Genomic DNA, 51546 nt, shown 5'->3' with positions numbered 1-51546 from the left:
GAAGTCTGGCGGCAACTGGAAGGGAAGGAGGACGAGCATGGAGAGACCGATTGATATTCCGGCAAAACCGGAGAATAGCACATGGACGGATGACCAATGGCAAGCGATCGTAACAGAGGGCTCGGACGTCCTTGTCGCAGCTGCCGCCGGCTCCGGGAAGACGGCAGTACTCGTCGAGCGGATCATCCGGAAGATCTCCTCCTCGTCCGACGTGGACCGGCTGCTCGTTGCTACCTTCACGAAAGCCGCTGCTGCGGAAATGAAAGACCGGATTCGTCTGGCGCTGGAGAAGGAACTGGAGCGGCAGCCGCAATCTGAGCATTTGCGCCGTCAACTTGCGCTTATGAACCGTGCGTCAATAACGACGCTCCATTCCTTCTGTCTAGACGTGATTAGACGGTACTATCCGCTGATTGGTCTTGATCCTGGCTTCCGTATCGCGAATGAAACGGAAAGTGAGCTGATGCGGATCGATGTTCTTGATCAGCTGTTTGAGGATAAGTATGAAGGCGCCGGCGATGGGGGCGCGTTTCTGCGTCTCGCCGATCGATTCGGCGGCGAGCGTGGCGATGAGCCGTTATACCGGCTTGTCCAGCAGCTGTATGATTTTGCCCAAAGCCACCCTTGGCCTGCACATTGGCTGCGGCTGATGGCGGCCAGCTTTGATGTGAGCGGAATTGATGCGCTAAGGGGAAGCGAGTGGATTGCCAGCTTGCGGCTTGATGTCGAGCTAACACTGGCAGGTGCCGAATCGCTGCTCCTGCAGGCACTGGACCTTACGAAGGCGCCTGCCGGTCCCGCACCTTATGCAGCGGCATTCGAGGATGATCTGCAGCTCGTGTCGGGTTTGCTGGAGACGGTCCGATCGTCTGATTGGGAGCAGTGGTTTGAACCGTTTCAGGCGGTTGCCTTCGGGAAGCTGAAGGCGATGCGCGGCGATGAATACGATAAATCGCTGCAGGAGCAGGCCAAGGAGCTCCGTGAGCAGGCTAAGAAGCTAGTCGGCTCATTGGCGGACGAGCTGTTTGGCCGTTCGGCAGAGCAATTTGCGGTAGAGCTGCAGGAACTGGCGCCGTTAATGAGCGCGCTGGCGGAACTCGTCATTGACTTTGGCGTCCGCTACGAGTCGGCAAAGCGTGAGAAGGGCCTGCTTGATTTTGGCGATCTGGAGCATTACTGCCTGCGCATTTTACGTGATCCGGCATCAACGCCGGAACAAGCTGTGCCTTCCGCCGCAGCGCTTGAATATCAGCGGCAATTCGATGAAATATTGCTGGATGAATATCAGGATACGAATATGGTTCAGGAAGCGATCGTCTCTTTAATCGCTAATCCCGAAACAGGCAACCGTTTCATGGTTGGCGATGTTAAACAAAGCATCTACCGGTTCCGGCTGGCTGAGCCGGGACTGTTCATGCACAAGTACCGGACTTACGGCAGCGACGGCAGTCACGGCCTGCGTATCGATCTGGCCCGCAATTTCCGCAGCCGGCAAGAGGTTGTCGACGGCGTCAATGACGTATTCCGGGCCATTATGCGCGAGTCGGTGGCGGAAATGGATTATGATGAGCGGGCGGAACTGGTGTGCGGTGCTTCATATCCCGAGCCCGTCAGGAAAGACAGCTTCGAGGTAGAGCTTGCTGTTATCGACAAATCCTCCTCTTTGCCGGATACCGAATATGAAGAGCCGGCGGCAGATGAGGAGGGGGATTCCGAAGGCGAAGGCGAAAGCCGGCAGGATTCGGCGGCCGATCTGCAGACAGCGCAGCTCGAGGCCCGCTGGATTGCACAGCGAATCCGCTCCCTGCTGGGCGAAGGGTTCCGGGTGTATGACGGAAAGAGACGGGAGAGCCGTCCGCTGCAATGGCGTGATATCGTTATTCTTCTTCGCGCCACGCAGCAATGGGCACCGATTATGATCGAAGAGCTGCAGGCGGCGGGTATCCCGGCTTATGCCGAACTCAGCAGCGGTTATTTCGACGCAACGGAAGTCGAGACGATTCTGTCGCTATTGCGGGTCATTGACAACCCTTATCAGGATATCCCCCTTGCAGGCACACTTCGCTCACCGCTGTTCGGCTTAAATGCGGAGGAACTGGCGCTCATACGGATCAACGGTGGACGCGCCTCCTACTACGACGCGGTACAGCAGGCCACAGCGGATATGAGGCTGCCGGAAGAGACGCGGCGCAAGCTGATGCTCTTCCTGGAGCGGCTGGAGCGTTGGCGCGGCGAAGCCCGGCAGGGAGCGTTGGCCGATCTGATCGCCAGCATCTATCAAACGACCGGATATTCCGATTTCGTTGCCGGACTTCCCGGGGGAACCCAGAGGCAAGCCAACTTGCGGGCGCTTTATGACCGGGCGCGGCAATACGAGGCGACCTCTTTCCGCGGCCTGTTCCGTTTCTTGCGCTTTATCGAGCGCATGCGCGACAGCGGCGGCGATCTTGGTACGGCAAGAGCCTTGGGGGAACAAGAGGATGTTGTACGGATCATGTCGATTCATAAAAGCAAAGGGCTGGAGTTCCCGGTCGTATTTGCCGCGGGGCTGGGCAAGGGATTTAATCAGCAGGACTTGCGGGCAGCCTTTCTTAAGCATAAGCAGCTTGGCTTTGGTCCGAAATTCATTGATCCTGATCTGAGGATCAGCTACCCGACCTTGCCTTATCTGGCTATCCGGCGGCGTATGAAGCTGGAAATGCTGGCGGAGGAAATGCGGATTCTATACGTCGCATTGACCCGGCCTAAGGAAAAAATGTTCCTTGTCGGAACTGTGGCTGATGCGGCAACGAAATTGCGCCGCTGGGAAGCGGCGACCGATGCAGCAGGCCGCATGAATGATTTCCGCATAGCAGCAGTGACCACTTATCTGGACTGGCTTGGCCCCCTTGCGTCTGCAAGGTTTGAACGGCTGGAGGATGAAGGCCGTGAAAGCGAAACCGGTGATGTCCATGCGTTTCAATGGCGGGCCGGCGTGTTGGAGGCTTCGATGTTCGGTATCGAAGCGGCGGCAGGTACGGAGCCGGGGGATGCTTGGGGTGACAACCGAGAGTCGACCTTGCAAGGTGTCATTTCTCTTGCGCAGCTTGATGGAATCCAGCCGGATGAGGAGCTTCGGCGCAGGCTGGAGTGGATCTATGATTATGCGGCGACAGCGGGCATTCCGGCTAAAACGTCTGTTACGGAAATGAAACGGCTTCATGCGGAAGCGCTGGAATCAATGGAGGAGAGTGCCTTTACCGCAGGTCTGCTGCCCCAACTGCCGCTGCCAGTGACGGATAACCACGAGAAGACTACTGGGAGCAGCAGCGGAACGTTCCGGCTGCGCCGTCCCCGGTTCATGGAAGAAGAGAAATTGACCGCGGCGGAAAAAGGAACGGTCAGCCATTTGCTGATGCAGCATATTTCGCTCCAAAGCGGAACGGTGGATGAGGCGATGCTGGCTGAGACGATTGCGTACATGAAGGATCGCAAGCTGCTCACCGCACATCAGGCTGAAACCATCGATCTGGAGGCCGTTGCTTCGTTTTTCGCTAGCCATCTCGGTCAGCGGCTGCTTGCCGCCCGCTGGGTGCAGCGCGAAGTTCCGTTCAGCTGTATGCTGCCGGCAAACCGGGTTTATCCGGATGCCGCCGGGGCAGACCAGGAGCCAATTCTCATTCAAGGTGTTATCGACTGCTTGTTTGAAGACGAAGCGGGAATGGTGCTGCTCGATTATAAAACCGATCGGATCTACATGAAGGAATGGGAGCGGGCTGCCGAGCGGCACCGCTTCCAGTTGGAGCTGTATGCCGAGGCAATCGGAGCCGTTCTGAAGCGGCCGGTTGCGGAATGCCATGTTTTCTTTTTCGATGGAGGACAGTCGGTCAAACTTTAAAACGATGAAGGCGGGGAATAAAGACCATGGAAGAACAAGCAGCGGGGAAACGATCCCTCGCGCTGCCAATTACGCTAGTGCTTCTTGTGTTCAGCTTGATTGGCAACGTATTTTTCTACTCGCAGTTTTTGCAAGGAAAGCAGGATACGCGCTACCGCACCGGACAGCATATCATTGAAACGGCGGTACTGACGAAAGTACAGTATGAGACGCTGCTGAATGAAGCAAACCGTTTGCTGGAGCTAAACGAGCTGGGCGTGCTTCCAGGAGCAAGTGCGGGAAAAGGCGACTTGGCGACGATCCGCAGCACAGCGGACTCGGCTTTTATTACCGAAGCTTATTTGCTTAAGGGCGAAAAACCGGACGTGGAGCGCATTAATTCCTATTTTCAGCGGATTCGCCAGTCGCTCGATGAGTTGGAGCATCTCAAGCAGCCGATGACTGAGCAGCAGGTTGCCGATCTGACTAAGATCAAAGAAGCTTTGAGCACGCAGTATGAAATTATTCAAAAGTTTAACTTCGATGCGGCGGAGACTCGTATTTCGACCATCCAAGTAGCAAGCGGCATCGACTGGCTGGAGCTTGCAGATCAGCTTGAAGCGAGCATAGTAAGCCAGTAGTGCCCGTTAAAAAGCAGCCCAACGTTCATTGCTGCATATGATGCAGCATAATTGAACGCTAATGCAGGCCGGCTTAGGAACAGCCGCAGGCAGCCGGCTTGATGCGGCGGGACGAGTCCCGTATAATAATGAAAACAGGACATAATAACGGAGGAGGAAGCGGCAATTATGGATTGCATTTTTTGCAAAATTATTGAAGGATCGATCCCGTCGACCAAAGTGTATGAGACTGAAACCGTATTGGCGTTTAAAGATATCCAGCCTGCGGCCCCCGTACATACATTAATCATTCCGAAAAAGCATATTCCGACGATGAATGACGTAACGGCGGAAGACGGAGCAGTCATCGCGGAGCTGTTCGCGGCGGCAAAAGAGATCGCCAAGCAGGAAGGCATTGACGAGGCTGGGTACCGGCTGATCAACAATGTGAACAGCGATGGCGGGCAGGTAGTTTATCACCTGCACATCCACCTTTTAGGCGGCGAAAAACTTGGTGCACTGCTGCCTTAATAACGTAAGTTGACCTGCCTTTTGTTTTGACATATAATGAAATTTGATAAACCGTGTTTAATGCTCTGGACGGTCTGTTTCGGAGGGAGGGAAAACTGGTGTCTGAAACTAAAGTTCGCAAAAACGAAACTATTGATGCTGCGCTTCGCCGCTTTAAACGTTCCATCGCAAAAGATGGTGTATTGGCTGAGGTGAAAAAACGCAAGCATTATGAAAAGCCAAGTGTGAAGCGCAAGAAAAAGTCCGAGGCTGCGCGTAAGAGAAAGTTTTAGGAGGATCTATTTATAATGAACCTGAGCGAACGATTGAACGATGATATGAAGAAAGCCATGAAAAATCAGGACAAGTTCAGACTGACCACGATTCGCATGATTCGCGCGTCGATCAAAAACTTGGAGATTGATTTGAAGCGTCCTCTTGAGGATACTGAAGTGGTCGATATTCTGGGTCGTGAGGTCAAACAACGTAAAGATTCCCTCCAAGAATTTAGCAAAGCCGGCCGTGATGATCTGGTTACAGATCTTACAGCAGAAATTGAAATTATTAGTCAATACCTTCCCGTTCAGTTGACCGAAGAAGAGATAAAAGCTATTGTACAGCAGACCATCCAGGAACTCGGTGCTTCTTCTAAAGCCGAGATGGGAAAAGTTATGGGTGCACTTTTGCCAAAAACGAAAGGGCGCGCTGACGGTAAACTAGTAAATCAATATGTACAACAATTTCTGCAATAACATATGAATATGTTCGGACGAAAACACCCCTTTACCGGGGTGTTTTTTTGCTATTTTCGCCGAAAATGAAACGAAATGGCCATATATGCGTATTAGGGTATAATGAAAAGAAAAAGGGAGGAGCCTTATTTGCAGATGATAAGGTGGCGCAAACGAGTAGCCGCATTCATCCCGATGCTGATGCTGGCAGCGTTGATGCTTACTGCGGCAGGAAGTCTGATTGTTGTTCCATCGCAGGCGAAAGCCGAGACCACAGCCGATATCGGCACCGCTGTCTACGTCGTTCCAGTGAAGCAGACTGTAGAATCCGGCTTGAAAGCGTTCTTAGAACGGGCGTACAAGGAAGCGGAGGAAGCAAAGGCCGAACGGGTTATTCTGGTTATTAATACGTTTGGCGGAAAGGTTACAAGTGCGGAGGAAATTGGCGAGCTGATCCGCAAAAGCAGCGTGCCCACTACGGCTTACGTAGAAAGCAAGGCCGTGTCAGCGGGAACTTACATTGCGCTTAATGCAGACAGTATTATTATGGAGCCGCACAGTATGATCGGCTCCGCGTCTGTCGTGAACGGCTCAGGCGATCTGATTCAGAATCCGAAGATCATTTCGCACTGGGTGAGCGCAATGAGCGAAGCAGCGAAGATGAACGGACGCAATCCGGACGTCGCAGCGGCCATGGTTGATCCCGATATTGTGCTGAAGCTGCCGGAAATCGGCCGCGACAAAGCGAAAGGGCAAATTCTTTCGCTTTCAGCAGACGAGGCCGTTAAACTCGGTTATGCGGAGCATCAGGCTGGCTCTGTTCAAGAAGCAATAAAGCTGCTTGGACTGGACAATCGGAGAGTCGTTGATTTTGAGCCTTCGCTTGCCGAGAAAGTATCGAGATTTCTGGTCAATCCTTACGTCATGACCGCGCTGCTCGTATTGGGCATAGCGGGAGTAGCGTTAGAAATGATCATACCGGGCTTTGGGGCTCCGGGAATCGTGGGCATTTTATCATTCGCTTTATACTTCTTCGGTCACTACATTGCCGGGTTCGCCGGTATGGAATCGGTCGTTCTCTGTGTCGTGGGCTTCGCGTTTCTTGTGATTGAGGTCTTTATTCCGAGCTTCGGCATTCTAGGTATTCTTGGCAGCATCGCTCTCGTTGCAGGCGTCGTTACGGCTTCGCCAGATCCGATGAACGCATTCATCTCGCTTGTTGTAGCGTTAGTGCTGGCTGTCATCATTTTGTATTTCGTTATCCGCAAATACAAAACGAAAGGCATTTGGAACAAATTTATTTTGCGCGAGAAGCTGACTACCGAGCAAGGCTATGTGTCGGCGGACAGCAAGACGAATTGGCTTGGGCAAGAGGGCGTTGCAGTAACACCGCTGAGACCGTCAGGTACAGCGCAAATCGGCGACCAGCGGATTGACGTCGTGACCGCGGGCGAGTTTATCGCATCCGGGAAACCGGTTAAAGTGGTCAAGGCGGAAGGAACATGGGTCGTTGTAAAAGAAATATAAGTTAAGCATTCGAGAATATAGAAAAACGGAGGTTCATCGCTTATGGGATTAGATCCAATTGTAATGGTATTAATTATTGCGGTCGCAGCGATCGTCATTTTATCAGTATTTTTCAGCTTTTTCCCGGTTATGCTCTGGGTGTCGGCGATCGCTTCCGGCGTTCGTGTCGGCATTATTACGCTCGTCGCTATGCGTTTGCGGCGCGTCGTTCCAAGCCGTATCGTCAATCCGCTGATTAAAGCAACAAAAGCGGGGCTTGGGCTTAATATTAACCAGCTAGAGAGTCACTTCCTGGCCGGCGGTAACGTCGACCGCGTCGTTAACGCATTAATCGCGGCTCAGCGTGCCAACATCCCGCTCGTATTCGAACGTGCGGCGGCAATCGATCTTGCAGGCCGTGACGTGCTTCAAGCGGTGCAAATGAGCGTTAACCCGCGCGTCATCGAGACGCCAACCGTCGCAGCAGTAGCGAAAGACGGCATTGAAGTAAAAGTTAAAGCGCGTGTTACGGTACGTGCCAACATCGAAAGACTGGTCGGCGGCGCCGGTGAAGAAACGATTATCGCCCGTGTCGGCGAAGGTATTGTAACGACAGTAGGTTCGGCAAATTCGCATAAAGACGTTCTGGAAAATCCGGATCTGATCTCGCGTACGGTGCTTGGCAAAGGTCTTGACGCCGGTACTGCATTTGAAATTCTATCCATCGATATTGCGGACGTGGACGTAGGCAAAAACATCGGCGCCCATCTGCAAACCGAGCAAGCGGAAGCCGATAAGCGGATTGCTCAGGCGAAAGCCGAGGAGCGCCGTGCAATGGCTGTTGCACAAGAACAAGAAATGAAGGCCCGCGTCGTTGAGATGCGCGCGAAGGTCGTAGAATCGGAATCGCAAGTTCCGCTTGCAATGGCTGATGCGCTCAAAAACGGCAAAATCGGCGTTATGGATTATATGAACTTGAAAAATATCGAAGCTGATACGCAAATGCGCAGCTCGATCGGCAAGCCGGACACAGCGTCCAACGACCCGAAAAATGAAAACTAACGAGCTCTGGCATGGTAAAGCTAGGTTCATGCCAGGTTTCCGAGGCTTCATTGTGGAGGTGAAGACAGCTTGAAACTGATTGAGTTTTTACTAAACAACATTTATTTTGTTGTCATTATCGGCGGGGTGCTGTTCTCGATATTCAGGAAAGCCGGAGGATCGGCCCGCAGCGGCAATCCGGCAATGCCTACTTTCGGCGGCGGAAGAGGAGGCGATCCTGCCCGCAAGACGGAGGAATACGAGGAAGAGGAACAACCGCAGTGGATGGATGGACGTTACGCTTCTTCTCCGGAGCCTGAACCGGCACCGGAGCCGCCAAAGCCAGTCATCATCCGTCAGCAGGAACGGGCGGAGGACGCCCATGCTGGCGTTCAACGTCCTCGTTCGCCTTTTCCCTCGCCAACTGCATCGCCGAGCGCGGGGGCGTCTCAGCGGCCTGCTAAGGCTTCCTTGAGCGCGCTGTCTGAAACCGACGAGCTTAAGAAAGCAATTATCTGGTCGGAGATACTTGGTCCTCCGAGATCGAAGCGGCCATTTGGCAAATAAAGAACGAAGCGTCAGTACGCGCAAAATTGCGCCGTGCTGACGCTTTTTTCATATTTGCCGCCCGCCCCGCATATTTTGAAAGGTAACAAGGTTTGCAGACACTGCAGCAAGGGGGCAAAAGACTGACTATGGGCCGTATTAACCGTAGATTGCGCAAGTGGACCGCGGATGTATTGGATTTGCCCCAGGATGTCGTATACGACCTGCCGCGGCTCACGATGATCGGTGACCGCCAGCTGTACATTGAGAATCATCGCGGCGTCATTCATTTCTCAAGCGAGAAGCTGAAGCTTGCGCTCAGCAAGGGGGAGCTTGAGGTGACCGGGACGTCGCTCGTCATACGCACGATTTGGACAGAAGAGGTTTTTATCGAAGGCACGATCAAAAGTATCGAGGTAAGAGAGTAGGAGGGGTTCGAATGGACGGGCAATGGCTGCAGTGGATTCGAGGTATGGTGACGGTTCAAATCCGGGGCGGGGAGCCGGAGCAGCTGGTTAACCGGGCGCTGGAGGGAGGGCTGCAGCTGTCGTCCATCCAGTGGACAAGCACGGACAGGCTGCAATTTGAGCTGTCGGTCAACGACTTCTTTCGTTTGCGCAAGTATTTGAAAAAGACGGGCTGCCGCGTGCATGTGACGAGACGGACAGGTCTGCCATTCTGGCTGGTTAAGATGCAGAAAAGAAAGCTGTTTGCAGCTGGTATTCTTCTCTTTTTCGTCGGCGTTTACTTGCTCTCCTCGCTAGTATGGTCGGTAGAGGTGAAAGGAAATGTAAAGCTGACCGATGAGCAGATATTTGCCGCTGCCAAGCAGGAAGGGCTATTCCCCATGCAATGGACGTTCCGGCTTCAGGATGCCGGTCTATTGTCCAAGCGTCTGGTGAACAAGCTGCCGGGAGCGACATGGATTGGAGTCGAGCGTAAGGGGACTAAAGTTATTATTCAAGTCGTGGAGACGACAGAGCCGGACAAGCAGGAGCTGCAGAATCCAAGACACCTGGTCGCATCCGCCGACGCTGTCGTCACGGAAATATACACCGAGAAAGGCCGTGCGGTCGTTAAGAAAAATATGAAGGTCCGGGAAGGACAGACGTTAATCTCCGGTACAATCGGCGGAGGTGCCTATACACAGACCGTTGTAGCGAAAGGCTCAGTCCGCGGGCTGGTTTGGTATGAATACGACATTACATCGCCGTTGACGCAGCAGACGAAGGTCTATACCGGGGAGAAAAAGACGAAATGGTATGCGATGATCGGCGGAAGAGCGCTTCAGGTCAGCGGATTCGGGGGCAACCCGTTCGAGACGTTCGAGACTGTCGTCTATGAGGAGCAGGCTGCTTGGCGAAGCTGGCATCTTCCTCTCGGAAGATTGAAGAAGACGATAATGGAAGTACGGACGGAGGAGCGGGAGCTTGCGGAAGATGAAGCGAAGAGCGCCGGAATGCTGCAAGCTAAAGCCAATGTCATGCTGAAAGCGGGCGCGGATGCGGTCATCCGGAACGAAATTGTTTTGCATGAAAAGACGGACAATGGTAAAGTTTATATGAAAGTTCATTTTGAGGTCGAGCAATCGATTGTGAAAGAAATGCCCCTAGTCCAGATGCAAGGAGAATGAGGTTGTTTGCAGAGTGAGACGAGAACAGTCAAAATTCCGCTCCTGAACGCAGCGGAGGGACTAGCGGTTTTTGGTCCCCAGGATAAGTTTTTGAAACTAGTGGAGCAACAGATGGAGGCTTCCATTTCATCGCGTGAAGCGGAAATCGTTATTTCCGGCGAAAAGCAAGAGGTGGATTCGCTGGAACAGCTGTTTAACGTGCTGCTGCAGCTTTTCCGCGGCGGCTACAATCCTTCTGAACGCGATATCGTGTATGCGCTTGATCTGGCCCGCACGATGCAGGCTGAAGAGCTGTTAGACCTGTTTAAAGCGGAAATTACGAGCACATTCAGAGGCAAGCCGATACGCGTAAAGACGATTGGACAGCGCCATTATGTGAAAACAATTAAGAAGCAGGATGTCGTATTCGGCATTGGTCCTGCCGGAACAGGGAAAACCTATCTGGCCGTCGTACTGGCGGTTGCTGCTTTGAAGGAAGGCTCCGTCAAGCGTATTATTCTGACGCGCCCTGCTGTCGAAGCGGGAGAAAATCTCGGTTTTCTGCCGGGAGATTTGCAAGAGAAAGTAGATCCTTATTTACGGCCTTTATACGATGCATTGCATGATGTGCTCGGCCCGGACCAAACGGCCAAAGCATTTGAACGCGGAACCATTGAGATCGCACCGCTCGCCTATATGCGTGGACGGACACTAGACGACGCTTTCATCATTCTGGATGAGGCACAAAATACGACGCCCGAGCAGATGAAGATGTTTCTTACGCGCCTTGGTTTCGGCTCCAAAATGGTCATTACAGGCGACGTGACGCAAATTGATTTGCCGCGGGGCAAAAACTCTGGCTTAATCGAAGCGCAGCGCATTTTGCGAGATATTGAGGAAATCGGCTTTATCTTCTTCACTGAGCAGGATGTCGTCCGCCATTCTCTGGTCCAGAAAATCATAGTCGCATACAACTGGGACGCTGAAAACAAAGCATAGAGAGGAATGTCCGCTCCATGAACCAGAACCAGAATCAGAATCAGGTCGGTAAACAGGGGAACTTGCAGTCGATAAGAACTGCGGGGTGGAAACAGAGCGCGGCGGTACGCCTCGTGCTCTTGTTTCTGTTTGTATTGCTGTTTTATTTCAGTTTGGCGCCGCATGTTGTGCCGGAGACTTATAATATTCAAGAGGGAGCGGCCAGTGAGAAAGATATTCTCGCTCCGTTCCAAATCTCGGACAGCAAAGCGACGCTGCAAGCGCAAGAGGAAGCGGCGAATCGTGTCGACTCGATCTACTCCAACGTCGCTTTGCGCAGCGACCAGCTGCTGGACCAAATTTTGCTGCGGATTGAGCAGTTGAATTTGGACGACCAGGTAAGCGAGCAAAACAAAATCGACATCTACCGCAACGAAATTCCAGGGCGCTACGGCGATTTCGTCGAAAGCTTTGTTAAGAAGAACGCTGGTGGCGGCACCTATAACGATACACTTCTGACCGAAATGGCGGAAGTCATCAAGGAGCAGGAGTACACGATCCCTGAAGAAACCTTTTACAAAATGCCGAGGCTCACATCTGAAGAGATAGCAGAGATGCGAAGCGTTGGACAAGATATCGTCCGCAAGCTGATGGGCGAGCAGCTCCGCGATGCGGAGACAGCTAGAACGCGGGTAGCGGAACTTGTGAATGGCAGCAAGCTGTCGGGCCGGACGAGCCGTGAAATTGTTCAAGAGCTGGCACGCTTTGCGATTATGCCTAATCGTTTCATCGACAAGGAAGCGACGGAAGAAGCCAAAATTCAAGCGAAGAAAAATACGCCTGCCGTTATGATCCAGGAAGGCGACCTCATTGTGAAGCGCGGGCAAGTCATCACGCCTGAAGTATATGAGCTGCTTAAGGATTCCTCGCTGCTGCATGACAAGCGCAATTACTGGCCGCAGCTTGGATTGCTGCTGATGTGTCTGATGCTTATTCTTGGCATCTATGCCTATCTGCATCAATCGGGCGGCAAGGACGGCTTGAAGCCGAAATACAACAACTCGCAGCTGTTTATGCTGTGGCTCATTTATTTAATCAATATTTTAACGATGCAGGTTATTTCACTGACTCAGACACATGCGGCGCCTTATGCCGGATATTTGGCCCCTGCAGCGCTGGGAACCATGCTTATTGCATTGCTGCTTGATATGCACCTTGCGTTAATCAGTTCCATTATTTTCTCGCTAATCGGCAGCGTTGTTCTGAACACGCAGCAAAATCAGATTTTTGATTTTAATTTCGGCTTTGTCTTTATTGTCGTGTCGATTGCAGCGATTTTCTCCATTCACCGGGCGAGCCAGCGGTCAACGATATTAAAGGCCGGCATTATGGTTAGCTTGTTCGGATCGGCCTCGGTGCTGGCTCTTATGTTCCTGAGTGAACAGCTGGATCAAGGCCCGCTTGTCTATTCACTGGCATTCGCCTTTGCCAGCGGACTGCTGACGGCAATTCTCGTAATTGGCCTTATGCCGTTTTTCGAGATTACGTTCGGCATTTTATCGGCTTTGAAGCTGGTAGAGTTGTCAAATCCGAATCACCCGCTGCTGCGCAAGCTGCTGACGGAAACGCCGGGAACATACCACCACAGCGTAATGGTGGGCAATTTGTCGGAGGCGGCAGCAGAATCGATAGGGGCAGACGGATTGTTATGCCGTGTTGGCTCGTTCTATCATGATATTGGCAAGACGAAACGGCCAAACTATTTTATCGAGAATCAGACGAATATTGAGAACCCGCATGATACGATTGATCCAAAGCTGAGCAAATCGATTATCGTCGCCCATGCCCGTGACGGCGTGGATATGCTCAAGGCGCATAATATACCGAAGCCGATTCGGGATATCGCCGAGCAGCATCATGGGACGACATCGCTGAAGTTTTTCTACTTCAAAGCGATGAAGCAAGCTGAGGAGCAGGGAATTGAAGTCAATTTCACCGAGGAAGATTTCCGTTATCCCGGGCCGAAAGCACAGTCGAAGGAAGCCGCGGTTGTCGGCTTGGCAGATTGTGTAGAGGCCGCTGTTAGGAGCTTGCGGAACCCAACGGTCGAGCAGGTGGAAGCGATGATTCAAAAAATTATTAAAAGCCGCGTCGACGACAATCAATATAATGAATGCGACTTGACGATGAAGGAACTGGACAAGATTGCGCATTCGTTGAAAGAAAGCGTAATCGGCATTTTCCACTCGCGTATTGAATATCCGGAAGATGTGAAACCAAAGGAGCGTATGGCATGAGCTTGCAACTCGACTGGAGCAATGAGCAAACCCAATTTGAAATTCCCGAGCAATGGATTGAACGCCTGCAAGAGCTGTTAAAGCTTGCGGGAGAGGCGGAGGGGATGGAGGAAGGCGAAGTTACGCTAACCTTCACCGATAATGAGCAAATCCATCAATTGAACCGCGATTACCGCGGTATTGACCGGCCGACGGATGTACTGTCGTTCGCTATGCAGGATGACGGAACGGACGAGCTGGACATTATTTTTGAAGTAGAGAGCGAGGACGAGCCTGATCCGATATCCGGTATGTTAGGCGACATCGTCATCTCGGTTGAGAAAGCGAAGGAGCAAAGCGAGGATTACGGCCATTCGCTGGAGCGTGAAATCGGATTTTTGTTCGTACACGGTTTTCTTCATCTGATCGGCTACGATCATCAGGATGACGAGAGTGAAGCGGAAATGACGGCGAAGCAGGAAGCTGTGCTTCAAAAAGCCGGCTTATCGCGATAATGTTAGCTAAGTTCATCCGCAGCTTAGGCTATGCATGGTCAGGCATACGGTTCGGCATACGGACGCAGCGGCATGTGAGATTTCACTTGCTAGCTGCGTCTGTCGTGTCCATTCTAGCGTCCTTTCTTTCCTTGACGCGGGTGGAATGGGCCGTACTGCTTCTTACCTTTGCATTGGTCATTGCGGCTGAACTGGTGAACACTGCGATTGAGCAGGCAGTTGATCTTGCCAGCCCCGGTCAGCATCCCGTCGCCAAGGCGGCGAAGGATGCGGCTGCCGGTGCTGTGCTGGTAACGGCCGTTGCTGCTGTTATAATAGGGCTGCTCATTATTGGGCCGCCCTTATGGCATATATTGATAAAGTAAATGAGAGGAGAGCCGGTGAATGACATTAGCATACGAAGGACTATCCGAGGACTATAAAACGCTGCTGGCTGATGCAAAGGAAGCGATGGCGAGAGCCTACACGCCTTACTCGAACTTTCAAGTCGGCGCAGCTTTGCTCGATAATGAAGGTCGCATTCATTATGGCTGCAATATCGAGAATGCTGCGTATGGGCCAACCAATTGCGCCGAAAGAACCGCGCTGTTCAGCGCAATAGCAACCGGGCTTCGCCCCGGACAGTTCAAAGCTATCGCAGTCATCGGACGTACGGACGGGCCCATTGCGCCATGCGGCGTTTGCCGACAAGTGCTTGTTGAGCTTTGTCCGCCGGACATGCCTGTCGTTATGGGTAATCTGCAGGGCGATTGGGCAATCACGACTGTAGCAGAGCTGCTTCCTGGCGCGTTTACACCGGCTTCTCTTGATTCAACAGGGTTATGAAACGAAAGGGGTATTTGAATTCGCAATGAATCAACCAACATCCAAAGGCCGTGACGGCGGCGACAAAAAGAAGTTTAAATCCGGCTTCGTAGCCATTATTGGCAGACCAAACGTCGGCAAATCAACGTTAATGAATCATCTGATCGGGCAAAAGATCGCGATTATGTCCGATAAACCGCAAACGACGCGCAATAAAATTCATGGCGTATATACGACGAACGATTCGCAAATCGTCTTCCTGGATACGCCAGGCATTCATAAGCCGACCTCTAAGCTGGGCGACTATATGATGAAAACAGCGGAGAGTGCCCTGAAAGAAGTAGAGGCTGCGCTCTTTCTCGTGGACGTAGCGGAAGGAATCGGCGGCGGTGACCGCTTTATTATTGAGCAGTTGAAAAAGGCCAATACGCCTGTTTTTCTCGTTATGAACAAAATCGACAAGGTCGAGCCGGAGCAGCTGCTGCCGATCATTACGCAATATAAAGATCTGTATCCGTTCGCTGAGATTATTCCGATCTCCGCACTGAAGGGCAATAATGTTGACACGCTGCTAGAGCAGCTGACGAAGTATTTGCCGGAAGGGCCGCAATATTATCCAGCCGATCAGGTGACGGACCATCCCGAGCAATTCGTCGTAGCAGAGCTTGTGCGGGAGAAAATATTGCATATGACGAGGGAAGAAGTACCGCATTCCATTGCTGTCGGCATTGAGGACATGCGGGTGCAGGAGAACGGTGTTGTCTATATCGGCGCGGTTATTTTCGTCGAGCGTGATTCGCAAAAAGGAATTATTATCGGCAAAAAAGGCGCTCTGTTGAAGGAAGTCGGCAAGCAGGCCCGCAAAGATATCGAAGCGCTTCTCGGTTCGCGTACGTTCTTGGAGCTGTGGGTCAAAGTCAAGAAAGACTGGCGGAACCAGGAGCGGGTATTGAAGGATTTCGGTTTCCGAAATGATTGATCTTTTGACGTAAATTGTAAAGCATAGCATTCGGCCATTTATCGCATCCTATTATCGTCTGGAGCTTCATTTCCGAGGCGGAAAGGGATGAATACGAATGCGAAATTTTTCGTGGAAGTATTTTACGTTGACCGGTGATGTGGAGTCTTATATGCTCTACAAGGAAATGGATCAGTTTGGCGATAACGGTCATCCGAATGATGTGCCTGACGATGCTGAAGAGCTGGCTGTAGAGCTGGAACAGCAGTCTGCACCATAAGGGTGACACAGCCGGCTGTGGCGGTTCAAGCATGGGGGAGAGCAAATGCTTTATCGCGTGGAAGGCATCGTAATCCGCAGCATGGATTACGGAGAAGGCAATAAAATCGTTACGCTGCTGACGAAAACAAACGGTAAAGCGGGTGTCCTCATACGCGGCGCGAAAAAAGTGAAGAGCAGGCATGCTTCACTCGCGCAGCCGTTTACATATGGGGAATTTGTTTTTTTCGAAAGAGCGGTTTAGGCACGTTGAATCATGGCGAGATTATCGAATCCCATCATCGATTGCGTGAACAGCTGGATTTGGCGGCATACGCTTCGTATGCCGCTGAATTGACCGATAAGGCACTGCAGGAGGATGAATCCGGCTCTTTTTTGTTTGAGCAATTCCATGCAAGCTTAACCGGTTTGGAGGAAGGCAAAGACGCGCAGATTATATCCCATCTGTATGAAATGCGAATCTTGGAAGCGGCCGGGTACGCACCTGAGCTGGATTTCTGCGTTAATTGCGGCAATGAGCAAGGACCTATGCGCCTGAGCCCATATGCGGGCGGGGCGTTATGTCCGCGCTGTACCGGGCAGGATCCTCATGCGATTAAGGTCGGGGAAGGTGCTTTTAAGCTGCTGAGGCTGTTTCGGCGAATGGACTTGCGCCGCTTAGGCGCTATTCAGGTAAAGCCAGAGACAAAGCAGGAGCTAAAGAAGGCAATGCGAGCCTTGATGGACGCTCACTTGGGCATTCCGTTAAAGTCCAGGTCGTTCCTGGATCAGCTTGACAAATATAACATATGAAAAAACGAACGTGCTCAGTCTGCAGACTGAGCACGTTTTATTTGGAATCGGTTATGATTTAACCGTGTTGGTTTTGAGGAGAGATTACAGGAGGGAATAATGACATGAACGCACAAGCGCAACAAAGCCGGCTAGGCTTTGTCGTAGCCGGGCTTTTGCTCGGGATTTTGGTCGCTTCCATCGATAATACGATCGTTTCGACCGCTATGGCTACCATCGTCAGCGATCTGGGAGGCATGGACAAATTCGTCTGGGTAACGTCGGCCTATCTCGTGACGGAAATGGCAGGTATGCCGATTTTCGGCAAGCTATCGGATATGTACGGAAGGAAAAAGTTTTTCGTATTCGGTATTGCCGTGTTCTTGCTTGGCTCGATGCTGTGCGGAACAGCGGAGACGATTACACAGCTCAGTATTTACAGAGCTATTCAGGGTATTGGAGGCGGGGCGATGATGCCAATCGCCTTCACGATCGTCTTTGATATTTTCCCTGCGGAAAAAAGGGGCAAGATGGGCGGTTTGTTCGGAGCAGTATTTGGCACATCCAGCTTGTTTGGACCGCTTGCCGGCGCTTATTTTACCGACCATTTGGACTGGCGCTGGATTTTCTACATCAACATCCCTGTCGGGATCGTAGCGCTGCTCTTTATTATTTTGTTCTACAAGGAATCACATGAGCATTCCAAGCAGCGGATTGATTGGTGGGGAGCCGCTACCCTGGTTGGAGCGATTATTTGCCTCATGTTCGCCCTCGAACTGGGAGGCAATGAATACGCTTGGAATTCGGCGCAAATTATCGGCTTATTCGTCGGATTTGCCGTGTTATTCATTACTTTCCTTTTCATTGAGTCGAAGGTATCAGAGCCGATCATTTCCTTCGCGATGTTCCGGAAACGGCTGTTCGCGGCCAGTACTAGCGCAGGCTTATTCTACGGTGCAGCTTTCATTACAGCAGCGTTGTACATTCCGATATTTGTACAAGGCGTATTTGGCGGAACGGCGACAAGCTCCGGCTTGATGCTGCTGCCCATGACGCTGGGTTCTGTATTTGCAGCCCAAGCGGGCGGTATTCTGGCGAATAAAATGCCATACCGGAACGTTATGATTTTGTCGGCCGTCATTTTTATTGCCGGCGTAGCATTGTTGTCGACGATTACACCGGATACGACGAAATTTATTTTGTCTATCTATATGCTGATTACCGGCTTCGGTATCGGCTTCTCTTTCTCGGTTCTCGGCATGTCATCCATCCACAGCTTCGATATGCGCCAGCGCGGCTCGGCCAATTCAACGATGGCGTTCATCCGCTCGCTGGGTATGACGGTGGGGATTACGATCTTCGGCATAATTCAGCGCAACAGCTTCTCTAGCGGCATGGCAGAATCCTTTAGCGGAGCGGGCACAGCAGGTGCGCCTATGTCCGATAACGCCCGCCAATTGCTTGCACCAGAGAGCAGAGCGGAGATTCCGAAAGAAGTAATGGATAAAATCATCGGTGTGCTTTCGGGCTCCATATCGACGACTTTCTTATGGTCGATCGTTCCGGCTGCATTGGCTCTTGTCTGCGTATCCTTGATGGGGAAAGCGTCGATGAAGGATTTGATACAGCAGAATAGAAAGCCTAAGCAAGATGCAAGCGGAGAGCCAGCGGCTGAAGTACACGGCCACTAATTCACAGTGAGGCATATCTTGGTTTTCGTTTTCGTTTGACTTTGGCATTAAAATTATTTAATATATATGAATATGAATATCGGACAATGATGGAGAAAGTAGCCAATCCGGCCGGCAAATGAAGCGATTCGGGGATAGTGTGAGCCCGGACAGGTCGATTAGCGAAAAGGCACTCCGGAGTCGTGTTGAACAAAGCGGATTTTCCTGCAGCACTGACAAGTGATGCTGCACAACAGGAAAGTCAAGTAGGGTGGAACCGCGGGAGCTTACAGCTCTCGTCCCTATGTCTGGAAGCAGGCGTAGCGACGGGAGCTTTTTTTGCGTCCCTGCAACGCCTAGCATTTTAAGAAAAAGGAGCGGGGACGGTTATGAATTTTCAAGGTATGATATTGACGCTGCAGCAGTTTTGGGCAGAACAGAACTGCATTCTCGTGCAGCCTTATGATGTGGAGAAAGGCGCAGGAACGATGAATCCGATGACGTTCCTTCGTTCAATCGGCCCTGAGCCATGGAACGTTGCTTACGTGGAGCCTTCCCGCCGTCCGGCGGACGGACGTTACGGTGAGAACCCGAACCGGCTGTATCAGCATCACCAGTTCCAAGTCATTCTTAAGCCATCGCCGGATAACATTCAGGAGCTGTATCTGGAAAGCTTGAAGCGGCTCGGCATCGATGCCAAGCATCATGATATCCGGTTTGTTGAAGACAACTGGGAATCGCCGACGCTAGGCGCTTGGGGACTTGGCTGGGAAGTATGGCTTAACGGCATGGAGATTACACAATTTACGTACTTCCAGCAAGTTGGCGGCATCGACGCTAATCCGGTAGCTGTTGAGATTACGTACGGTATGGAGCGTCTTGCTTCCTATATTCAGGAGAAGGAAAATGTATTTGATCTGGAGTGGGTAGACGGCGTCACTTATGGCGACGTGTTCCTGCAGCCTGAATTTGAGCATTCGAAATATACGTTTGAAACTTCTGACGCTTCGATGCTGTTCTCGTTGTTTAATATGTACGAGGAAGAAGCCAAGAAGACGATTGCCAATAAGCTTGTATTTCCCGCATATGACTATGTGCTGAAATGCTCGCATGCATTCAACTTGCTAGATGCGCGCGGAGCTATCAGTGTAACGGAGCGTACCGGCTACATTATGCGTGTCCGTAATCTGGCTCGCGCCTGTGCGGCGACATATTTGGAGGAACGGGAAAGACTTGGCTTCCCGCTGCTGAAGAAAGGAGTGGAGCAAAATGGCTAAAGATTTATTGCTGGAGATCGGACTGGAAGAAGTGCCTGCCCGTTTCGTACGCGGCGCGATGAACCAGCTTCAAGAGAAGATGGTCAAATGGCTGGCAGATGCCCGAATCGGCTATCAAGCAGTTGAAGTATTTGCTACGCCCAGACGTCTTGCCGTACTCGTGCATGGCCTGGAAGAAAAGCAGGCTGATGTTAACGAGCAAGTGAAGGGTCCTTCGCGTAAAATCGCACTGGACGACCAGGGCAATTGGAGCAAAGCCGCTCTAGGCTTTGCCAGAAGTCAAGGCGTGGAGCCGGAGCAGTTCTTCTTCCAAGAGCTTGCCGGCGTTGAATACGTCTATGCAAATAAAAGCAGCATCGGTACGGAAACAGCTTCTGTCTTGCCGGACGGCTTGACGAATCTTATTACGTCGATGTCTTTCCCGAAAAACATGCGCTGGGGCAATTATGAGCTGAAATTCGTCCGTCCTATTAAATGGATGATTGCGCTGTTCGGGCAAGATATTATTCCGCTTGAGCTTACTGGGGTAAAAAGCGGCAACGTAACGCGCGGACACCGTTTCCTCGGCGGCGAGACTGTCGTCAGCCAGCCTTCGGAATATAAAGAGCGTCTGCGTGAGCAGCATGTCATTGCTGATGTTGCGGAACGCGAAGCGCTGATCGTATCGCAAATCAAAGGGCTGGCGGAAGAGCAAGGCTGGGAAATTGCAATTAAAGAAGATTTGCTGGAGGAAGTATTGTTCCTGGTTGAGTACCCGAACGTATTGTTCGGCAAATTCGATCCTTCCTTCCTCGACATTCCGCAGGAAGTGCTGATCACTTCTATGCGTGAGCACCAGCGTTATTTCCCGGTGCTTAATGCAGAAGGCCAGCTGCAGCCGTTCTTCGTAACGGTTCGTAACGGCGACCGGACATCTATCGAGCAAGTAGCTAAAGGCAATGAGAAGGTGCTGCGCGCCCGTCTGTCCGATGCGAAGTTTTTCTATCAAGAGGATCAGAAGCTAGCGATTGAAGATGCGCTTGCCAAATTGGAAAACATCGTGTACCACGAGGAACTGGGATCGGTTGCGGATAAAGTACGGCGTATTCGCGATACGGCCGATCGCATTGCAGTTAAGTTGAACGCAGATGCCGATACGGCTGCATTCGTCAGCCGCGCCGCTGATATTTGCAAATTCGATCTGGTCACCCAGATGGTCTACGAATTTCCTGAATTACAAGGCATTATGGGTGAGGATTACGCTCTTAAAGCCGGTGAGAGTCAGACGGTTGCTCAGGCTATTAACGAGCACTATCAGCCTCGCTTTGCCGGGGATCAAGCGCCAGGCAGTCTGACAGGAGCAATTGTCAGCTTGGCTGACAAGATCGACACCATCGTTGGCTGCTTCTCGATCGGCATTATACCGACGGGCTCCCAAGATCCGTACGCATTGCGCCGTCAGGCTGCAGGCATCGTTCAAATCATTCTCGCACAAGGCTTGAACTTGAAGCTGGAAGAGCTGTTTGAAGCCGCGCTTACTGTACATCAGGCCCGCGGTATGAAACGCAGCGAGGAAGAGGTACGTAAAGAATTAGGAGAGTTTTTTGCACTGCGTGTGAAAAACGTGTTGTCCGAGCAAAATGTACGTTATGACGTAGTAGATGCGGTTATGGCATCGGGCTATGACGATCTTCGTCTGACTGTTGAAAGAGCGACCCTAATTCAAGCCTTGGCGTCTGGCGGGGAGCGTACTGAATTCAAGCTGACGGTTGATGCATTCAATCGTGTATGCAATTTGGCTTCGAAAGCAGCAATCCGTTCCGTCAATCCGGCCCTGTTCGCGGAAAGTGCGGAAGGCGCACTTCATGAAGCGTGGAAGACGGCTCATCCATCGGTTGTTCAATCGCTGGCAGCTGGCGATGTTGCGGCTGCGCTTGCGCAATTGTCTGCACTAAGAGAACCGATTACCGGCTACTTCGATGGCGTTATGGTTATGGCGAAGGAAGACGATGTCCGGGAGAACCGCCTGGCTACTCTTGCACTGATCGCTGACGACATTGCAGGCATTGCCGATTTCGCCAAGCTGGTCTGGTAGTTTGATGCCTTTGCATGACAAGTGCTCAAGTGTCAGCGAGCTAATCAACGATGTCAGTCTCTCCGATCTGAAATTGAGGAGGTTGATGGAATGATGGCCAAGATGAACGATGTAATTATTTATGTCATATCCGATGCCGCGGGCGATACGGGAGAACTCGTCGTCCGCGCAGCGGTTGCCCAATTCCATCCCCTGCATGCGGAAATCCGGCGCGCTCCATTCGTAACGGACATCCCGACCATCGAACGGTTTGTCCGGCTGGCGAAGGAGGCGGGCGCGATCGTGCTGTATACGCTAGTTATCCCGCATTTGCGGGAAGGGCTTCGCAAGCTCGCCGAACAGTATGAGGTTACTGCTATCGATCTGCTGGGCCCTCTAATCGAGAGCCTGGAGAGGCAAACCGGAAGGCAATCAAGACATGAGCCAGGTTTGAACCATGTGCTCGATGAGGATTACTTCCGTAAAGTAGATGCCGTGGAATTCGCCGTCCGTTACGACGACGCCAAAGATCCGTCAGGCGTTCTGAAGGCTGATATTGTGCTGGTTGGCGTATCACGTACATCAAAAACGCCATTGTCGATGTATTTGGCCCATCAGAAATATAAGGTGGCCAACATTCCGCTGGTGCCGGAAATCAAGCCGCCGCAGGAGCTGTTCCTCGTTCCTCATCGGAAGATCATTGGACTGACAATCGGCGTGCCTTATTTGAACATCATCCGGAAAGAACGGTTAAAGGCACTAGGACTTCCGAACAGTGCTTCTTATGCCGCGGAAGAGCGGATTGAAAGAGAACTGCTGTACGCCGAATCAATTATGAACCAGCTCGGCTGTGTCGTCATCGATGTATCCCACCGGGCGGTAGAAGAGACGGCAAGCCTGATCATGGAGCATATTCGGGCATTCTAATGCGGATATGGCAGGAGTTTTCGATTATTTGCCGTATATATATAATTCGAACGAGAAGAATGAGCGGTGATCCGAATGCAAGCCAATAAACCGACTATTGTTGTTGACGGCGACGCTTGTCCTGTCAAAACGGAAATCGCACAAGTCGCTCGGGCACATGAAACTCCGGTGCTCATGGTGTCATCCTATGACCATCGGCTTGAAGCCCAGCCAGGTGTACGGGTCGTACAGGTAGACAGCAGCAATCAATCTGTCGATTTGTATATCGTCAATCATATCGTGAGGGGCGATATTGTCATTACCCAGGACTTTGGGCTTGCTTGTATCGCGATTGGCAAAGGCGCTGTCGTATTGTCAAACCGCGGCGAGACCTACTCGGACGCCAACATCGATTATTTGATGGAACGCCGCCATGAATCGGCAAAGAAACGGCGCGGCGGAGGCAAAACAAAAGGCCCCAAAGCGATGAATCAGGACGATCGGGACCGTTTTCAACAAAAGTTGACAAAAGTTTTACGCAACTTGCAGGAGAAAGAGGACATTTAGCGAATATTACTTACGTATTATCTAGAGGTGATGAACGATGGCGACATACGGTAAAATACCGGAGGATGTCATTGAAGCGGTTCGCCGCCACCATGATATCGTAGATACGGTTGGAAAATACGTTCATCTCTCGAAGCAAGGCAAATATATGAAAGGGCTCTGTCCCTTCCATTCGGAGAAGACGCCTTCCTTTACCGTAACGCCGGAGCTGCAAATCTTTCATTGCTACGGATGCGGAAAATCGGGGAACGTAATCCGGTTTGTGGAAGAGCTCGAAGGCTATTCTTTTCCTGAAGCGGTTCGTGTGCTTGCAGAGGATGCGGGAATTCCCGTTACCTGGGCCGGATCGGACGGCAGCAAGCCGTCGGCTGAAGATACAGAGCGGACTGTCTTGATCGAGGCGCATGAATTGTCGGCCAAGCTTTACCACTACCTGCTGAACAATACGCAGCATGGCAAAGCAGCCAAAGATTACTTGCGCGAGCGCGGTTTGGGTGATAAACTAATCGATCATTATATGATTGGTTACGCCCCGGAGCAATGGGATACATTGAGCCGGTTTTTGGACAATCGCAAATTTGATCCGGCATTGATGGAGAAGGGCGGTTTATTGTCGGCCAAGCATGACGGAAGCGGCTATGTCGACCGTTTTCGAAGCCGCATTATGTTTCCAATTTGGGATCGGGACGGCAAAGTAACAGCTTTCGCAGGACGCATCATCGGCGATGGGCAGCCGAAGTATTTAAACTCTCCGGAGACGATGCTGTTTACGAAAAGCCGTACCTTGTACAATTTGCATCATGCGCGGCCGGCCATCCGGAAGCGCAAGCAGGTCGTTATTTTTGAAGGGTATATGGATGTTATAAGATCTTGGAGTGCAGGCGTGAAAAATGGTGTTGCGACGATGGGAACGGCATTGACGGCAGAGCATTGCCAGATGCTCGGAAGGCAGGCGGATGAAGTCCTCATTTGTTATGATGGCGACGACGCTGGACAAGCCGCCGCAATGAAGTCGATTCCGATGCTGGAAGCGGCCGGAATGAGAGTCATGGTGTCCATGCTGCCAAAAGGCAAGGATCCAGACGAATATATTGCCGAATATGGCCCGGAAGCTTTTATGCGGGAAGCGATTGACGAGCCTGTCTCTGTAACAAAATTTAAGCTTATATATTCGAGAAAAAACCATATACTGCTAAAAGAAGAAGGACGAAAAAACTATCTGCTTGAAGCTGCTGGAATTGTGGCGGAGCTTGATTCAGCTATTGAACGCGAAATTTATTTGCAGGAATTGTCCCGCGAATTTGAAGTTCCTCTTGAGGTATTGAAGCAGGATTGTCTGATTAAGCATCAGGAACTGCAAAAAAAGAAGCCGCAAAGGGATAATAACGACAATTCGTGGAATAATGGTAGGAATGAAAATCGCCGTAAATCGGGTCCCCCTGCGGTATTGCCTGCTTACGTCAAGTCGGAGCGGCGTTTGCTTCACGTTATGATGCGTGACAGCGAGGTTGCCCAGACGGTGCACGAGAGATTAGGCGACGCGTTCAACATTGAGGATCATGCAGCGCTTGCTGCTTATTTATATGCATTTTACGCGCAGGGCTATGATCCGGATGCCGGCAGATTCATCGCGACCCTTCAAGACGAACGTCTGGAGAGAGCGGCTGCCACTATTTTAATGATGGACGGCGATTTCCCCTTCAATGAAGACATACTGGCTGCCGATATACAAGATATCATTAACGTGTCGCTGCTTAGGGAAGTCCACCGAAAAAAAGAAGAAATGGTGCAGGCAGAGCGTGCCGGAGATCATCTGCTTGCTGCGCAAATGTCAATTGAGATTATAACCCTAGAAAGACAGCTCACAGGGCGATAGGACGAACGGTTCTAGGGAGGAGGGAGTCGGAAGATGGCGAATGATCAGCATACTGAACTAGAAGCCGAGCAAAGATTAGATCATGTGAAGGATCAGTTAATTGAACAGGGCAAGAAGAGAGCCTCTTTAACGTATAAAGAAATTATGGAGAAGCTTTCGCCTTTCGATCAAGATCCGGAACAGATTGATGAATTTTTCGAACAGCTCGATGATTTGGGTATCGAGGTACTGAACGAAAATGATGAGGAACGCGATAATCCGCTCCGCAGCAATGACGATCAAGAGAGAGAACAGGACGAATTCAATTTCGATGACGATCTGGCTCTTCCTCCGGGTATCAAAATCAATGATCCGGTTCGGATGTACTTGAAAGAAATCGGACGTGTTCCGCTTCTTTCGGCAGATGACGAAATTGAATTGGCAAGAAGAATTGAGAACGGCGACGAGGAAGCGAAACGCAGACTTGCGGAAGCCAATCTCCGTCTCGTTGTCAGCATCGCGAAGCGTTATGTCGGACGCGGCATGCTGTTCCTGGATTTGATTCAAGAGGGCAATATGGGCTTGATCAAAGCGGTTGAGAAATTCGATCACCAAAAAGGCTTCAAATTCAGTACGTATGCGACATGGTGGATTCGTCAAGCCATTACACGGGCGATTGCCGACCAGGCGCGGACGATCCGGATTCCGGTTCATATGGTGGAAACGATCAACAAGCTGATCCGCGTTTCCCGTCAATTGCTGCAAGAGCTGGGGCGCGAACCGACGCCGGAAGAAATTGCGGCTGAGATGGAATTAAGCACGGACAAGGTTCGGGAAATTATGAAAATCGCACAAGAGCCAGTATCGCTCGAGACGCCTATCGGCGAAGAGGACGACTCCCATCTGGGCGATTTCATCGAGGATCAAGAAGCGCTCGCTCCTGCGGATGCGGCAGCTTACGAGCTGCTGAAGGAACAGCTGGAGGATGTGCTCGACACGCTTACTGAGCGTGAAGAGAATGTGCTCAGGCTCCGTTTCGGTCTGGATGACGGACGTACAAGAACGCTCGAAGAAGTGGGCAAAGTGTTCGGCGTTACTCGTGAGAGGATTCGCCAGATTGAGGCGAAGGCGCTTCGCAAGCTTCGTCACCCGAGCCGCAGCAAACGGCTTAAAGATTTCCTCGAATAAAATTAAATGTATCGATAGCGACCTTCTGCTCATGCAGCAAGGTCTTTTTTTCCACAAAACCGAGAGGAACCTATTCGGCCATGAATGAAGAGCGCAGGCAAATCATTGTGAAAGAAATCGAGCATTGGAGCAGAAGCAAACTATTACCAGATCAATATTGCGATTTTTTATTAAATTTATATGCGGATCAGGAACAAAGGGAGCAGGACGGGAAAAAGGCCGGTGCAAGACGCGAATCGTCTTATGCGGTTGCCAAAGCCTTAATGGCGGCACAGCGTGCATCCGGTAAGTATTGGCTCCTTACATTTGGGTTTTTTACCTTAATTTCCTTTGTTGTGCTTTATTTTAACGCTTTTCATCCGCTATTGCAAATTGGGGTTTCGCTCTTGGGTGTTTCCGGTTTGATGTGGGCTGGCAGCCGGATAAGGCGGCGCAGCGAAGCGGGCGGATTGGCTTTATCCGGTGCTGCTATGCTGCTTTTGCTGGGCTCAGGACTCTATATGCTGGAGCTGCATGAGCTTGCGGAATGGGGCTGGAAAACAGCGCTGCTGGCCTTTTGTGCCATATTTTGGATCATATACGGCATCACAGCGAAAATTCAGACCTTCCATTTTTGCGGCTGGATAGCGGCTGTTCTAGTCTATGCCTGGCTGCTGTCCTCTTTCTTGGGAACGCCTTCCTGGTATGAGCCTCAGCTCTATTGGCTGCCGATTGCCGGGATCTTCGGATGGGCAAGCTGGTTTATTCACCGGTTATCCAAACCGGTATCTGCTGTGTTGTTTGCGATGTGTGCAGTGCTCTGGTTCATGCCGGAGCTGTACGCGATGTTATTTATTGATGAACCGATTTTACTGCAGATTCAACTGCTGCTAAAAATCGCGATTGGCGGAGGACTGCTGTTCGCCTTGCGAAAACAATGGATAGTGTGGGTTGCCTAATGTTAAAAATATCAAAACGTCTGCAGACGATTGCAGACTTTGTCACACCGGGCTCGCGTACGGCTGATATTGGCTCGGATCACGCGATGCTTCCGGTTTATCTGCTACAGACGAATAGGGCTCCTTCGGCTATTGCCGGAGAGCTGAATCAAGGTCCTTATGAGGCGGCACGCAAGCAGGCTATGGATGCAGGCTTGTTGCAGCGGCTTGCTGTACGCCGCGGAGACGGTTTATCCGTACTGCAGCCGGGAGAAGCCGATACGGTCACTATTGCCGGCATGGGCGGCGCTCTGATGAGCGACATCTTGGAAGCGGGCTACGGACAAGGTAAGCTGGAAGGTGTAAGGGAGCTTGTGCTCCAGCCTAATGTAGGCGAGGATATCGTGCGCGGCTGGCTGATAAAGCGCGGCTGGTATTTGCAAGCTGAGTTTATTTTAGAAGAAGACGGTAAAATCTATGAAGTGCTTCATGCTGTTAAGCTGCAAGACGACCCGACTGGGGCTGCTCTAAAGGCACTAGACGAGCGTCTCTATGACAGCTCCTTTTTACCCATAGAGATGAATGCAGAGCAAGGCAAAGCGCTGCTGCTGCAAATGGGACCGCATCTGCTCCGCCAGCCTACTGATGTGCTTGTGGACAAGTGGCGTTTGGAGCTGGAGAAGCTGGAGAGAATTTGCGCACAGCTGGCGCTTTCCGAACTGCCGCAAGCAAGTGAAAAGAGGGAGCAGTTCCGCGCCCAAATGAAAGCAATTGAGGAGGTGCTGCATTGTTTGCCAACGGTCAAACGGTCGTTCAGCTAATGGAGCAGCTTGCTCCTAAACATTATGCAGTCGAAAATGATAAAATCGGATTGCAATTAGGATCGTTAAATAAAGAAGTGAAAAAAGTATTCGTTGCGCTGGATGTGACGGAAGAGGTTGTGGAAGAGGCGATCAACGCCGGTGCGGAGCTTATTATTGCCCATCATGCGATCATCTACCGCCCGCTGGCTAAGCTGGATACGTCAACTGCTTCCGGCAAGCTCTATGAGAAGCTGATTAAGAATGATATTGCTGTATATATTTCTCATACGAATCTGGATGTGACGGATGGCGGCATCAATGATTGGATGGCGGATATGGTCGGCATTGTACCGGAATCCCGTCAATGTCTCGAAGAGGTGCATACAGATAAGCTGTACAAGCTCGTCGTATTCGTACCGGAGAGCCATCATGAGACGGTGCTGAATGCGATGTTCCAGGTTGGCGCGGGAGCAATCGGCAATTACAGCAAATGCAGCTTCAATATCGAAGGAACGGGTACTTTCCTTCCGGGCGAAGGGACCTCTCCTTTTATCGGAACGGCAGGCAAGCTGGAGAAAACAGCGGAAATCCGGATCGAGACGATTGTTCCGCATAGTGTTCATCGTAAGGTGGTTCAAGCTATGCTGAAGGCACATCCGTACGAAGAGGTTGCCTACGATTTGTATGCAGTCGATTTAAAGGGTCGTTCCTTCGGCTTGGGGCGTGCAGGAAAGCTAAAGGATGCTGTGACGCTTGGAGAGCTGGCTGAACGCGTCAAAGCGGTATTTGACGTGCCTATGCTGCGTCTAGTAGGTGATCCTGACCGGGTCATCCGCAAGGCAGCCGTACTGGGGGGCTCCGGGTCAAGATACATTCGCCATGCGATGTTCGCCGGTGCTGATGTGCTCATTACAGGCGACGTTGATTACCACACTGCGCATGATGCGTTAGCTGCAGGTCTGGCAATTATTGATCCCGGGCATAACGTGGAGAAAATCATGAAGCAGCGCGTTGCTGACTGGCTTAATGGCGAATTGGCACAGCGCAAATACAAGACAGAGGCCGTGGCGTCTGCATTGAGCACGGAGCCTTTCCGTTTCGTATAAGCCAAGCAAGTAGGCTTATGTTAGCAGAATTACATTGGCAACATATTTAAGGTTGAGCTTTTGCGCAATAACTTGTATACTTATTCGTGCATCGGAAAGTTTGACAGACAATCGCTGGCGGCCTTGTTGCCGCGAGAGGAAAGTCCGGGCTCCACAGGGCAGGATGCTGGATAACGTCCAGTCAGCGCGAGCTGAAGGATTAGTGCCACAGAAATGGACCGCCGATGGCCGGCTTTGCCGGCACAGGCAAGGGTGGAACCGTGGTGTAAGAGACCACGAGGAATGCAGGTGACTGCATACCTGGTAAACCCCATCTGGAGCAAGACCGAGAGAGCGCAGCAGCCTTGAGCTGCAGCCTTAGCCTGAGGCGCGTTCGGGTTGGTTGCTGGAGCCGTTCAGTAATGACCGGCCTAGATAGATGATTGTCGCTTCGCCGTGGGAGGGTCGTTCCCGCTTGAACCACTGGAAGTACAGAACCCGGCTTAAGGCAAACTTTCCGCACGTATAAACAATCAAGCACCTCTTGGCGATGACGCCTGGAGGCTTTTTTGTATTTATATCCGGGAGCGGGGGATAGAGAGATTTTTCCGCTGTCCAACCGTGTGCAATAGATGTGTTGAAATAGGAGATGACTTCATTTATGACCTTGTTCTATTATATAGCTTCGGCACACGAGCTGCCGACAGGTTCATTTGGGCAGAAGAAGACCGTTATGACACTTATGGATTATGTAACCCATGTGAATCCTGCGGCGAAGGAACAATATTTTACGCAACTAATGCTGGAGAGATACCCTCAGGGGGATAAGCTTATGGAGGTGTATGATACGGAGGAGGATGCTGCGGGTTTATACATAGCAGGACCAATGACCGGACAAAACTATTCACACCTATTCCATCATCCTTATGTTTACCAGGTTAACGCTGAGGCAGGAGACTTCAAGATTAACGATCAGCTGAAAGAATCTTCACCATTGCGCTATCAGACAAGCAAAAAGTGTTTAACAGAGCTATTCAATTACTTACGATCCAATTTGAGAAGCGACGAATACGTAGAGCTGTTTTCCTGCTGGACAGATGGGATGGACCGATTCAAGGACGCTTGGAAGAAAGAAATGGATCTTGTACTTGATCTTTGTTCCTTTGAATTGGGGAATGAGTTCGAGTGGAAAGAATGTCAGTACATAAAAGTAATACGACGAAATAGCAAGATGAATTAATGAAATATCAAGATGAAGTAACAAGATGAAGTAACAAGGTCAAGGAGCGAAGCGGAACGAGTTCATGCTGACATTTCGATGATTCACATGATGTTCCTAGACGGGGAGAAAGAAACAAGGAACAAGGAATCAAAAACGGCATTATCAACCGATTCGTGCAGCGACTGATCACTCCACAAAGCGTCAAAATGCAAAAGTGCAGGTTGTAAGCCGGTTTTTTGCTGATTTATCTCATCAAAATGCAAATATGCAGTTTGATTGGCCTAAAAGGACTCAATAGAGCGAAAATGAGCGATTTCAAATGCACTTTCGCATTTTGATTGCTGTTTTGGGCATTTTTGGGGCTCAACAAAATGTACATTTACATTTTGTTTCTCTTTTTGAGCAAGAGGAGTGGAAGTTGCCGAGGGTGAATCTACAGTGACATTGAATAGGCGTCGTACGATTTAAGCACTACTGCCACTTTTAGAAAGAAAGATGGCCTATAGCCGAAAAAGAACCTCATTTCCACTGTAAAGTGAAATTGAGGTTCTTTTACGTTAATCGATATTACTTGCTGTATTTTCGCGTAATGGCATTGAGCCGCTTCTTCACCTGCATTGGATAGGTTTGCAGTGAGGCTGTCCCGTATTGGGATGCGGTTTTCAACGCTGTATCAACATCGATGAGCCCGTAGCCGAAATAATTATCTTTGCCGGCATCGCCCAAATCTTCAGCCGATTTGCGCATAATGTCCATGACCTCTACATTGGTCAAATCGGGATTTACCGACCGAATCAGACCAGCTAACGCAGCTACATGGGGAGTGGCCATCGAAGTGCCGGATAAAGCGGCATATTGGCTGCCAGGATAGGTGCTGGCAATGCTGTCTCCCGGAGCGGCCACGTCAATATAATCTCCGTAGTTCGAGAAGGAAGCTCTTTGTTTCTTCGCATCGGTGGCTGCTACAGCGAAAACTTCCGGATAGGCGGCAGGGTAGCCAGGACGCTCCGTGTTGTCGTTGCCGCTGGCTGCAACAAGAACGACATCATGATCATAGGCGTATTTGACCGCATCATGAAGGAAATCTGCTTGAGCGTAGTTGCCCAAGCTCATATTAATAACCTTTGCTCCATGATCAGTTGCCCATATGATGCCTTGAGCTACGGAATATGCCGAGCCGGCACCGCTGCTGTCCAGCACTTTGACCGGCATCACTTTGTTATACCAGGAAAGACCTGCCACGCCTTCTCCGTTGTTGACGGTCGCGCCAATAATGCCGGATACGTGGGTGCCATGGCCCACGTCATCGTCTGGCTTAGCTGCGCTGTCTACGATGTTCGTTCCGCCGCTCAGTTTGCCTTTAAGATCCGGGTGATCGGCCTGAACGCCCGTATCCAGAACAGCTACAAGCACATGGTCATTGCCTTTGGATATATCCCAGCCAAGCTCCGTTTTAATGGAAGGCAGGTTCCATTGGTATTCGGAATAAAGCGCATCATTAGGTGCTGCCTCATTCGTCATATATAAATAATGCGGCTCAACGTATTCGGTTTTCCAGGATTTGCGGAAATATTTAATCATTTTCTCTGCATCCATGCTTTTTGACCGGAACACATAAGTATCGCCAATTTGTTGAACCGTATGGGCATTGATTTTGGATTTAATTTGGTTCATTTGGTGCTCAGAGGGCTTATTGGCAAAATGAACGACGACGTCGCGCACATGGTAGTGGCTGGCATTTCCATTGTCTTCACCGGTTCGTACCGTTGTATCGGTCGTTGAATTCGGCTTGACCGACTCGATCCGATAGTTGCCTTCCGCCGGATAAGGAACAAGCCGTAAATTACGTTTCTGATGTCTCTCCACCTGTGTAACGATGTCCTGCTTAATAACGCCGATCACTGCTATGCCTTGATGCTTCGAATCAGGTACACCAAGTACGATGAAACGGCTGCCATTGTCGCCCACGAAAGCTTTAGAAACATATTTATGTCCTTGTTTGGCATGAGTCTTGGCTTCAGTAACATAACGCTCCGCTATTTTATCTGATGTTTTCGGCAATGTGCCCCGATCTACGCTGCGATCTCCGGAGAGCCAGCTTATATAGGACATATGTTTATGCGTGTCCATCATCTGATCGATCTTGCCCGTTTTTCCTTTGCCGCCATCGGTTGCGGACATGAGCTTGTAAAATTCTTTGGAGCATTCACTTGTGCATAGCAACGATGTAGCTTCCATATCGCTGTTTAACGTCTTAAGCTTTTGTGCATGTTCATGTTTAACCGATAAAGTTGATGATTTTGGAGCTGAAGGCGTTCGATCTGGAATAAATAGGGGGGCTGCAGGTATAAGTAAAGTAGCTGCTGCCAATACCGAGAATACGCCGATCCACTTTTTTTGCATGTTTGTACGGCACCTCCTGTGCAGATAACGATTATGATCGCTCTCCCTATAGATTCCGATTGCACGAGTAAAAATATGCGGCCACTTTGTCAGAAACGCCAGTACCATCCGAAAGCAATTTGTGGTACTATGTTGATGCCTGAGTTTTTTTGTTTTGGATGAAGAAAGGGGAACTACTTACGATGCCATCGACAAATACTAAAGCGCTTAGCGAAGCGACAAGAAGCAAGCTGAAGGATGCAATCAATGGGCTGGAACCGTTTCTAAACCAATACGCGCTCAATCAACTGGCCGGTGATGATAACGGCGACGAAGCACAAACCTTTTATAAAGGACTGCTGTCCGATCTGAGACATTTGCTGGTGTTTTCTGAAGTTTCGGTTGAGAAACTTGGCGTATTGCTCAGAAGACCCAATTTCGATAATGATTTTGCAGAGCGTGCGTTGTATGAAGTGTATCATCAATGTGTCAATGCGTTTTTCTACCCGAAAAACGAATGCTACTCCGAGGACGGCCGCTATGCATACACGGGTCAAGATGCGATTCGCTTCCGCTTCAAACCGGTACGCGAAGCGCGCACTATCGTGCTGAGCATGTCCAAAATATACGAAGAGCTGCGCGATGAATTGGCTTACTATGAGAATGACTACATGACGCAGCGCCGTATGCAAGGGCAAAAATAAGGCAGAATGAATCACCTCCGATCAGGGAAACTTGATACCGGAGGTGATTTTGATTATGCCAAAAGGCGTAACCTGCAGCGTATCGAATTGCTCGTTCTGGAAGGAAGGAAATAATTGCAACGCTGAATCTATTTCCATTGATATTGATCAGCATGCCGGATTCGGCGAAGAATTCGCTTCTGACGATCTGGGATTGTTTCATCAGGATCAAGCGACTCAATCGTCCGCGACTTGTTGCGACACATTCAAACCGAAGGGGTGACCAGGGATGGCTACGGACCGAAGGGATGAACGCGAGAAGGACTGGAACGATGAAGACCGGCCCGAAAAAACAGATTTTCCGACTTACAATGTAGCGGCTCCAAATGGGCTGCCGGGAATTAGCAATAATTATTATAATGATCTGAATGAGGAGATGGCTTCCGACTTTGCGGTCGGCAGCACTGTCTCGTATGTGCCAAGGGAAGAAAGGGAAGAAGCAGTCGAGAGAGAAGAAAGCGGCGGGACCGCGCTGGGATGGGTTTCGCTGGTGTTTGCAGTCGCCTCCTGGTTCTTATGGCCAGTGTTGATGGGCTTATCCTCAGTTGCGCTTGGCTATATGGCCTACCGTCAAGGGGCTCGTGCTCTTGGCGGCTGGGCGATTGCGATCGGTTTGATTGCTATTTTGCTCTCCGCTGTTATTGTCCCGCTTTATTACGCGGTGACCTAACCTGAAGGCCAGGTCAACTTTATTCCGAAGCCAATGATGGCTTCAACCTTTTAAATGATTCCCAATCAAAAAGAAACCCTGCGTTCGCAAAAACGCAGGGTTTCTTTTTGGTGAGAAGATAAATCTGTCGACAAATTCTTGATAGCCTGCAGTGTAATTGTAAACTGTTACTAAATAGCCATGAAGGCGCGAGTAACAATCAAAATGCAAAAGTGCAGGTTGATGAACCTCAAAATGCTAAAAACACCGATCAAAATGTAAAAGTACATTTGAAAACGCTCAATTCAGCTAATTTGACGCCTTTTAGGCCGATCAACCTGCACATTTACATTTTGAAGCGATAAATCGTCGAATAATAGACGAACAAACTGTAGTTTTACATTTTGATTGTTGTCATGTTGCACAAACCCTGCTCGTTACAGCTCAACTGTGGGTAATATGAGCCAATTGATGAACAAGTAAACCATTCCCTCGTATCCGACAAACACTTGGAGAAGCGGGGGCACAAGGGAGAGCGGAGCGATTTGAGTTCAGGATGACTTTTTGAAGATTCTATCCATCATTCATCGTGTTAGCGATAGATAATGGAATCAAGAATGGCAGCATGAACCAAAGCGCGCAGCGACCCCTGGGTTAGCTCGAATGCCCCGATTATTCAATCGTAAGCGCAAAATGCTGAAGAACTCTCTCATTCAACGAAAGCATCCGCTGATCAAGCGCACTGATCATGTCCGCGGATTCCTTCAATTGTTGTCTAATTTCCGGAGGGATGCCCTCATGGAATTTGTAATAAATTTTATGCTCCAGACTGGCCCAGAAATCCATCGCACTTGTCCGGATTTGAATCTCGACTAAGACGTTTTCCATGCGATTTGTAAGAAAGACAGGAATCTCTACAATCAGATGAACGCTTTTGTAGCCATTAGGCTTTGGATTTTTGACATAATCCTTCACTTCAATGACTTTAACGTCGGATTGCTTGCAGATCATGTCAAGAATGTGGTAGATGTCGTTTGAAAAAGAGCAAATAACCCGTACCCCAGCTATATCCCGAATGTGCGATTTGGCATTTTCCAGCGAGATGTCGAGATTTTTGCGTCTAAGCTTCTCCATTACGCTTTCCGGCGTCTTGATCCGCGTCTTTACATGCTCGATCGGGTTGTAGTCATGAATAAATTGAAATTCCTCGTTAAGTATGTTGAGCTTCGTCTCTACTTCATCAAGTGCAAATTTATACGTTAGAAAAAAGTGCGCCCATTGCTTTAATTGATTTGGTTTCATCGTAAAGGTTCACTCCTAAATAATTTACTTCAAATCTATTCTGTACGTTCTATTGTACCATGTTCGCAGACAGATTTCCTTTCTGCCGAAAACGCATCCCTGTATTGACATTAAATTTGGATTGAATGGTCTGCGAAATTTACCTATAATTCTCTATATGGGAGGGAACGGACGATGATTATTGATATTCATAACGCTTGTTGGGAACGCAATGATGAAATGATATTAAAGGATGTTGACTGGCAGGTTAAGAATGGTGAGCACTGGTGCCTGCTTGGCCTTAACGGATCGGGTAAAACAACACTGCTCAATATGATAAATGGATATATCTGGCCAACAAAAGGTCAGATCGAAGTACTTGGCAAAAAATTCGGTGAATACGATTTGCGTGAGCTTCGCAAAAGCATCGGCTGGGTCAGCACATCGCTTCAGCAAAAGCTGTACGGCAGCGAAAAGGCGCTTAATATTGTGCTTAGCGGAAAGTTTGCCACAATTGGTCTATATGACCAGACAAATGAAGAAGATAAGGAGCAGGCGCTGTCATTAATGAATAGCCTTGGCTGCTCATCGCTTGTCAGCCGCACCTACGATACGCTGTCCCAAGGACAGCGGCAGCGGATTCTGATTGCCAGAGCTTTGATGGCGAAGCCTCAATTGCTTATTTTGGATGAACCTTGTACAGGTCTGGACGTGTTTGCAAGAGAGCAATTGCTTGGGATGATCAATAAAGTCGTCGCTCGCGAGGATGCGCCAACTGTCATTTACGTTACCCATCATGTGGAGGAAATATTGCCTTGTTTCAATAAGAGCTTGCTGCTGAAGCAAGGAGAGGTGTTTGATTCCGGTGCAACGGAGCAGGTGTTGACGTCGGGTGTAATGAGCCGGTTTTTTGATGTACCAGTTGAAGTGGAGCGCAGAGACGGGCGCAATTGGCTGTTTGTCAAACAAACGGAGCCGTTATGGACCTCCAGCTAAATCTAGCTCCGCCAAGGAAAAAGAGGTTTGCGCATTGGCTGAGCAAACGGATCGCTAACCGTCTGGAGCATGACAGCTATATTTGGCGATGCAGCTCGGCTGCACTGCTCATTTTCAGCTCGTTTTTATCCGGGCTTGCAGCGCTTGGAATGCCTACGGGTTTTGGCGCAGTTGCTGATATTGGAGCATTTGTCCTGGCAAGCGGATTCGTACTTATTTTTGCTGCCCAAGCTATTGCCATACTGTTATCATTGATGCATTTGGCGGTACCGCGTTTATTTCTTGGATTTCTAGGCTATACGGCGACTTTAGCTTATTTCGTCTTTTTCAACTTATCATTTGGCGTTTGGCCGTCCATATGGATGGCCGGAGCTTTTGCAATTGTAGGTGCATTTATCGGCATTGCAGCGGGCTGGATCTGGCGCTATAAGCTTAGAGGTGTGAAGTGGGTCGCGGCTGCAGCTGCGATATCAGCCATTTCGGCGGCCGCTATCTTATATCCGCTGGGAGTCGCAGAGCCCTCTTCATCTTCTTCACTGCATGATGCGGATTCAGCAGCTGCAGACGTTAGCTCCCCAGCCGTTACTGGACCGGAGCAGCTTCAATTAGGGGATCCGTCGGAGCCCGGAAGCTACCAATACCGGGAGTTTACTTACGGAAGCGGCGACGATCGTCAGCGCAAATCCTTCCACAGTGGAACCGAGTTAATTACCGCCTCCGTAGACGCTTCCGGTTATATAAAAAACTGGCCGTGGCTGAAAGAGCTGTTTTGGGGATTTGACGAGGAGCAGCTGCCTGTAAATGGAACCGTCTGGATGCCGGAGGGAGAAGGGGAGTTCCCGCTCGTTCTGATCGTTCACGGCAATCATCTGATGGAGGATTTCTCTGACGGCGGCTACCGCTATTTGGGTGAGCTTCTGGCAAGCCGGGGGATGATCGCTGTCTCGGTGGATGAGAACTTCTTGAATTATTCTGCATGGTCGGGCATCCCGGACCAAGATTTCAAAGTCCGGGCGTGGATGCTGCTTAAGCATTTGCAGCAAATCCAGACGTTCAGCGAGCAGCCGGGCAATGCTTTTTACGGGAAAGTGAATTTGGAGCAGGTTGCACTTGTTGGCCATTCCAGGGGAGGTCAAGCTGTAGCGATGGCTGCAGACAGGGACCAATGGTTCGCCGAGGACAAGTCCTTGGACAGTCTGGATTCGCTCCATATTCAATCCGTTGTTGCGCTGGCGCCAACCGATAAGGAAATTGACGATAAGCTGGCAATGCTTCAGGATGTCAATTATTTGACGCTGCAAGGTGCACGCGATGCGGATGTAAACAGCTTTTTTGGCGATCGGCAGTATAGCCGGACTAGTTTCTCGCAAGATAAGACGAATCACTTCAAAGCATCGCTATATATCGCAGAAGCTAATCACAGCCGGTTCAACTCTGATTGGGGTACGATGGATGAAAGCTTGCCGGGAGGTTTGCTGCTGAATCAGAAAGGGATGCTGAAAGCCGAGGAGCAAAGGCTAATTGCGAAAGTATATGTATCTGCTTTCCTTGAAACCACATTGAACAGTCAAGTGGGCTACGAGCCGTTATTCCAGGATTATCGTTCTGGAGCGGATTGGCTGCCTGCATCGACCGGGTATGTGAGCCGCTACGAGGATTCCAGCTTTGCCGCGGCCGCAACATTCCCGGAAGATTCGAACAAGGCGAAGTTGCCTGCAGGCGGGAAGCTGGAGACCGATGGTATGCTTCAGATGTCGAATTCCAGTTCGTTGGATGATGATAGTAGTAAAGGGACAAAAGGCGTCGTTATCGAATGGGAAGACAGCGGATCTTTGACGTTAAATCTTCCCGAATCGTACAGCACTGCAGTCGCGGAAGAGGAGCAGCATGTACTTACGTTCTCGATTGCCAATCTTGTAATGGAATTAGAGGCGGAGAATACGGAAGATGTGTCTGCGGGAAGTGCAGCAGATGCCGCTTCAACGACATTGCCGCCGCAGCCAAACATCGCGATCGAGATTGTGACAACCGATGGCAGCAGCGTAGAGCTGCCTCTCGATCAGTTCATGGAGGTTCCGAATCCGTTCGATTCTACCTATCTGACCATCCCTTGGCTGGAGAAGCGAATTAAAGACGGCAAGTATAAAGATTCCGCAGAACCGGTATTCCAAACCTACAGACTGCCGCTCGCCCATTTTGCCGAGGAAGCGGGAGTTCCATTATCCGATTTGCAGGTGGCTGAAATATCGTTCCGTGTGGAAGAAGGTCCTGGCAAGGTAGTGCTGGGCGATATCGGTTTTTCGCAATAAACAGCAAAAAGGCAATTCGTCGAAATGACGGTTGCCTTTTTTTAGATACGCCCGCTGTTCTACTGCTGCTCCTCTTTAAACTTGAAGCTCCTTGCCGCATAGAGGAATGGAGTAGAGCAAACCGAGACGAGGAATTTAATGATATAGGTGGATAAAAATACGGAAAGCCACACATTCATCTCATACATGCCAGCGAATGCAATCGTGCAGAAAATAAGGGTGTCGACAAGCTGGCTGACAATGGTGCTTCCGTTATTTCGAATCCAAAGCTGATTTGGTGCGGGAAAAGCCCGCTTCAGCATGGAATAAATACGAACATCGAGAAACTGGCTGACAAAGTAAGCGCATAGACTGCCAAGCGCAATTTGCGGCAGCAGGCCAAATATCGTCTTCATCGCATCTTGCGATTGCTGCGCCATTTCGTTGGCGGAAGGCTCGAACAGAAGAGCCAGCTGCATAATGGCTGTTGAAGCGAGTAAGGTGAAGAAGCCGAACCATACTGCTTTTTTGGCTGCTTTCTCGCCATACTTCTCGTTCAGCAAGTCGGAAGCCAAATAGATCGTGCCGTACATCGTGTTGCCAAGTGTAATGACGATGCCAAAAGGCATATCAATCGTCTTGACGACCTGAATATTGGCAAGGACAGTAGCCATTCCAATCCAGGCGTATACGCCGATCCGGCCGAACAGCCGGTAAGAGAGAAGAAAAAGAGAGAAATGAACAAGCATAAAGAAGACGCCTAACGACAAATTAAACATAGTGAAACGAACCTCCTAGTTTTGATAACGCGGGAGTTTGCGAACCGCGGCTTGCTGTGGCACAGAGCAACGTGTATGATAGTATTTCTGCCCTAGTCATTATAATCGCTCGTCCGGTTATGGGCAATAGCAAAATCCTTTCCTTAGGACAAATCGGCAATGATACAATAACTCAATACTTACGCATAAAGGAGCGATTAGGAACGATGGAGGATGAACAGATCAAGGCAGAACAGAAGCGCGTCGACCGGGTCGTTGGCTGGATAAGCGAACAAATAAATACGCTGCGAGAGCAGACTGGCGAAGTGCGTACAGATATTGTCGACATCAGGCGTGATTTCTGGGACGACGTGACCGTCAACTTCGAAGATGCCGCGGAAGCGGCGGAGACGGCAGCCAGTTTGAAGCAGCAGGCAGAGGTGCTTATCGAGCGCGAGCACGCGCATGGGCGTGCTGAGCGCCAGTTGAAGCTGCTGTTGAAGCTGGAGCAAACGCCGTACTTTGGCCGTGTCGACTTCGTTCAAGAAACGAATGGCGAGGGCGAATCTGAGTCGATTTATTTGGGCGTCGGGTCTCTGCTTGATGAGAGCGGAACAAACTATTTAATTTATGATTGGCGGGCACCCGTGTCCAGCCTTTATTACGATTACTCGCCGGGACCGGCGAAATATGATACGCCTACAGGGGAAATTGAAGGTGAGATGACGCTGAAACGGCAATATGTCATCCGCCGCGGCAATATTGCCGGCATGTTCGATACCGGAGTTACGATCGGCGATGAACTGCTGCAGGAAGTGCTAGGCAAACAGTCGGACGCTCAAATGAAAAGCATCGTCGCTACTATTCAACGCGAGCAGAACCTTATTATCCGCAATGAGCGGGCGAAGCTGCTGGTCGTGCAGGGAGCGGCTGGCAGCGGGAAAACTTCGGCGGCACTGCAGCGGATCGCTTACTTGCTATACCGTTACCGCGATACGTTGACGGCTGATCAGGTTGTACTTTTTTCGCCGAACCCGATGTTCAACAGCTACGTATCGACTGTATTGCCTGAGCTAGGCGAACAGAACATGCAGCAGACGACTTATCAGCAATATGTCGAACACCGGTTAGGCCAGTCGTTTGCGATGGAGGATCCTTTTGCACAAATGGAATATACGCTTGGAGCGATTGGTCAGCCAGAGTATGAGACGCGGCTGGCTGCGATCCGTTACAAAAGCAGCGCCTCGTTTATGTCGCTGATCGTTCGTTACGCCGATTCGTTAAGTGAGACTGGACTAAGGTTCAAGGCTATCAAATTCCGCGGCCGGAATCTGATCTCCGCAGAGGCGATACAGGAGCGATTTTATAGCTTGAACGGCACGCTGTCGCTGTCGAACCGGATTCGGATGCTTTCGGAATGGCTGCTTAAGGAATTGACCATTCTGAGCCGCAAAGAGCGCAAGAAGCAATGGGTTGAGGATGAGATGGAGCTTCTGGACAATGAAGCCTATATGCATGCATTTAACGAACTGCTGCGTAAGGAACAGCTGACGGACGACTCCTTCGGCGACTTGGACCGGGAGAAGGATATACTGGCCGCGATGATCGTTCAAGAACGCTTCAAACGGCTGCGCAGCAGGGTGAAGAAGCTGAAGTTCATCGATATGCCTTCAATTTATCGTGAGTTGTTCGCGGACCCGGCCAAGGCAATCGGCCTTTTGAATGGCGGGCAATCTTCGATTCCTGAGGATTGGGAGCAAATTTGCGGGCTGACGCTTGAGCAGCTTGCTGCTGGTGTGCTGCATTATGAGGACGCAACGCCATATTTATATCTGAAAGATTTGATCGAAGGATTCCAGACGAATACTTCAGTCCGCCATTTGTTCATTGACGAGGCGCAGGATTATTCGCCGTTCCAATTTCATTACTTGAAGCGCATCTTCCCAATGGCTAAAATGACGGTGCTGGGCGACGTTAACCAGTCGATCTTTGCCCATGCGACGGGCGGCAACGGCTTTCAGCCGCTGTCCGAACTGTTCACCGAGGCAGAGACGGAGAAGATCATCTTGAACCGCAGCTATCGTTCGACGAGGGAGATCATCGACTTTACGAGCCTAATGATCGAGGACGGAGAACAGATTATACCATTCAATCGGCATGGAGATATGCCTACAATTACGGTTGTGAACGACCAGAACGAGCATATCCGTCTGATTAAGGAGAAAATCTCCGCTTTCCGGAAGGACGGCGCGCAATCTATCGCTGTAATAGCTAAGACGGCCAAGGAAAGCGGGCAGGCTTACGAGGCGTTAAGGGAGTCGAATCCGGAAATCCGGCTTATTGCCAAAGAAACCGTCACCTTTGAACAAGGGACGGTCGTAATTCCTTCGTATTTGGCTAAGGGCGTTGAGTTTGACGCGGTCATTATTTTTGATGCTTCGAATGATGTCTACTGCCAGGAAAGCGAGCGGAGACTTTTCTATACCGCTTGTACCCGGGCGATGCATGATTTGCACATTTTTAGTACCGGCGAGCCAACACGGTTTTTAGACCGTGCGCTGCCAAGTTTAGCTCTATAGCATGACAAGAGCGGGATGGCCGGAGCTGCAGGGCGGACTAACGACCGCGCCGTACCTCTGGCCATATTTCCGCCACGTCGACTTTTAGCTCCGAAGCGATCAGTTCAGCTGTGAGCCGCTGGGGCTTTTCGATTTTTCCGTTTCTGAGCTTGGATATCGTCTGAAGCGAAATGTGGGTAGCGGCTGATAATTGAATCGCGCTCATATCACGCTTTGCCATCCATATTTTCAGCCTCATAGAGGAATCAATACCTTCGCTAACGGGCTTCAAATCCCATATGACGAATGCGTATTCCCTGACGCTGCCGAAGCCGTCGTAGATAGGGGTAAACGTAATCGAGAGCTCAAACTCTACCCCACCAAGCTTGTTTGTTTTTACTTTAATATTATTCGCTTTTTTTAGTTTACCAGCGGTTTCAAGCGCTTTCTGAATCCGTTCAAATTCTTGCTCGGAAATAAATTGCAGAAAATTTTCGTCTTCCAAGGTTTGTTCCGGCTTTAGCAGCAGCGGCGCGTAGAAATCTCTCAATATGCGGATGTGATAAGTAGAGTCGACAATGCCGCTGATGAGCACTTTATTGTGCTCAAATTGCTCTTCGATCCATCTCAGTGCACTAAGGTCCTCGACTTGGATGAGAGACAGATTACCCGTTTCCTCGTTAATGTAAGGCAATGGCGTATGGTCCATGCGGATCGGCATGCTGCGCTTGCCTGTACAGAGATAGGTTTCCCTTTGATAAGGCCGGGCAGCGGCTTGTACGGAATACTGCTCAATGATGCTGCATGCACAGCGTCCTTTCAACTCTTCTATCGAACAGCCCATTAAACGGCTGAAAGCATCGTTAGCTTCGACTAGGCTTGCGGTATTGTGCAGATTGCGGATGATGGCCATCGGCCGGTCCAGAATTAGAAAAATATGATGATACAAATCCAAAGACAGCCTTCCTCCCAGTTTCGTTATTACTAAACGAGTATAAGAGAAGTTATACCCCTGTACAAGTAATTTGAATTAATTAGTGGGTTTAACAGGAATTTCATTACCGCTTGTTTAATTATTTAAACTTAGGAGCTTCAGAGGCAAGCTGTCGCCGGAAAAACAGCGGCTTATGCGTTATAGGTGGTATTTTCCGCTTTTTGAACACTTTATTTCCTCTTAACATCCTTATACTATTGTTATAGACAGAGATGTTTTGTACATAATTGGAGGGGTAGTCTTACAACATGGATATTTGCAGCATGGAAAATTGCAATAAACCGATCAAAGCAAAACAGTTATGTTCCATGCATCACCAAAGAATGCTTAGACATGGTGATCCGATGACCGTAAGACCAAGAAAGGAGAAAATCAAAGCGACTTGCAAATGGGTCAGCTGCACAAAAGAGGCAGCGACGAAGGGTTACTGCGCCAAACATTATTACATACAGAGAGTGATGGCAAACAGTAAAGGTTAGATTTATGTGAGTTAATCTGACATGTTTTGAAAATGGGGTGTCATTTTTCAAGGGAAGATGTATAATGAAATCAGATCAATCTTGTTTGATAGGTATTTCATCCTGATACTGCAGTACAAATCAAACTGCGGAGGTGAACGTCCAACTTGATCCAAACGGCACCTTATGGCTTGTCTATGAGCGATTTGTATTTGTTCAACGAGGGAAGCGCCTATCACAGCTATCGATACATGGGCGCGCACCGGCTCCAGCTGAACGGCGTTTATGGTGTCAGATTTGCAGTATGGGCGCCAAATGCCGCTGAGGTTCATATCGTCGGCAGCTTTAACGATTGGAATAGCGGTATTCACGCTATGGAACGGATCGGCACCACCGGTATTTGGGCTTCATTCATTGCCGGAATCGGCGAAGGCGAGACTTATAAGTACGAGATTAGAACGCAGAGCGGGGAACGGCTGCTTAAAGCCGATCCCTATGCTTTTCTGGCGGAGAGGCGGCCCTTGACCGCCTCCGTCATTACGGATTTGAATGATTTTCCTTGGCGCGACGAACAATGGGTCAACAGCAAGGAAGGGCGCTCGGCGTATACAAACCCGCTGCTCGTATACGAAGTGCACGCAGGATCATGGAAGACGAAAGGCAAAGAGGTATTCCTCACCTATGACGAACTTGCTTCCGAGCTGGTTCCTTACGCGGCCGAAATGGGTTATACGCATATCGAATTAATGCCGCTCGCTGAACACCCTTTTGATCAATCCTGGGGCTATCAAATTACGGGCTTTTATGCTCCATCCAGCCGTTTTGGCAGTCCAAAGCAGCTTATGCATTTCGTCGACTGCTGCCATGAGCGCGGTATCGGCGTCATTCTGGATTGGGTGCCTGGTCATTTTTGCCGGGACGATCACGGGCTGCGCTTATTCGACGGTAAGCCAATCTTTGAAGGGTCTGACGAAAAGCTGGCCGATAAGCCGTTATGGGGAACATTGGCTTTTGATTTTAGCAAAAACGAAGTTGTAAGTTTTCTGATTTCCAATGCTGTCTATTGGATGGAGATGTATCATATCGACGGCCTTCGGGTCGATGCGGTGGCCAGCATGATTAATTTGCATATGGACAAACCGCAGGAGCAGTACACCTGGAATAAGCTTGGCGGCACGGACAATCTGGACGCGCTGCGTTTTTTGAAACGATTAAACGAAACGGTATTTCACTATTACCCTCACACACTGATGCTTGCAGAAGATTCTTCCGCATGGCCCGCAGTCACCTCTCCTACATACTTAGGCGGGCTAGGATTCAATTTCAAATGGAATATGGGCTGGATGAACGATATTCTCCGTTATATGTCGCATGATCCGGCTGACCGTCCGCAATACCACCACCTGATAACTTTCTCTCTGCTTTACGCATTCTCTGAAAATTACGTACTTCCGCTTTCACATGATGAAGTTGTACACGGCAAACGCTCGCTGCTCAACAAAATGCCCGGCACTTATGAGGAAAAGTTCGCCCAGCTTCGGTTGTTTTACGGTTATTGGATAACTCATCCCGGTAAGAAGCTGCTCTTTATGGGCGGTGAATGGGGACAATTCGACGAATGGAAAGATGCCGAATCGCTAGATTGGATGCTGCTTGATTACGATTTGCACGGGAAAATGAAGCAATACGTCCAGGCGCTCAACGCGCTCTATATATCGGAGCCTTCGCTATGGGAAAGAGACAGCGACGCTGCTGCTTTTCAATGGATTGACGTTCATAATGCCCAGCAATCTATCATATCCTTTATTCGTTATGGCAAAAAAAGCTTTTCCATCATCGCAGCGAACTTCTCTCGCACCGGTTACGCCAGCTATCGGATCGGAGTGCCGGAGACAGGCGTGTACCGGTTGATCATGAATAGTGATGAGAAGCGCTTCGGAGGCTATGAAACCCGGCATGCGCTGAGAATCGTCAGCGAGAACGTTGCTTGGCACGGCTACAACCAAAGCATTTCACTACATCTCCCCCCTCTATCCTTCCAATTACTCAGCTATGATCTGGGGGACACACATTAAGAAGGAGTTGGTGTCCATGGGCCGTAAAGAAATGGTTGCAATGCTGTTGGCCGGAGGAGAAGGAAAAAGACTTGGCGTATTAACCAAGGATCTGGCCAAGCCAGCCGTCTACTTCGGAGGGAAATACCGAATCATAGATTTCACGCTTAGCAATTGTGCCCATTCCGGAATTGATACGGTAGGGGTGCTTACGCAGTACCAGCCGCTTGAGCTGAACCGCTATTTAGGTATCGGCACGCCTTGGGGACTTGACCGCAAGGATGGCGGGATGGCGATTCTGCCGCCTTACGTGAAGCAGAAGGGCGGAGTCTGGTATACGGGAACCGCGAATGCGATCTATCAAAATATGGCGTTTATCGAGCGGTACAATCCGGGTTATGTGCTCGTCATTTCGGGCGATCACATTTATAAAATGGACTATGATCTGATGCTGCAGCACCATAAGCGCAGCGGCGCGGATTTAACGATAGCGGGAATTGAAGTGGATTGGAAGGAAGCGAGCCGGTTTGGCGTCATGCATGTAGACGATGAGGATCGGATTACTGCTTTCGAAGAGAAGCCGAAAGCGCCAAAAAGCAATATCGCTTCAATGGGTGTCTATATCTTTTCCTGGGCGCTGCTGCAAAAATATTTGGTGTATGACGAAGCCAACCGCAGCTCCAGCCATGACTTTGGCAAAGATATCATTCCCGCGATGCTGAAGGATGGCTTGCATCTTAGCGCCTATTCCTTCAAGGGCTATTGGAAGGATGTCGGCACAATCGAAAGCTTATGGGAGGCCAATATGGATTTGCTGGCCGATGAACCGTCACTCGACCTCGCAGATCCCGAATGGCGTATATATTCCGTCAGTCCTAACCGGCCGGCACAGTTCGTCTCCCCCGATGCGAAGCTTTCGGCGTCGATGGTGACAGAGGGCTGCATCATTGAAGGAAGCATTGACCGTTCCGTACTGTTCTACGGCGTTCATGCGGGAAGAGACAGTGAAGTAAGCGAGTCGGTTGTTATGCCGAACGTACGGATCGGCGAGGGAGCGAAAATCTACCGGTCCATAATCGGAGAAGGAGCTATTATCGAGGATGGTGTCACGGTTGGCAATCCGGAGGACGATTCCATTACGGTTGTGGCGGTAGGCGAATTTGTCGGAAATGACCATATGCTGCTGGAGGTGGAGCCGTCATGAAACACCGGGTGATGGGCGTCATTAATTTGATTCATGAGACGGATGAGCTGGAGCGGCTTACGCAAAGCCGCTGCCTGGCAACGGTGCCTTTTGGCGCCAGATACAGATTGATTGACTTTGCGCTGTCTAGCATGGTTAACTCCGGCATTCATAAAGTAGCGATTTTCGCGCATAAAAAGTACCGCTCGCTCATGGATCATGTGGGCTCGGGAAGCCATTGGGACTTGAACAACCGTCAAAGCGGCTTGTTCCTGCTGCCGCCCGCAACTGATGATATTCAGGAAATCAGCCGCGGTGATCTCTATCATTTCTATCAGCACCGCGATTACTTTAACCGATCAACGCTGGAGTACGTCGTTATTACGCGCAGCCATATGGTATGTAACGTCGATTTTGGCCCAATCATCCAATATCATCAAGAGCGGGAAGCCGATATTACGATCGTCTGCAAGGAACAGGCGGAGCAGCTGCTCGGAAGAGCGCGTAAGGTGAGAATGGACGACGATGGCCGGATTACAGCCATTCAGGATCATTATGGCCGGATGCTGAGCGACACCATCTCCATGGAGATGTACATCATGAAGAAAGAATTGCTGATGGAGCTTGTAGAAACGTCGCTGGCGCAGGGGCAGGATCATCTGGTCCGTCATGCGATATTCTCCCGGATCGACCAGCTTCGCATTTACGGCTACAAATATGAAGGTTATTTGGGCGTCGTTAACACGCTTGCCAGCTACTACGACCATAATATGAGCCTGCTTCGGCCGGATGTATGGCGAGAGCTGTTCTTCCAGCCGGGAACTGTGTTCACGAAAGGCAAGGATGAGCCGCCAGCGCGTTATCTCGGTACCTCGAAGGTGGTCAATTCCCTGATAGCAAACGGCTGCCGGATTGAAGGAACAGTGGAGAACAGCATTATTTTCCGCGGTGTCCATATTCGAAAAGGGGCGGTCGTCCGCAACAGCATCATTATGCAAAATGGCGATATCGGCGAAAACAGTATCGTGCAGTACAGCATTCTGGATAAGGATGTACGGGTGCAATGCGACCGCGATATCCGCGGCACGATGACGAGTCCGTTTCTGGCAGCTAAGCGAAAAATTATATAGTTCCAGGCTCGCTTGGATGCAGCAATAGGCGGCCAAACGATTGCGGACATAACGGGGTGATTGCAATGAACCTATTATTTGCAACTTCAGAGGCGGTGCCGCTGGCCAAGACAGGCGGCCTCGCAGACGTAGCCGGGGCGCTGCCGAAAGCGCTGAGAGACGGCGGCGCGGATACGAGAGTGATTATGCCGAAATACGAGGAAATTCCGGCGGTCTACACCGGGAAATTCGAGCGGATTGCGGAGTTTAACGTATCGTTCAGCTGGCGCAACCAATATTGCGGCCTGCTGAGGGCGGAGATTGACGGCATTATCTATTACTTAATCGATAACGAGCACTATTTCAAACGCAGAGGCTTGTATGGTTATGGCGACGATGCGGAGCGGTTCGTTTTTTTCTGCTTCGCGGTGATGGAGGCTTCGCGTTATCTTGATTTTCGTCCTGATATTGTTCATTGTCATGACTGGCAGACGGGACTCATTCCTTTCCTGCTGCGGACAAGATATGCGTATGATCCAGCTTGGGCAGGAGTGAAGTCTGTATTTACGATTCACAATCTTAAGTATCAGGGCTTGTTCGGAATCGATCTGCTGAAGGATTTGCTCGGCGCTGGAGATGAATTGTTCGGGCCGGACGGCCTTGAGTTTCACGGGGCTGCAAGCTGCATGAAGGGCGGACTTGTGTATGCGGACAAGCTGACGACGGTTAGCGAGACCTATGCGAAGGAAATACAGGGCTGGGAGTATGGTGAGCTGCTGGATGAGCTGCTCCGCTACCGCTCTGACGATCTGAGCGGCATCCTTAACGGCATCGACGAGCAGCTGTTTGATCCGATGAATGATGCTGCGCTGCATACGCCGTACCGTAATTCATTGAGCCGCAAGCGGAAAAACAAGCTGGATTTGCAGCGGGAGATGAGCCTGCCGCAATCGGAGGATGTGCCGCTTATCGGCGTCGTGACCCGTCTGGTGGAGCAGAAGGGATTTGACCTCATTGCAGCCAAGCTGGAGCTGCTTATGCAAGAAGACGTGCAGCTTGTCGTGCTAGGCTCCGGAGAGCCGCAATATGAAGCGCTTATGAATGACACCGTCCGCCGTTATCCGGATAAAGCGGCGGTATGGCTCGGTTATAACGACCGGCTTGCGAGAAGGATATACGCCGGCTCCGATTTGTATCTGATGCCATCCCGCTTCGAACCGTGCGGTTTAAGCCAGCTGCTGGCGCTGCGCTACCGCTCTGTGCCTATCGTGCGAGAAACCGGAGGGCTGAAGGATACGGTTCGCGCCTTCAATGAATATACTGGCGAGGGGAACGGTTTCAGCTTTACGTATTACAATGCAGAAGATTATTGGCATACCGTCAAGAGAGCCCTGCAATTCTATAAGAATGAGAAAGCTTGGAAGCAGATTGTCGCCAATGCGGCAAAAGAGGACTATAGTTGGAACCGTTCGGCTAAAGCCTACATGGCACTGTATGAACTACTTCTTGCGGATCGAAAGGGGAAAGAGCTATGGCCCGTCATCTCGTAATCGGCAACGGCAAGCTGCTGCTAAATCTTGATCAACACTGTTATATCCGGGATATTTATTATCCCTATGTCGGCCAGTTGAATCATGTGGGCGGTCATTATTGCAGATTCGGCATTTGGATCGGGGGGCAGTTCTCCTGGCTGGATGAGCCGGAATGGAGGTTCGAGCTCGACTATATCGAGGACTCGCTCGTTACTAACATTATTGCAAGGCATGACGGGCTGGACGTCGAGCTTCATATGAACGACGGCATCCATCAGCGGGAATGCATCTACATTAAGCGTGTCGTCATCCGCAACCGGAGAAGCGAGCCTCGTGAAGCCAGGCTGTTTTTCCATCAGGATCTGATGATTGAAGGCTCCGAGGTGGGAGATACGGCGGCTTATTATCCGGAAAACAACACGTTATTCCATTACAAGCGATCGAATTATTTCATGTTCAGCGGCTCTACCGACGAAGGCGGAATGATGCAATATTCAACCGGCATCAAACGTTTCCACTCGGCTGAGGGGACGTGGCGGGATGCTGAGGATGGCGTGCTGATGGGCAATACGATTGCGCAGGGATCGGTCGACAGTACGATCAGCTTCCGTACGATCGTTCCGCCAAACGGAGAGAAGACGATCTATTATTGGATGTCGATCGGCAAAAATCTGGAGGAAGTTAAAGCGCTGAATCAATATGTACAAGACAATAATCCGGAGAAGCTGCTCAGCCGCATGGTTATCTATTGGAAGCATTGGCTGCGCCGTGCGGAGACGGAGCTTGGCGATTTGCCGAAGCCGGTCGTGCGCGCCTTCAAGCAAAGCCTGCTGCTCGTCAGGACACAGGTGGACGAACGGGGAGCGATACTGGCCGCCAACGATACGGATATTCTGCAATATAACCGGGATCATTACAGCTATATGTGGCCGCGTGACGGAGCATTAATTGCGGAAGCAATGTCGCTCGCCGGTTATCAGAGCGTGATCGCGCCATTTTTCCAATTTTGCGCACAGGCGCTTTCTCCGGAAGGCTACTTGTACCACAAGTACAATCCGGACGGCACGGTTGGTTCAAGCTGGCATCCTTATATTGTGCAGGGCAGCCGCAGACTGCCGATTCAAGAGGATGAAACGGCGCTTGTTCTATTTGCGCTGTGGCAGGATTATTCGCGCAATCAGGTTATTGAGCTGCCGCAATCGTTGTACAGTAATCTCATCCGCAAGGCGGCTTCCTTCCTAAGCGAATATATCGATCCTTCGCTTTCATTGCCTAAGCCAAGCTATGATCTGTGGGAGGAGCGCTACGGCATCTGGACGTATACAGCCTCCTCTGTATATGCCGGACTGATGGCGGCAGCCTTCTTCACCGAGTTGTTCGGCGATTATGAACGGAGTGACCATTACAAAAATACGGCGAGCACAATTAAGCAGGGCATTCTAACTCATCTGTGGGATGAAGAATCCGGGAGATTCGCCCGCGGACTTATTCAGAAGGATAACCGCTGGGTGAAGGATATGACGCTGGAGAGCAGCGTGTTCGGCATTTGGGAATTTGGCGTATTGCCGGTGCATGACGACAAAGTATCTAGGACGATGCACGCGATTAAGGAAGGTCTGCAGATTCGGACAGATATCGGCGGAATCGCCCGCTACACCAATGATTATTACTTCCAGCAATCGGGCGAGATTGATAAAGTTCCGGGCAACCCGTGGATTATCTGTACGTTGTGGGTAGCCAACTATGAGATTGAATCAGCCTTGACGCTGACGGATCTTGAAGGGCCAAAGCGGACGCTGCAATGGGTTGTCGATCATGCGCTGCAAAGCGGCCTGCTGCCTGAGCAGTTGAATCCGTACGATGGAACGCCGCTTTCCGTTGCACCGCTCACATGGTCGCATGCGACTTTGGTGCAAAGCGTCAGCAAATATGCGGGGAAATATAAGGAGTTGCAAGGGGTTCAGCCGCAGGAGTAGCACAACAGCTGCAGCTTCTGGAGCGTTTCATAACAAAAA

General features: G+C 50.3%; 43 protein-coding genes, 1 other RNA gene and 1 pseudogene. 41 read left to right on the top strand and 4 right to left on the bottom strand.

Features of this window, described 5'->3' with window-relative positions; translation table 11 throughout:
- The first annotated feature begins 37 nt into the window (after positions 1 to 37).
- The 30 genes and pseudogenes from addA to TY10_RS09335 all read left to right on the top strand — a co-directional run bounded on the left by addA (position 38) and on the right by TY10_RS09335 (position 30564).
- Positions 38 to 3877 carry a helicase-exonuclease AddAB subunit AddA gene (gene addA, locus TY10_RS09470; RefSeq protein ID WP_052350451.1) on the top strand — a complete coding sequence of 1280 codons (3840 nt, stop codon included), beginning with the start codon at positions 38 to 40 and terminating at the stop codon, positions 3875 to 3877.
- 26 nt (positions 3878 to 3903) lie between these two features.
- Positions 3904 to 4497, top strand: coding sequence for a hypothetical protein (locus tag TY10_RS09465; RefSeq protein ID WP_042162773.1), 594 nt, complete (start codon positions 3904 to 3906; stop codon positions 4495 to 4497).
- A 168-nt stretch (positions 4498 to 4665) separates the two neighbouring features.
- Positions 4666 to 5007 carry a histidine triad nucleotide-binding protein gene (locus TY10_RS09460; RefSeq protein WP_042162772.1) on the top strand — a complete coding sequence of 114 codons (342 nt, stop codon included), beginning with the start codon at positions 4666 to 4668 and terminating at the stop codon, positions 5005 to 5007.
- 98 nt (positions 5008 to 5105) lie between these two features.
- On the top strand, positions 5106 to 5279 hold the full coding sequence (gene rpsU, locus TY10_RS09455; protein WP_005547957.1) for a 30S ribosomal protein S21: 174 nt from the start codon (positions 5106 to 5108) through the stop codon (positions 5277 to 5279).
- A gap of 15 nt (positions 5280 to 5294) precedes the next feature.
- Positions 5295 to 5738, top strand: coding sequence for a GatB/YqeY domain-containing protein (locus tag TY10_RS09450; RefSeq protein WP_042162771.1), 444 nt, complete (start codon positions 5295 to 5297; stop codon positions 5736 to 5738).
- 135 nt (positions 5739 to 5873) lie between these two features.
- Positions 5874 to 7244, top strand: a complete 1371-nt coding sequence (locus tag TY10_RS09445; protein ID WP_052350452.1) for an NfeD family protein — start codon at positions 5874 to 5876, stop codon at positions 7242 to 7244.
- Positions 7245 to 7286: 42 nt separating this feature from the next.
- Positions 7287 to 8285: a flotillin-like protein FloA gene (gene floA, locus TY10_RS09440; protein WP_042162769.1), complete on the top strand. Its 999-nt coding sequence runs from the start codon at positions 7287 to 7289 to the stop codon at positions 8283 to 8285.
- A 69-nt stretch (positions 8286 to 8354) separates the two neighbouring features.
- Positions 8355 to 8831, top strand: coding sequence for a hypothetical protein (locus TY10_RS09435; RefSeq protein ID WP_042162768.1), 477 nt, complete (start codon positions 8355 to 8357; stop codon positions 8829 to 8831).
- A 128-nt stretch (positions 8832 to 8959) separates the two neighbouring features.
- The gene (gene yqfC / locus TY10_RS09430) at positions 8960 to 9238 is read left to right on the top strand and encodes a sporulation protein YqfC (protein ID WP_042162767.1); all 279 of its coding nucleotides are present in this window, start codon (positions 8960 to 8962) and stop codon (positions 9236 to 9238) included.
- Positions 9239 to 9249: 11 nt separating this feature from the next.
- Entirely contained in the window at positions 9250 to 10443 is a 1194-nt protein-coding gene (gene yqfD / locus TY10_RS09425; RefSeq protein WP_042162766.1) for a sporulation protein YqfD, read from the top strand.
- Positions 10444 to 10449: 6 nt separating this feature from the next.
- The gene (locus tag TY10_RS09420) at positions 10450 to 11421 is read left to right on the top strand and encodes a PhoH family protein (protein WP_042162765.1); all 972 of its coding nucleotides are present in this window, start codon (positions 10450 to 10452) and stop codon (positions 11419 to 11421) included.
- Positions 11422 to 11438: 17 nt separating this feature from the next.
- Positions 11439 to 13697 (top strand): HD family phosphohydrolase, encoded by a 2259-nt coding sequence (locus tag TY10_RS09415; protein WP_042162764.1) that lies wholly within the window; start codon positions 11439 to 11441, stop codon positions 13695 to 13697.
- Positions 13694 to 14191: an rRNA maturation RNase YbeY gene (gene ybeY / locus TY10_RS09410; RefSeq protein WP_042162763.1), complete on the top strand. Its 498-nt coding sequence runs from the start codon at positions 13694 to 13696 to the stop codon at positions 14189 to 14191. Before TY10_RS09415 ends, ybeY begins: the two co-directional genes overlap by 4 nt.
- The gene (locus TY10_RS09405; RefSeq protein WP_042162762.1) at positions 14191 to 14556 is read left to right on the top strand and encodes a diacylglycerol kinase family protein; all 366 of its coding nucleotides are present in this window, start codon (positions 14191 to 14193) and stop codon (positions 14554 to 14556) included. The genes ybeY and TY10_RS09405 overlap by 1 nt, the downstream gene beginning before the upstream one ends.
- Positions 14557 to 14575: 19 nt before the next feature.
- Positions 14576 to 15016: a cytidine deaminase gene (gene cdd / locus TY10_RS09400; protein ID WP_042162761.1), complete on the top strand. Its 441-nt coding sequence runs from the start codon at positions 14576 to 14578 to the stop codon at positions 15014 to 15016.
- 25 nt (positions 15017 to 15041) lie between these two features.
- A complete protein-coding gene (gene era / locus TY10_RS09395; RefSeq protein WP_042162777.1) occupies positions 15042 to 15974 on the top strand; it encodes a GTPase Era in 933 nt (310 codons plus the stop codon).
- A 97-nt stretch (positions 15975 to 16071) separates the two neighbouring features.
- Positions 16072 to 16233 (top strand): YqzL family protein, encoded by a 162-nt coding sequence (locus tag TY10_RS29715; protein ID WP_081735178.1) that lies wholly within the window; start codon positions 16072 to 16074, stop codon positions 16231 to 16233.
- Positions 16234 to 16278: 45 nt separating this feature from the next.
- Positions 16279 to 17024: pseudogene (gene recO, locus TY10_RS09390) on the top strand (DNA repair protein RecO).
- 104 nt (positions 17025 to 17128) lie between these two features.
- A complete protein-coding gene (locus tag TY10_RS09385) occupies positions 17129 to 18694 on the top strand; it encodes an MDR family MFS transporter (protein ID WP_042162760.1) in 1566 nt (521 codons plus the stop codon).
- A gap of 368 nt (positions 18695 to 19062) precedes the next feature.
- Positions 19063 to 19950 carry a glycine--tRNA ligase subunit alpha gene (gene glyQ, locus TY10_RS09380; protein WP_042162759.1) on the top strand — a complete coding sequence of 296 codons (888 nt, stop codon included), beginning with the start codon at positions 19063 to 19065 and terminating at the stop codon, positions 19948 to 19950.
- Positions 19943 to 22024: a glycine--tRNA ligase subunit beta gene (gene glyS, locus TY10_RS09375; protein ID WP_042162758.1), complete on the top strand. Its 2082-nt coding sequence runs from the start codon at positions 19943 to 19945 to the stop codon at positions 22022 to 22024. Before glyQ ends, glyS begins: the two co-directional genes overlap by 8 nt.
- 93 nt (positions 22025 to 22117) lie before the next feature.
- Complete coding sequence (locus tag TY10_RS09370) at positions 22118 to 22930, top strand: pyruvate, water dikinase regulatory protein (RefSeq protein ID WP_081735179.1); 813 nt, start codon at positions 22118 to 22120, stop codon at positions 22928 to 22930.
- 75 nt (positions 22931 to 23005) lie between these two features.
- A complete protein-coding gene (locus TY10_RS09365; RefSeq protein ID WP_042162756.1) occupies positions 23006 to 23476 on the top strand; it encodes a YaiI/YqxD family protein in 471 nt (156 codons plus the stop codon).
- Between the two features lie 37 nt (positions 23477 to 23513).
- Positions 23514 to 25352, top strand: a complete 1839-nt coding sequence (dnaG, locus tag TY10_RS09360) for a DNA primase (RefSeq protein WP_042162755.1) — start codon at positions 23514 to 23516, stop codon at positions 25350 to 25352.
- A gap of 33 nt (positions 25353 to 25385) precedes the next feature.
- The gene (rpoD, locus tag TY10_RS09355; RefSeq protein ID WP_042162754.1) at positions 25386 to 26519 is read left to right on the top strand and encodes an RNA polymerase sigma factor RpoD; all 1134 of its coding nucleotides are present in this window, start codon (positions 25386 to 25388) and stop codon (positions 26517 to 26519) included.
- A gap of 80 nt (positions 26520 to 26599) precedes the next feature.
- Positions 26600 to 27457, top strand: a complete 858-nt coding sequence (locus TY10_RS09350; RefSeq protein ID WP_042162753.1) for a hypothetical protein — start codon at positions 26600 to 26602, stop codon at positions 27455 to 27457.
- The gene (locus tag TY10_RS09345; protein WP_042162752.1) at positions 27457 to 28257 is read left to right on the top strand and encodes a tRNA (adenine(22)-N(1))-methyltransferase; all 801 of its coding nucleotides are present in this window, start codon (positions 27457 to 27459) and stop codon (positions 28255 to 28257) included. The genes TY10_RS09350 and TY10_RS09345 overlap by 1 nt, the downstream gene beginning before the upstream one ends.
- Positions 28224 to 29345: a Nif3-like dinuclear metal center hexameric protein gene (locus TY10_RS09340; protein ID WP_042162751.1), complete on the top strand. Its 1122-nt coding sequence runs from the start codon at positions 28224 to 28226 to the stop codon at positions 29343 to 29345. Before TY10_RS09345 ends, TY10_RS09340 begins: the two co-directional genes overlap by 34 nt.
- A gap of 95 nt (positions 29346 to 29440) precedes the next feature.
- Positions 29441 to 29845: RNase P RNA component class A (rnpB, locus tag TY10_RS28750), an RNA gene on the top strand.
- 140 nt (positions 29846 to 29985) lie between these two features.
- Positions 29986 to 30564, top strand: a complete 579-nt coding sequence (locus TY10_RS09335; RefSeq protein ID WP_042162749.1) for a hypothetical protein — start codon at positions 29986 to 29988, stop codon at positions 30562 to 30564.
- 549 nt (positions 30565 to 31113) lie between these two features.
- On the opposite strand, the gene TY10_RS09330 is transcribed toward TY10_RS09335, so the two are convergent.
- Positions 31114 to 32949, bottom strand: a complete 1836-nt coding sequence (locus tag TY10_RS09330) for a S8 family peptidase (RefSeq protein WP_042162748.1) — start codon at positions 32947 to 32949, stop codon at positions 31114 to 31116.
- A gap of 182 nt (positions 32950 to 33131) precedes the next feature.
- On the opposite strand from TY10_RS09330, the gene TY10_RS09325 reads away from it, so the two are divergent.
- The 3 genes from TY10_RS09325 to TY10_RS09315 are packed head-to-tail and all read left to right on the top strand — an operon-like array spanning position 33132 to position 34341.
- Positions 33132 to 33632: a YpuI family protein gene (locus TY10_RS09325; protein WP_042162747.1), complete on the top strand. Its 501-nt coding sequence runs from the start codon at positions 33132 to 33134 to the stop codon at positions 33630 to 33632.
- 55 nt (positions 33633 to 33687) lie between these two features.
- Complete coding sequence (locus tag TY10_RS09320) at positions 33688 to 33894, top strand: DUF1540 domain-containing protein (protein WP_042162746.1); 207 nt, start codon at positions 33688 to 33690, stop codon at positions 33892 to 33894.
- Positions 33895 to 33900: 6 nt separating this feature from the next.
- Positions 33901 to 34341: a hypothetical protein gene (locus tag TY10_RS09315; RefSeq protein WP_052350450.1), complete on the top strand. Its 441-nt coding sequence runs from the start codon at positions 33901 to 33903 to the stop codon at positions 34339 to 34341.
- A gap of 651 nt (positions 34342 to 34992) precedes the next feature.
- Here the strand turns inward: TY10_RS09315 and TY10_RS09310 are convergent.
- Complete coding sequence (locus tag TY10_RS09310) at positions 34993 to 35622, bottom strand: GTP pyrophosphokinase (protein WP_042162745.1); 630 nt, start codon at positions 35620 to 35622, stop codon at positions 34993 to 34995.
- 174 nt (positions 35623 to 35796) lie between these two features.
- Here TY10_RS09310 and TY10_RS09305 point away from each other — a divergent pair, with 174 nt between their 5' ends.
- On the top strand, positions 35797 to 36597 hold the full coding sequence (locus TY10_RS09305; protein WP_081735177.1) for an ABC transporter ATP-binding protein: 801 nt from the start codon (positions 35797 to 35799) through the stop codon (positions 36595 to 36597).
- Complete coding sequence (locus TY10_RS09300) at positions 36582 to 38906, top strand: poly(ethylene terephthalate) hydrolase family protein (RefSeq protein ID WP_042162744.1); 2325 nt, start codon at positions 36582 to 36584, stop codon at positions 38904 to 38906. The genes TY10_RS09305 and TY10_RS09300 overlap by 16 nt, the downstream gene beginning before the upstream one ends.
- A gap of 59 nt (positions 38907 to 38965) precedes the next feature.
- Here the strand turns inward: TY10_RS09300 and TY10_RS09295 are convergent, their stop codons facing one another.
- On the bottom strand, positions 38966 to 39664 hold the full coding sequence (locus TY10_RS09295) for a queuosine precursor transporter (RefSeq protein WP_042162742.1): 699 nt from the start codon (positions 39662 to 39664) through the stop codon (positions 38966 to 38968).
- 206 nt (positions 39665 to 39870) lie between these two features.
- Here TY10_RS09295 and helD point away from each other — a divergent pair, with 206 nt between their 5' ends.
- Positions 39871 to 42222 (top strand): RNA polymerase recycling motor HelD, encoded by a 2352-nt coding sequence (gene helD / locus TY10_RS09290; RefSeq protein WP_042162741.1) that lies wholly within the window; start codon positions 39871 to 39873, stop codon positions 42220 to 42222.
- A 37-nt stretch (positions 42223 to 42259) separates the two neighbouring features.
- Here the strand turns inward: helD and TY10_RS09285 are convergent, their stop codons facing one another.
- Positions 42260 to 43156, bottom strand: coding sequence for a helix-turn-helix domain-containing protein (locus tag TY10_RS09285; protein WP_042162740.1), 897 nt, complete (start codon positions 43154 to 43156; stop codon positions 42260 to 42262).
- A gap of 664 nt (positions 43157 to 43820) precedes the next feature.
- On the opposite strand from TY10_RS09285, the gene glgB reads away from it, so the two are divergent.
- The 5 genes from glgB (at position 43821) to TY10_RS09255 (ending at position 51507) form a co-directional block, all read left to right on the top strand.
- A complete protein-coding gene (glgB, locus tag TY10_RS09275; RefSeq protein WP_238327520.1) occupies positions 43821 to 45728 on the top strand; it encodes a 1,4-alpha-glucan branching protein GlgB in 1908 nt (635 codons plus the stop codon).
- 16 nt (positions 45729 to 45744) lie between these two features.
- Complete coding sequence (locus TY10_RS09270) at positions 45745 to 46911, top strand: glucose-1-phosphate adenylyltransferase (protein ID WP_042162738.1); 1167 nt, start codon at positions 45745 to 45747, stop codon at positions 46909 to 46911.
- Complete coding sequence (gene glgD / locus TY10_RS09265; RefSeq protein WP_042162737.1) at positions 46908 to 48020, top strand: glucose-1-phosphate adenylyltransferase subunit GlgD; 1113 nt, start codon at positions 46908 to 46910, stop codon at positions 48018 to 48020. The genes TY10_RS09270 and glgD overlap by 4 nt, the downstream gene beginning before the upstream one ends.
- A gap of 65 nt (positions 48021 to 48085) precedes the next feature.
- A complete protein-coding gene (gene glgA, locus TY10_RS09260; protein WP_042162735.1) occupies positions 48086 to 49549 on the top strand; it encodes a glycogen synthase GlgA in 1464 nt (487 codons plus the stop codon).
- Positions 49531 to 51507 carry a glycoside hydrolase family 15 protein gene (locus TY10_RS09255; protein WP_042162734.1) on the top strand — a complete coding sequence of 659 codons (1977 nt, stop codon included), beginning with the start codon at positions 49531 to 49533 and terminating at the stop codon, positions 51505 to 51507. The genes glgA and TY10_RS09255 overlap by 19 nt, the downstream gene beginning before the upstream one ends.
- Positions 51508 to 51546 lie beyond the last annotated feature (39 nt).

Origin of the sequence: Paenibacillus gorillae, assembly GCF_000513275.1 — a bacterium.
In the GTDB taxonomy this organism is placed as follows: domain Bacteria; phylum Bacillota; class Bacilli; order Paenibacillales; family Paenibacillaceae; genus Pristimantibacillus; species Pristimantibacillus gorillae.
The sequence above is the reverse complement of the archived record's forward strand: the minus strand, read 5'-3'. Positions and strand labels throughout refer to the sequence as shown.

Excerpts from the sequence above, each read along its gene's own strand:
- TY10_RS09305 (WP_081735177.1), top strand. The coding sequence starts at position 35,797 with ATGATTATTGATATTCATAACGCTTGTTGGGAACGCAATGATGAAATG.
- yqfC (WP_042162767.1), top strand. The coding sequence starts at position 8,960 with ATGGGCCGTATTAACCGTAGATTGCGCAAGTGGACCGCGGATGTATTG.
- TY10_RS09365 (WP_042162756.1), top strand. The coding sequence starts at position 23,006 with ATGCAAGCCAATAAACCGACTATTGTTGTTGACGGCGACGCTTGTCCT.
- TY10_RS09315 (WP_052350450.1), top strand. The coding sequence starts at position 33,901 with ATGGCTACGGACCGAAGGGATGAACGCGAGAAGGACTGGAACGATGAA.
- glgD (WP_042162737.1), top strand. The coding sequence starts at position 46,908 with ATGAAACACCGGGTGATGGGCGTCATTAATTTGATTCATGAGACGGAT.
- TY10_RS09310 (WP_042162745.1), bottom strand. The coding sequence starts at position 35,622 with ATGAAACCAAATCAATTAAAGCAATGGGCGCACTTTTTTCTAACGTAT.
- rpoD (WP_042162754.1), top strand. The coding sequence starts at position 25,386 with ATGGCGAATGATCAGCATACTGAACTAGAAGCCGAGCAAAGATTAGAT.
- TY10_RS09300 (WP_042162744.1), top strand. The coding sequence starts at position 36,582 with ATGGACCTCCAGCTAAATCTAGCTCCGCCAAGGAAAAAGAGGTTTGCG.
- TY10_RS09255 (WP_042162734.1), top strand. The coding sequence starts at position 49,531 with ATGGCCCGTCATCTCGTAATCGGCAACGGCAAGCTGCTGCTAAATCTT.
- glyS (WP_042162758.1), top strand. The coding sequence starts at position 19,943 with ATGGCTAAAGATTTATTGCTGGAGATCGGACTGGAAGAAGTGCCTGCC.
- TY10_RS09450 (WP_042162771.1), top strand. The coding sequence starts at position 5,295 with ATGAACCTGAGCGAACGATTGAACGATGATATGAAGAAAGCCATGAAA.
- TY10_RS09270 (WP_042162738.1), top strand. The coding sequence starts at position 45,745 with ATGGGCCGTAAAGAAATGGTTGCAATGCTGTTGGCCGGAGGAGAAGGA.
- TY10_RS09405 (WP_042162762.1), top strand. The coding sequence starts at position 14,191 with ATGTTAGCTAAGTTCATCCGCAGCTTAGGCTATGCATGGTCAGGCATA.
- addA (WP_052350451.1), top strand. The coding sequence starts at position 38 with ATGGAGAGACCGATTGATATTCCGGCAAAACCGGAGAATAGCACATGG.
- TY10_RS09320 (WP_042162746.1), top strand. The coding sequence starts at position 33,688 with ATGCCAAAAGGCGTAACCTGCAGCGTATCGAATTGCTCGTTCTGGAAG.
- dnaG (WP_042162755.1), top strand. The coding sequence starts at position 23,514 with ATGGCGACATACGGTAAAATACCGGAGGATGTCATTGAAGCGGTTCGC.
- TY10_RS29715 (WP_081735178.1), top strand. The coding sequence starts at position 16,072 with ATGCGAAATTTTTCGTGGAAGTATTTTACGTTGACCGGTGATGTGGAG.
- cdd (WP_042162761.1), top strand. The coding sequence starts at position 14,576 with ATGACATTAGCATACGAAGGACTATCCGAGGACTATAAAACGCTGCTG.
- era (WP_042162777.1), top strand. The coding sequence starts at position 15,042 with ATGAATCAACCAACATCCAAAGGCCGTGACGGCGGCGACAAAAAGAAG.
- TY10_RS09330 (WP_042162748.1), bottom strand. The coding sequence starts at position 32,949 with ATGCAAAAAAAGTGGATCGGCGTATTCTCGGTATTGGCAGCAGCTACT.
- TY10_RS09370 (WP_081735179.1), top strand. The coding sequence starts at position 22,118 with ATGGCCAAGATGAACGATGTAATTATTTATGTCATATCCGATGCCGCG.
- glgA (WP_042162735.1), top strand. The coding sequence starts at position 48,086 with ATGAACCTATTATTTGCAACTTCAGAGGCGGTGCCGCTGGCCAAGACA.
- floA (WP_042162769.1), top strand. The coding sequence starts at position 7,287 with ATGGGATTAGATCCAATTGTAATGGTATTAATTATTGCGGTCGCAGCG.
- TY10_RS09385 (WP_042162760.1), top strand. The coding sequence starts at position 17,129 with ATGAACGCACAAGCGCAACAAAGCCGGCTAGGCTTTGTCGTAGCCGGG.
- helD (WP_042162741.1), top strand. The coding sequence starts at position 39,871 with ATGGAGGATGAACAGATCAAGGCAGAACAGAAGCGCGTCGACCGGGTC.
- TY10_RS09350 (WP_042162753.1), top strand. The coding sequence starts at position 26,600 with ATGAATGAAGAGCGCAGGCAAATCATTGTGAAAGAAATCGAGCATTGG.
- TY10_RS09445 (WP_052350452.1), top strand. The coding sequence starts at position 5,874 with ATGATAAGGTGGCGCAAACGAGTAGCCGCATTCATCCCGATGCTGATG.
- TY10_RS09345 (WP_042162752.1), top strand. The coding sequence starts at position 27,457 with ATGTTAAAAATATCAAAACGTCTGCAGACGATTGCAGACTTTGTCACA.
- ybeY (WP_042162763.1), top strand. The coding sequence starts at position 13,694 with ATGAGCTTGCAACTCGACTGGAGCAATGAGCAAACCCAATTTGAAATT.
- glyQ (WP_042162759.1), top strand. The coding sequence starts at position 19,063 with ATGAATTTTCAAGGTATGATATTGACGCTGCAGCAGTTTTGGGCAGAA.
- TY10_RS09335 (WP_042162749.1), top strand. The coding sequence starts at position 29,986 with ATGACCTTGTTCTATTATATAGCTTCGGCACACGAGCTGCCGACAGGT.
- yqfD (WP_042162766.1), top strand. The coding sequence starts at position 9,250 with ATGGACGGGCAATGGCTGCAGTGGATTCGAGGTATGGTGACGGTTCAA.
- TY10_RS09295 (WP_042162742.1), bottom strand. The coding sequence starts at position 39,664 with ATGTTTAATTTGTCGTTAGGCGTCTTCTTTATGCTTGTTCATTTCTCT.
- TY10_RS09465 (WP_042162773.1), top strand. The coding sequence starts at position 3,904 with ATGGAAGAACAAGCAGCGGGGAAACGATCCCTCGCGCTGCCAATTACG.
- TY10_RS09415 (WP_042162764.1), top strand. The coding sequence starts at position 11,439 with ATGAACCAGAACCAGAATCAGAATCAGGTCGGTAAACAGGGGAACTTG.
- TY10_RS09460 (WP_042162772.1), top strand. The coding sequence starts at position 4,666 with ATGGATTGCATTTTTTGCAAAATTATTGAAGGATCGATCCCGTCGACC.
- TY10_RS09325 (WP_042162747.1), top strand. The coding sequence starts at position 33,132 with ATGCCATCGACAAATACTAAAGCGCTTAGCGAAGCGACAAGAAGCAAG.